The following is a 57,671-nucleotide window of genomic DNA, read 5'->3' as shown; positions in this document are numbered from 1 at the left end:
CTGGTGCCTCGGCCTGCTGCTGGCCCTGCTCCCGCTCGCACCGGCCCCCCTCGAGGCCGCCCCCCGTCCGTCCGCGCCCGCGTTCTTCACCGACGGGATCTGGCGTGACTACGTCACGGCCGGTTCCGTCGTCACCGTCCCGCTGCCCCGGCCCGAGGACGCCCGCGCGCTCACCTGGCAGATCGACGCCGACTTCGGATTCCCCCTCGCCGGCGGCTACTTCGTCGGTCCCGTCGGACCGGACAAGAAGGCCAAGTACGGCCCCGACGACCGGCCCACCGCGAGCGTGCTCGCGCAGACCCAGAAGACCGGCATCGCGCCCGAGGTCACCGACGCGATGCGCGCCCAGGCCGTGATCGACCTGAAGTTCTGGCGCGCCGACGTGCTCGTACTGCCCCGCGGGTCGAACGAACGCGTGCTGCGGCAGACGGTGCAGAGCCTGCTCGGCGACGCGGGCCACCGCGCCGACGACGTGTGGGTGTGGGACGTGCGCGCGCTGGTCGCCGCGGGTCGCTGACCCCCGCACCCACGGAACTGGGGGCTGCGACCGGGGGACCGCTAGGGGGTCGGGGGATGCCCGACCCACCCCTAATCGGTCCCTAACCTGCGCCCGATCCGTTCCGCCCCGCGCCCGCCGCCCGGTCCAATGGCCCAGGCACCAACCGGTGCCGGTCACGATCGCATGACATGCAGGAGTGCTTATGTCCTTCTCCACGATCTTCTCGGCCCTGATCTCCGCGATGCTCGGCGGCAACTTCGGCACCGGCTCCGGTGGCGCCGCCGGCGGCGGAGCGACCGGTGGCGGCACCGGTGGAGGCACGGGCGGCTTCCACTTCAACTCCTGACGCGAAGCGAGTCCGGGGTCCACACCCTCGCACGGGCCCCGGACTCGCCCAGCCGCCCGACCGGGGACCCGACGAGCGACCCATAAGATCGGATCTTGTGCCCGCCGAGTCTCAGTCCCCCGCAGTGTCCGATCCCGGAACGTCGAAGCCAGGAATCGACCCCGCGAACCGATCGCGGCTCCGGACCGCGCGACTGATCGCGATCGTCGCGGGCCTGCTCGGTACCGTCCTCGCCGTTCTCACCCCGCTACTGCCGGTCGCACAGCAGACCGCGAGCGTGTCCTGGCCGCAGAACGGCTCCCTCACCAGCGTGGATGCCCCGCTGGTCAGCTACGAGCCGCTCGCCCTCGACATCCACATTCCCTGCGCGACGGCCGCGTCCCTGCCTCCGGGCGGCGACACCCTCGTCTCCACGGCGCCGAAGCAGGCGCCCGACTCCGAGCTCGCCGGCCTCACCGTCAAGGTCGGGTCCGATGCCGACCGGACCGTCTCGGTGGTGTTGCGGAACTCGCAGCTGATCTCCGCCCCGCTCGCCGAGCTCACCGCGGGCGGCTGCACGGCGATCGTCGTCCACTCGGACGCGAACCACACGACCGCGACCTTCGCGGGCATGCCCGACGGCACCACCCCCGTCACCGCCGACCTCCTCGGTGACCAGCGACCGCAGATGGTCGGGATCTTCAGCGACCTGCAGGGTGCGGCGCCCGCGGGTCTGCAGGTACAGGCCGAGATCGATTCCCGGTTCTCGTCGAGCCCCACCGTGTTCAAGCTGCTGGCGATGATCGTCGGCGTGCTCGCAACCCTGCTGGCGCTGGTCGCCCTGCACCGCCTCGACGACGTCGACGGCCGTCGCGCCCGCCGGTTCTTCCCGTCGCACTGGTGGAGGTTCACCGGTGTCGACGGGGTCGTCGTGGGCATCCTGGTGCTCTGGCATTTCATCGGCGCCAACACCTCCGACGACGGCTACCTGTTGACCATGGCCCGGGTCTCGGAACACTCCGGCTACATGGCCAACTACTACCGGTGGTTCGGCGTCTCCGAGGCGCCGTTCGGCTGGTACTACGACGTGCTCGCCGCAATGGCGAAGGTGTCGACCGCCAGCACCTGGATGCGACTGCCGGCGCTGATCGCGGGGATCCTGTGCTGGATGGTGATCAGCCGCGAGGTGATCCCCCGTCTCGGACGGGCGGTGCGGCACAACCGAATCGCGCTGTGGACCGCGGGCCTGGTGTTCCTGTCGTTCTGGCTGCCCTACAACAACGGCCTGCGCCCCGAACCGATCATCGCGCTCGGCGCGCTGCTGACCTGGTGTTCGATCGAACGCGCGATCGCGACCGGACGCCTGCTGCCCGCGGCGGTCGGCGTGCTGATCGCGGCGTTCTCCCTCGCCGCCGGACCGACCGGCGTGATCGCCGTGGCCGCGCTGATCGTCGGCCTGCGTCCGCTGGTGAAGATCGTGGTGACACGTGCCCGTGTGGTCGGCTGGCTGCCCCTGGTCGCTCCGATCCTGGCAGCGGGCCTGATCGTCCTCGTCGCGATCTTCGCCGACCAGACCTTCGGCACCGTCCTGGAGGCGACGAAGGTCCGCACCGCGATCGGCCCTAACGTGTCGTGGTTCGGCGAGTACCACCGCTACGAGGCGCTGCTCAACGTCTCCCCCGACGGCTCGCTGGCTCGGCGGTTCGGCGTCTTCGCCATGTTCCTGTGCCTGATCGTGTGCGCGATGCTGCTGCTGCGCGGTCGAGGCAAGATCCCGGGCGCCGCGGCCGGGCCGTCGCGACGCATCCTCGGGATCGTCTTCGCCTCGCTGCTGCTGATGATGACCACGCCGACCAAGTGGACCCACCACTTCGGCGTGTACGCCGGTCTCGCCGGATCCATCGCCGCGGTCACCGCGGTCGGGATCGCCGCCGCGACCCTGCGCTCGCGACGAAACCGCACGCTGTTCGCGGCCGGGGTGCTGTTCCTGTTGGCGCTGGCATTCACCGGTTCCAACGGCTGGTGGTACGTGTCAAGCTACGGCGTTCCCTGGTGGGACAAGTCGCCGTCCATCCACGGATACACCTTCGCGACCGGACTGCTCGCGTTGAGCGTCCTCGCCCTGCTGCTCGCCGGGTGGCAACACCTGCGCGAGCCCTATCGTGCACCCGAGCAGCCGCACCCGGCCCGCGGTTGGCGGGCGCTGCTCGCGTCCCCGCTGACCCTGGCCGCCGCGTTCATCGTGCTGGTCGAGGTCCTCTCGCTGGCGAAGGCGGCCGTCTCGCAGTACCCGGCCTACTCGGTGGCGAGGTCCAACTTCGACACCCTCACCGGCGACACCTGCGCACTCGCCGACGACGTGCTGATCGAACCCGACGCCAACGCCGGCACCCTCGCGCCGCTCGTGCCGGGCACGGACCCGTTCGGCGGCGCGGCCGCCAACACCGGGTTCACCCCCAACGGCGTGCCGCTCGACCTCACCGCGGATGCGGAGAACAAGGCCGCGGGCGGCGCCAACACCGTCGACTCGAAGTCGACCACCACCAGCACCGGGACCGGCGCGGGCACCGGCGGCGGCACCGGGTCCACCGGCGTCAACGGCAGCTCGGTGGCCCTGCCGTTCGGGCTGAACCCGGCCACCACGCCGATCCTCGGCAGCTACCAGGGCGGCGCTCAGGAGCCCGCGAAGGTCACCACCGGCTGGTACGCCCTGCCGGCACGCAGCGACACGGCACCGATCCTCGTGGTCACCGCCGCCGGTCGCATCCGGTACGTCGACAAGGACGGCGTCGTCACCTACGGCCAGGACCTGGTCGTCGAGTACGGCAAGCGGACCGCGGACGGCGGCGTCGAGGCCGAGGGCAGCATCGCGCCGATCGACATCGGCCCGTCACCGTCCTGGCGGAACCTGCGGGTGCCGATGTCGCAGATCCCGGCCGACGCGGACGCCGTCCGGCTCGTCGCCGACGACCACGACCTCACGCCGAAGCAGTGGCTGGCGATCACCCCGCCGCGGGTGCCGCAGCTGCAGACGCTCAACGAGGTGGTCGGGTCGACCGCGCCGGTCCTGCTCGACTGGTCGGTCGGGCTGTCGTTCCCGTGCCAGCGCCCGTTCGACCACCAGTACGGCGTCGCCGAAGTCCCCGAGTACCGGATCCTGCCCGATCGTGTCGGCGCCGACTCCACCAACGGCTGGCAGGACAAGATCGGCGGCGGACCGCTCGGCTGGATCGACCTGCTGCTGACGTCGCGGACGATGCCCAGCTACCTGAACAAGGACTGGGCGCGGGACTGGGGTTCGCTCGAGAAGTACGCCCCGCTCGATCCGTCGGCGACGACCGCGACGGTCGACACCGCGACCGTCACCCGGTCGGGCCTGTGGAGGCCGGGACCGATCGCCGCGCGGTGACCGACACCGGGCTGCCGAACACGTCAACGCAATTTTCGGACAATCTCCATGCGTTGTGAGTCGCTCAGGTTGCTCGCATACCATCGTGAACCGTGCCCGACGTCGTGACAGCTCCTCCCCAGGCCCCCGCAGCTCCCGAACAGGTAGACATGCGCGCGAAGTACCGGACCGCCCGGCTGATCGCGATCGTCACCGGACTGCTCGGGTTCGTCCTCGCCGTCGCGACCCCGTTCCTGCCGGTCAACCAGACCTCCGCCGCGCTGAACTGGCCGCAGGCCGGTGTCATCGGCAGCGTCGACGCACCCCTCGTCGCCCAGGTCCCGATCGACCTGCAGGCCAGCGTGCCGTGTCGGCTGGTCCGCGACCTGCCGCCCAGCGGCGGGCTGCTGCTCGGCACCGCCCCGCCGCAGGGCACCGGGGCACCGCTCAACGCGATGTTCGTCCGCGTCACCGAGTCCACCGTCGACGTGCTCGACCGCAACGTGGTCGTCGCATCGGCGCCGCGGGCCGCGGTCGCGTCCGGCGGTTGCTCGGCGATCACGATCAGCTCCGACATCAACCGCACCGTGGCCACCTTCGAGGGCCTGACGGTCGACGGGCACCCGGTCACCGGCGCCCTGACCGGTGACCTGCGTCCGCAGATGGTCGGCGTGTTCACCAACCTGCAGGGGCAGGCGCCGTCCGACCTGACGCTGACCGCCAACATCGACTCCCGGTTCTCGTCCTCGCCGACATTCGTCAAGCTCGCCGCGATGGTTCTCGCGTGCATCCTGACCATCGCCGCGCTGGTCGCCCTCGCCCGACTCGACGGCACCGACGGGCGGAAGCATCGACGCTTCTTCCCCTCGCACTGGTGGAAGTTCACGCTCGTCGACGGGTTCGTCGTCGGCGTCCTGGCGGTCTGGCACTTCATCGGCGCCAACACCTCCGACGACGGCTACCTGCTCACCATGGCCCGGGTGTCCGAGCACTCCGGCTACATGGCCAACTACTTCCGGTGGTTCGGCGTCCCCGAGGCCCCGTTCGGCTGGTACTACGACGTCCTCGCCGCGATGGCGAAGATCTCCACCGCCAGCCCGTGGATGCGACTGCCCGCGCTGATCGCAGGCATCCTGTGCTGGCTGGTAATCAGCCGCGAGGTGATCCCCCGCCTCGGCCGCGCCGTCCGCCTCAACCAGGCCGCGGTGTGGACCGGTGGCCTGGTGTTCCTCGCGTTCTGGCTGCCCTACAACAACGGCCTGCGCCCCGAACCGATCGTGGCGCTCGGCGCGCTGCTGACCTGGTGCTCGGTCGAACGCTCCATCGCGACCGGACGCCTGCTGCCCGCCGCGGTGGCCGTGCTGATCGCCGCGTTCTCGCTCGGCGCCGCGCCCACCGGACTGATGTGCGTCGCCGCGCTGCTCGCCGGGGCCCGCCCGATGGTCCGGCTGATCGTCAAGCGGCACCGGGAGGTCGGCACCCTCCCGCTGGTCGCGCCGCTCCTCGCCGCCAGCACCGTGGTGCTGGTCGCGGTGTTCGCGGACCAGACGTTCGCCGGGGTCCGCGAGGCCACCCGGGTGCGCACACTGATCGGCCCGAACATGCACTGGTACGAGGAGTTCCTCCGGTACTACTACCTGTTCGTGCAGACCGTGGACGGCTCGCTCGCCCGCCGGTTCGCGTTCCTGATCATGATCCTGTGCCTGTTCACCGCGCTGTTCGTGCTGTTGCGCCGCAAGAAGATTCCGGGTGCCGCGGTCGGACCGTCCTGGCGTCTGCTCGGCGTCGTGTTCGGCACCGTCTTCTTCATGATGTTCAACCCCACCAAGTGGACGCACCACTTCGGCGCGTACGCGGGCATCGCCGGCTCCCTGGCCGCGCTGACCACGGTCGCGGTCTCGGCCGCCGCGCTGCGGTCGCGCCGCAACCGGACCATGTTCGCCGCGGGACTGCTACTCGTGCTTGCCTTCTCGTTCGCCGGCATCAACGGCTGGTGGTACGTGTCCAGCTACGGCATCCCGTGGTTCGACAAGACCGTGTCCCTCGGCGGCCGGGAGGTCAGCACCGCGATGCTGGCGCTGTTCGTGCTGGCGATCGCGCTGGTCGCGTGGCAGTACTTCCGTGAGGACTACGTCGGCAACGAGGTCAAGGCGACCAGCGAGCGGGGAAGGCGGATCAAGAGATTCGCCCCGATCCCGCTGACCGCCGTCGCCGCGGCGATGGTCCTGTTCGAGATCCTCTCGATGGCCAAGGGTGCGGTCTCGCAGTACCCGGCCTACTCGCTGGCCCGCTCGAACATCGACGCCGTCACCGGGTCCGCCTGCGGGCTCGCCGACGACGTGCTGACCGAGTCGGATCCGAACGCCGGTCGCCTGCAGCCGATCCCCGATCGTGGGGTGTCCGACCCGCTGGCCGGCAGCAACCCGATCGGGTTCAGCCCGAACGGGGTGCCGTCGGACCTGTCCGCGGACTACACCGAGGTCAAGCCTGGCCAGGCCAACACCAGCAACCAGTCGGTGGGCGCCACGTTCGTCACCGGCGGCGGCGCGGGCACCGAGGGCGGCACCGGTGCGCTCGGCGTCAACGGCAGCACGGTCAAGCTCCCGTTCGGCCTGAACCCCGCGACCACCCCGGTCCTCGGCAGCTACCAGAACGGTGTGCAGGAGCCCGCTCAGGTCACCTCGAGCTGGTACCAGCTGCCCGCCCGCAGCGACAGTTCCCCGCTGGTGGTCGTCTCGGCGGCCGGCCGCATCTGGTCGGAGGACAAGGACGGCAAGTTCACCTACGGCCAGTCCCTGCTGCTCGAGTACGGGCACCGCGAGGCCGACGGGTCGATCACCTCGCAGGGCACCTACCTCCCCAAGGACATCGGCCCCGCGCCGTCCTGGCGGAACCTGCGGATCCCGCTCGACGAGCTGCCCGCGAGCACCGACGTGGTTCGGATCGTCGCGAACGACCCGAACCTGACCGGGGACCAGTGGCTGGCGTTCACCCCGCCGCGGGTGCCGCAGCTGCAGACGCTCAACGACTACATCGGGTCCACCCAGCCGGTACTGCTGGACTGGGCGGTCGGGCTGCAGTTCCCGTGCCAGCGCCCGTTCGACCACCAGTACGGCGTCGCCGAGGTGCCCAGCTTCCGCATCCTGCCGGACCGTCCACTCGCGGTGAGCTCCACCGACACCTGGCAATCGGAGGAGAACGGCGGCCCGCTCGGCTGGACCGAGATGCTCGCCGAGGCCTCGACGGTGCCGACCTACCTCAACCACGACTGGGCTCGGGACTGGGGCGCGCTCGAGCGGTACAACCCGCACTTCCCGAACGCCACCGCCGCGACGATCGACGCCACCGACGTCAAGCGGTCGGGCTTCTGGAGCCCCGGCATGATGCGGGTGTACGAGCACTAGCCACCGCCTCCACGCCGTGACCTCCCCAATGTCACACTGGTTCGCCTCAGTCGATCGAGTGTGACATTGGGGAAGTCGGGCGGCGGGGTCCATGTGCGAAATCGGCTGTCCACAGGGTCGAATTCATCCACAGGCGGGTGCATTCGGGACTGATCGCCCAACCGCGTGGGGCACTCTGAGTTCGTGAAACGCGGCAGCTGGGCATCCGACTACGACGCGCTCGTCCGGTACGGGGTCAACCGGGTGATCCGGTCCAGCACTCTGAAGGCGCTCGGCGCGGCGCCGTCGACCATCTCCAGCTGGTGCCTGCCGGGCGGACCGTGGCAACGGTTGCTTCCCGGCATAGTGTTGCTGCACAACGGTTTCCCGACGCAGCTCGAACGCGCGACCGCAGCCCTCATGTACGGCGGTCCCGGCAGCCTGCTGTCCGGGCACGCGGCGCTCGCCGCGCACGGATACCAACGGTCCGCCGCGATGAACGACGTGTTGCTACTGATACCGCAGGAGCAGCACCGAGCCTCGTGCGGATTCGTCCAGGTCGAGAGAACCTGGCGGATGCCCGACCCACCCGTCGTGCGGGGCACTCTCCGATGCGCTCCCGTTGTCCGCGCCACGCTCGATACTGCCCGGCGCCTGCGGAACCGCACCACCTGTCAGGCTCTACTCGCCGACGTGGTGCAGCGCGGAGACACGTCGGTGGAGGAACTGGCGATCGAACTGTCCGCGGGCTCGCGCCGCGGGACCGCGTTGCCGCGGTCGGTGTTGCGGGATCTGGGCGGCGGCGCGCACTCCGTCGAGGAGATACACGCACACAAGCTCTACACCCGCAGCGGACTGCCCGCCATGGTGCACAATCGCGAAATCGAAACGGCTACAGGCCAGTTCATTGCCATTCCGGACGGCTGGATCGACGACGTCGCAATGGCGTGGGAGATCGATTCGCTCGACCACCACTTCACACCACGCGACCATCAGGCAACCCTCGAGCGTCGCGCGAGGATGCAGAGCCACGGCATCGTTGTCCTCGCACACCTTCCGCGGACGCTGCGCGACAACGAAAACCTGGTGCTGGACCAGCTGAGACGGAACTACCTGCAGGCGAAGCTGCGGCCGCGGCCGGACGTTCGCCTTCGCCTCGGCAACTGACGCGCCGGCTCCGCCGAGGCCACAATCCCCGCCAGCTCTCGGGTAAACCGGCCTCCCACACCTCCCCGATGTCACATTCGGTCGGGTCAGTCGAACCGGTGTGACATTGGGGAGGGAGGTGCGGGTGTGGGTCAGAGCGGGAGGAGGTGATGCTTGCGCGGGTTCTTGTAGATCGTCTTGTCACGCAGCAGGGTCAGCGCCTTGCGGATCTCGAGGCGGGTGGTCGACGGGTAGATCACCGCGTCGACGTATCCGCGCTCGGCGGCGATGTACGGCGTCGCGACGTGCTCGTTGTAGAAGTTGATCAGGTCCCGGCGTACGGCGGCGGCGTTCTCCCCCGCGGCCTCGATCTGCTTGCGGCCGATGATGTTGACCGCACCCTCGGCACCCATGACCGCGATTCGGGCGGTGGGCCACGCCAAGTTCACGTCGGCGCCGAGCTGCTTCGAGCCCATTACCGCGTACCCGCCGCCGTAGGACTTGCGCACCACGACGGTCACCTTCGGGACGGTGGCCTCGACGTAGGCGAACAGGAAGCGGCCGCCACGCTTGATGACGCCGATCTTCTCCTGCTCCACGCCGACCAGGAATCCCGGTGTGTCCACGACGAACACCAGCGGCAGGTCGTACGCGTCGCAGACCCGCACGAAGTGCGCGGCCTTGTCCGAGGCCGCGGCGTCGAGCGCGCCGGACAGGTGCATCGGCTGGTTCGCGACCACGCCGACCGGGCGCCCGTCCACGCGGGCGAACCCGGTGATGACGTTCTGCGCGGTCTGGCTGCGCACCTCGAGGAAGTCGCCGTCGTCGAAGATGCGCAGCAGGATGTCGTGCATGTCGTAGCCGGCGTTGTCGGCGTCCGGCATGAACGCGTCGAGAGACAGGTCGTCCTCGGTGATCTCCGGCTCGAGACCCGGGTTGATGATCGGGGGCTTCTCGTTGCAGCTCGACGGCATGTAGCTCAGGTACGCACGCGCGTACTCGAAGGCGGCCTTCTCGTCGGGCGCGACATGGTGAATGTTGCCGTACTCCACCTGATTCCGAGCGCCGCCCAGCTCGTCGAGGCTGACGTCCTCGCCGGTCACGGACTTGATCACGTCGGGCCCGGTGACGAACATGTACGACTCTTCGGTCGCGATCACGACGTCGGTGTTGATCGGCGCGTACACGGCACCGCCGGCGCACTTTCCGAGAATGATGGAGATCTGCGGGCACATGCCCGACAGCGGTTCCTGGCGTCGGCCCATCTCGGCGTACCAGGCCAGCGAGGTCACGGCGTCCTGGATGCGCGCGCCGGCGGACTCGTTGATGCCGACGACCGGGCAGCCGATCTTGATGGCGAAGTCGTTGACCGCGGCGACCTTGCGGCCGAAGATCTCGCCCGCGGCCCCGCCGAACACGGTCTGGTCGTGCGCGAACACCGCGACGGGTCGGCCGTCGACGAGTCCGTGGCCGGTGACGACGCCGTCGCCGTACGGGTTCGACGGGTCGCCGGGCTGCCGGGCGAGCTGTCCCAGCTCGACGAAGGTGCCCGGATCGAGCAGCATGTCGATCCGTTCGCGCGGAGTGGGCAGGCCCTTCTCCTTGCGCCTCGCGATGGCCTTCGGGTTACCCGGGGCCTTCGAGACCTCCAGCTTCTCGCGCAGCTCTGCCAGCTTCTCCGCGGTGGTCGTGCTCACTCAGTTGCTCCGCTTCTCGGCCTCGATGGCGGCCAGCTTCTCGGTCAGGTCGGCCCCCACCTTGGCAATGTACGGTTCGTCCACGATCTGGATGTGGTCGCCGCCGACGTGGATGATCTCCAGGTTCGACGCGACCTTGCCCCAGCCGCCGTCGGGCGCTCGCGTGCCGAACGCGGGCTCCAGCGCGATCGCGTCGTCGTGGTACTTGTCGGCCAGGTACAGCACCACGTTTCCGTCGTACTTGTCGGGCCTCACCGTCTGCAGTGCGCGGTTGTCCAGCCACGACGTGCGCTGGTGCTTGATGATCCCGCCCGGAATCTTCGCCCCGCTCACCTTCAGCAGGTCCATGAGGATCTGGATCTGCTCCTCGTCGGACTCGGCCGCGGCCAGCTTGTCGTACGGCAGCGGCGCCTCGACGTTGTACGTCTTCTTCGCGAACGCGGCGTACCGCTGCCAGCGCTTCCGGATCTCCTCGGGGGTGTCCTCGACGTCCTCGCCCGCCATGACCGTGTCGATCAGGCCGATGTACCGGACGTCCTTGCCCTCCTCGCGCAGCATCTTGCCGACGGCGTAGGACAGCGCGCCGCCGAGCGACCAGCCGTACAACACGTACGGACCGTCGCCCTGGATCTCCTTGATCAGCGGCAGGTACTCGCGGGCACGGACCTCGATCGGCCCCTCGGTGCGCTCGAAGCCGTACATCGGGGTGTGCGCGGGCAGCCGACGCAGCAGCGGCTCGTACGCGACGGTGGACCCGCCGGCCGGGTGGAACACGAAAACCGGTACGGCCGAAGACCCTTCGGGACGTTCGCGCAGGGTGCGCACCAGCCCCTCGATCTTGACGCCGTCCTCGAGGTGCTCGCGCACCTTCTCGGCGAGCTGTTCGACGGTCTCCGAGTCGAGGACGTCGTCGAAGCTCACCTCGCCGCCGGCCCGCTCGGTCAGGCGCGCGGCCAGCTTCTCCGCGGTGTCGTCGTCGAGCACGGGGAGGATGTTGAAGATGCCCTTCGCGGACTTGCCGGTCACCACCGCCCAGGTCGCGAACGTCAGTCGCTCGGCCGCGTCGCGCGGCGGGACGTTGATCTCCCCGTCGGAGGTGTCCTGCTCCGCCTCGGCCACGATCTTCTCGGCCTCGGCGACGGGGCTGACCGTCTCCTCGGCGAGCGCGGATTCGAGTGCGGCGGAAGCCTCGTCGACGGCGGCGGCCTCGGCGGCCGACCGCTCCAGCCGCTGCTGCTCGGCGAGCGCCTCGACCTCCTCGCGGTTCTCGATCGCGTAGCGCAGGTACTTCTCGACCTCGCGCAGGTTCGCGTCGCGGACGGCCTGCAGCTGCAGTTGCGGGATGTCGAACTCGTACTCGACGCGGTTCTTGATACGCACCGCCATCAGCGAGTCCAGACCCAGCTCGATCAGCGGGATCTCCGCGGGCAGGTCCTCCGGCGCGTAGCCCATGGACTCGGCGACGATCAGCGCCAGCCGGTCCTCGAGGCTCTGGCTGCTGTTCGGGTCCCACTTGTCGCCGAAGGACTCGACGACCTCGGGCAGTTCCTCCATCGGCGAGCTGGACCGCTGCACGGGCGCAGCGACGACCAGTTCGGGCAGCGGTTCCCCAGACGTGACGACGGCGTCCAGCAGCAGCACGAAGCCCTCGGCGCCCTTGCCGTGCACCTGCAGCGAGGCGCCGCCCGGATGCGGGTTGAGCGTGGTGGTCAGGGTGCCGGCGGTGGGCAACTCGCCGCGGGCGATCGCCGCGGTGAGCGTCACATCGGAGAGCACCTGCGCGGCAGCCGAAGTCGCCAGCTCGTTCAGGTCGGTGACGGCGCCGGCCGCGACCTCCCACACGTGCCTGCCGTCGGGCAGCGAGACGTGCGCGCCCGGCGCCCGCGACGACCCGGACGTGGAGACACGGGTGTCGAGCCAGTGCTCCTTGCGCAGGAACGCGGTCCGCGGCGGGTTCGCGAAGTCGCCCTCGGCGAACAGCGACGGCAGGTCCACGCGGTGGCCGTGCACGTACAGCTGCGCGAGCGCGCTGAGGACACCGACCTCCTCGTCCTCCTTGCGCTTGAGCGTCGAGATCAGCTGCGCGTCCATCAGTCCGGCGTCGAACGCCGTCGCCGCGACCGACATCAGCGTCGCCGGGTTGGGCGCGAGCTCCACGAAGGTGGTGTGCCCGGCGTCGACGGCCATGCGCACCGCGTTGGTGAAGTACACGCTGTGGCGCATGCCCTTGGTCCAGTACTCGACCTGGTGGATCGGGCCGTGGCCCGCCCGGTAGTGGGTCTCCTTGTCCACCGAGGAGAACAGACCGGTCTTCAGCACGTGCGGCTCGATGCCGGCCAGCTCCGCGGCCAGCTCGCCGAGGATGGGGTCCACCTGCGAGGTGTGGCTCGCGCCCTTCGTCTGCAGGATCCGGCCGAGCTTCTCCTCCGCCTCGGCGCGGGCCACGATGGCCTCGACCTCGGGCTGGGGTCCGCCGATGACGGTGTGCGTCGGGGCCGCGTACACGCAGACCTCGAGGTGCGGGAAGTCGCCCAGCACCGACTCGATCTCGGCGGCGCTGTACTCGACGAGCGCCATGAGGCGGATGTCGTCGCCGACGAGCGCGGACTCGCCCTCACCCATCAGGCGCGAGCGGGCGGTGATCACCCGGACCGCGTCCTCGAGCGAGAGTCCGCCGGTGACGTACGCGGCCGCGGCCTCGCCCATCGAGTGCCCGACCGCGGCCTCCGGGTCCGCACCGTGGTGGCGCAGCAGCGCCGCGAGGCCGATCTGGATGGTGAAGATGCCGACCTGCGAGGTCTCGACGTCGTAGTCGACCGAGTCGTCGAGGAACTTCTCGGCCATCTTGTAGCCGGCCTCGTACTCGATCAGCTCGTCGACCTCGTCGATCGCCTTTCGGAACACGGCGTTGTTCAGGTACAGCTGCTTGGCCATCTTGCGGTGCTGCGATCCGAAGCCGGAGAACACCCAGACCGCGCCCTTGGCGGCCGGCGCGTCGGCGGACAGCACGCCCTGACCGGGCTTGCCCGCGGCGACCGCGCGCAGTCCGGTGATGGCCTCGGCGTGGGTGCGGGCGAGCACGACCGCGCGGGAGCGGCCGTGGTTGCGCCGCGCCAGTGCGCGGCCGACGTTCTCGAGCGGGGTGGCGCTGCCTTCCGCGGTCTCGAGCCAGTCCGCCAGGTTCGCGGCGGCGAGCCGGCGACGCGACGGCATCGCGGCGGAGACGGCGAGCAGGACCGGCAGCGGCTCCTCGCGCTCCACCCGGTGAGGGGAACCCTCAGCGGCGGGGGACTCGAGACCCATCGACTCGGCGGCGTCGGCGAGCACGCCCGCGGCCTCCGCCTCGACATCGAGCAACTCCGCGGCCTGTGCGTCCTTCTGGTCCGCATCGGGGCCGGAAGGACTCACGGGCGCCTCGTACTCGCGGACCACCACATGGGCGTTGGTGCCACCGAAACCGAAGCCGGAGACACCGGCGACCGCCCGGCCGGTGTAGCGCGGCCAGTCCGTCGCCTCGGGGATCACCTCGAGGTGCGCGGTGTCGAACGGGATGTAGGGGTTCGGGCCCGCGTAGTTCAGCGACGGCGGGAGCTTGTCCTCCTGCATCGCCAGCACGACCTTGATCAGCCCCGCGGCGCCCGCGGCAGCCTCGAGGTGGCCGAAGTTCGTCTTCGCGGAGCCGAGCAGCGCCGGCTTGTCGGCGTCGCGCCCGCGGCCGACGACGCGGCCGAGCGCGTCCGCCTCGATCGGGTCGCCGAGGATGGTGCCGGTGCCGTGCGCCTCGATGTAGTCCACGCCCGACGGGACGATGCCCGCGTCGCGGTAGGCGCTGCGCAGCACGTCGGCCTGCGCGTCCGGATTCGGGGCGAGCAGGCCGTTGGAGCGACCGTCCTGGTTGACGGCGGACCCGGCGATCACCGCGAGGATCGTGTCGCCGTCACGCTCGGCGTCCTCGAGCCGCTTGAGCACGACCAGGCCGCCGCCCTCGGCGCGGACGATGCCGGTCGCGTCGGAGGAGAAGGCCTTGATCTTGCCGTCGTCGGTGAGGATCCCGGTCTCGTCGAACCCGAGGGTCGCGGCTGGCGCGACGAGCATGTTGACGCCGCCGGCCAGGGCGAGGTCGGACTCGCCGGAGCGCAGCGAACGGACCGCCTGGTGGACGGCCACCAGCGAGGACGAGCAGGCGGTGTCCAGCGCGATCGAAGGTCCGCGGAAGTCGAAGTAGTACGAGACCCGGTTCGCCACGATCGACGTCGACGTCCCGGTCAGCGCATAAGGATGCGCGTGCACCGGGTCGCTGACGGCGAGCAGCTGGTAGTCGTTGGCGGAGCTGCCGATGAAGACACCGACCTGCTCGCCCTTGAGCTCGTTGGCCGGGATCCGGGCGTGCTCGAGCGCCTCCCAGGTCAGCTCCATGGCGAGGCGCTGCTGCGGGTCGACGTTCTTGACCTCGAGCGGCGACATCGCGAAGAACTCCGCGTCGAAGCCCTTCACGTCGTCGAGATAGCCGCCCTTGGTGTTGGCCTTCGCGATCGCCTCGGCGATCTGCGGGTCCGCCGCGAACTCGTCCCAGCGCCCGTGCGGCAGCTCGGTGACCGCGTCGCGGCCCTCGATGAGCAGTCGCCACATCTGGTCCGGTGTCTGCCCGGTCCCGGGGAACCGGGTGGACATGCCGACGATCGCGATCTCGTGAGACTGGGAGGTGTCGCGCGCGGTGTAGAACGCCGCGTCCTCGGGCTCGTCGGGGAGCTCCGGCTCGCCCTCGACGATCAGGGTCGCGAGCGAGGCGATGGTGGGGTGCTGATAGACGACCGTGGCGTTCAGCGTGATGCCGACCAGTTCCTCGATCTCGCCGGACAGAGCGACGGCGTCTCGGGACGACAGACCGAATTCCTCCATCGGTCGGTCGTCGGAGATCTGGTCCACCGGTTGCCCGGTGGCCTCCGCAACCCAGTTGCGCAGCCATTCGCGCAGCTGCGCGACCGTCATCTCTGTTTCAGCCATTAACCCATCACGCTACCCGTCAGAAGGAAATGTTCGTCACACCGAGTCGGGAAACGCGGTCTGCGTGTACCCACCGCGCAGGGTGCCCTCGATGTACGCGGCCTTGCAGGCGCGCCGCGCGATCTTGCCGCTCGACGTGCGCGGAATCGACCCGGCGGGCACGAGCAGCACGTCCCGAGCGGTGACGCCGTGCCGGGTGGAGATCGCCGCGCGGACCGCGTCCGCGATCGGACCCGGATCGGCCTTGCCCGCACCGGGGGCGCGTTCGCCTACGACCACCAGCTGCTCGGACGCGTCGTCGGCGTCGAAGGTCAGGCCTGCACCCGCCTCGAACACCTCCTTCGGGAGCTGGTTCGCGGGCACAGCGAAGGCGGCGACGAATCCGGGCCGAAGGGCGGTGCTCGCCTCCTGCGCGGTCCCCTCCAGGTCCTGCGGGTAGTGGTTACGGCCGTCGACGATCACCAGGTCCTTGACCCGCCCGGTGATGTACAGCTCGCCGTCCACGTACACGCCGTAGTCGCCGGTACGCATCCAGTTCGAGTCCTCGGGCGCGCCGGCGGCGTGGCTGCCCTCGGAGATCTTCGAGAGCAGCTTGTTGTGGAAGGTCTGCTCGGTCTCCTCGGGACGACCCCAGTAGCCCTGACCCATGTTGTTGCCGTGCAGCCAGATCTCGCCGACGTGCTCGTCGGGGACCTCGGCGCCGGATTCGGCGTCGACGATCGCCGCCCACTGGCTGCGCGCGACGTAGCCGCACGAGACCTGGGCGATGGCGCCCGGAGCGTCCTTGTCGACCTTGACCATGCGACCCCGGTTCAGCTCGTCGCGGTCGACGTAGATGACCTTGGCCTCGTCGGTGTGCTTGGTGGACGAGACGAACAGTGTCGCCTCCGCCATGCCGTAGGACGGCTTGATCGCGGTCTTGGGCAGCCCGTACGGCCCGAACGCGTCGTTGAACTTGCGCATCGACGAGGTGGTGACGGGCTCGCTGCCGTTGATCAGGCCGATGACGTTGCTCAGGTCGAGGGTCTCGCCGTCCTTCGGCAGGCCGCGCGCGGCGGCGTGCTCGAAGGCGAAGTTCGGCGCCGCGGCGAAGGTGCCCGCGCCGTCGGTGATGGCGGCCAGCTCCTTGATCCAGCGGTAGGGACGCTGCACGAAGGCGCGCGGGCTCATGATGGTGATGTACTTGCCGCCGAGGGCGGGCAGGATCACGGTGAGCAGGCCCATGTCGTGGAACAGCGGCAGCCAGGTGACGCCCCGGGAGTCCGTGGTCAGTTCGATCGCGTCGACCATCTGCAGCGCGTTGGTGCCGACCGCGCGGTGCGTGATCTCCACGCCGGCCGGGACCCGGGTCGAGCCGGAGGTGTACTGCAGGTACGCGATGTCGTCGAGGCCGATCTCCGGGTACACCCAGCTCTCGCCGACGGTGTCCGGGATGGCGTCGACGGCGATGATCCGGGGTCGTTCCGCGGCGGGCAGGTGCCGGAACAACTGGCGGACGCCCGCGGCCGACTGGGTCGCGGTGAGGATCGCCGACGGCTTGCAGTCCCCGAGGACGGCGTACAGGCGATCGCCGTGGCCGGGCTCGTCCGGATCGAACAGCGGCACCGCGATGGTGCCCGCGTGCATGGCCGCGAAGAAGGAGATGACGTAGTCGAGGCCCTGCGGCGCGAGGATCGCGACGCGCTGGCCGGGCTCGGTGACCTGCTGCAGGCGGGCCGCGACCGCACGCAGGCGGTGACCGAACTGATCCCAGGTGAGCTCGAGGACCTCGCCGTCGCGCTCACGCGAGTAGTCGATATATCGGTATGCCAGCTCGTCCGAGTTCTCCCGGGTGTGCCGTTCGACGTGGTCGACGAGGGTGCTACCCGGCATCAGCCGGATGTGTCCCGCTTCGTCGATGTAGTCATCGAAAGTCTGGTTCATACCTTCTCCTCCAAGGCAAGCCTGCGGTGCGGCGTCTGGACACCCGCGGGCTTCGTCCCCTGCGGCAGCGAGGGGTCGTGCAAGTAGTGACTAGTGGCAATATGCAGGTCTCGTCTTGGTAACGATCTGCTTCGCACCCCAAACCAACAGAATGCTACAGATGCCCGCCGCTCATTCACCCTTGAGTTGGGTGATCACGGGGGCAAACGCCTCCATCTGCGTCGGGAAGATACCGACGTACGACATCGACGTCCGATCTCGTACGGCCCTGATCTGATCGGCGATCTCCTCGTAGGTACCGAATGCCAGGTAGGGGGAGTTGAGGATGTCCTCCACGGTCAGTGTGACATCCACCTCGATGTTCGGCGGGTAACCGTTGGCGAGCGCTGCCAGTGCCATCTCGGCCATGGCTTCGCGGTCGTCGGTGGGCATGATGGTGGTGATCGTCCAGTTCAGTTCGATGTCGTCGAACCTGTCCCCGGCAGCCTCGCGGATCCGCTCGACGCGGGCGGCGGTCGCCTCCATGGTGATGCCGGACAGCAGCATCCTGCCGTCCTTGTTGCTGGGCGGTGCCAGGGAGATGATGTCCGCGTACTTCGCCGCCAACGCCAGCATCTTCGGTCCGCCGCCACCGACGGCGATCGGCGGGCGCGGGCCCTGGCGCGGTCGCGGACTGCCCTTGAGCCCGTTGATCTGGTAGTACTCGCCCTGGAAGTTGCACTCCTGCCCGCGCAGCAGCACGTCCAGAATCTCGAGGGACTCCGCGAGCTTCGCGATGCGCACCCCGGGGCTGTCGTAGGCGATACCGCCCTTGTCGAACTCTTCCTTCATCCAGCCGGCACCGATGCCCAGTTCCAGCCGCCCGCCGGACAGGACATCGATCGTGGCGGCGTCCTTCGCGAGGACCGCGGGGTGCCGAAACCCGTTGGCCAGCACCGCGGTACCGAGGCGAATCTTGTCGGTGGCGACCGCCAGCGCACCGAGTGCCGCGATCGGGCCGACCTGATTGCCCAGGTGGTCCGGGATCATGAAGCTGTCGTACCCGAGTTCCTCTGCCTTCTGAGCGAGCTTGACGAAACGACGGGCCCCGCCTTCCTCGGCGTTCCCTTCTCCGCCGGCGGCGAACCGGAACTTGCGCGGCGCGGTGGCGTCGGCGGAACTCATCGATCACTTCTCCTGAAACTGGGGGCACATCTGTGGGGCGGGTGGCCAGTTGGCCAGTTGGCCACTCTATCGGTTCCGCACGGGTCGCCACTATTCGTGAGCGGGAACCGGGGCGGACCTGACCTTGTCGGCGGCCCAGTTTGTCATCCACTGAGTTGCCGTGGTCCCGTTTTGATCCACCACGAAGGTGTTGTACAGGGCATGCACAGGGTTGTTGACGTACTCCCCGACCCGGGCGAGGCTGGCGGGCAGATTCGACGGTTTGAACGCATTCGGCGGGGCGTCACAGATTCCGTCCGACGGCGCACAGATCTGCACCGCACGGTCGGCCAGCACACCGAAGCCGCCCGGTCGCGGACCGGTCATCGTGATGCCCGGGACCCGCAGCCCGTTGAGCGACAGTTCCGCGCCGACACCCGCCACCGGCGGCCCGATGGTCGGCGCTGCGGCCGGGTCACGCCGACCGTCTGCGATGACCCCGACCCCGAGCACCAGATCCGCCGGGACCGGGCCCTCGCCCGCACCGATTCGTGCGGCCACGTCTCCGGCGATCACCGCACCCTGCGAGAAACCGGTCAGCACGAAGCTGGTCAGCGGACAGTTCGCGTGCATCTCCGTCATCACCTCGGTGGCCTTGGCGGTGCCCTCTCCGCGGCTCTTGTTGTACGAGGTCTGACCGTCCGGCGGGAACGCGATCGGGTTCGAGAACTGGGCCACGTACGGCACCGTGTAGACCTGTGCCCGCTGCGGGCCGAACTCGGCCTCCAACGGGCGAGTGATGTTGAGCATCAGCGAGTTCGGGTTCGCGGTCGGGTTGAACGGGTCGTCCTGCGTGCCGGACTCCCAGGTGCCCGGGATCGCGATCACCTGCACGTCCGGACAGCTGGCCGGCTGCGCCTGGGGCCGCCCGGGCGTCGGGGTCGGGACGGGCGGCGGCTTGGGCACGCGGCCCGCCAGCAGGTACCACGCGACGAGCGCGGCCAACGCGACCAGCAGCATCACGATGAGCGCAATCAGCACGCGCAGGAACCTGCGCCCGCCGGACTTCCGTCCCTTTCCCGCAGCAGCCATCGACGACTACTTGTTGCAGTAGGTGGACTGTGCGGCGTCGATGTAGATCTTCGCCGCCGCGGCCGCCTGATCCGCGCTCTGTGTCACGCCCGCGAGGGTGGCCTCTGCCCCCGCCATGCCGGTCACGTACGCGGTGATCTCGGCGTCGTCGACGTTGTTCGCCTTCGCCGAGCAGATGTAGTTGGCGGTGGAGATCGCGACGTCACCGCTGCCCGCGGGCGCCACGCCACCCTTGCGCAGCGCGTCGAGGAACGCCTTGCCGCGGGCGTCGAGCGCGGGCGCCTCGGTCGGGCCGGGGAAACCGCTCGGGACCGCCTGCGGGGTCTCCGGCGGTGCCGTGGCTGCCACGGCGGGACTGGTGTACGGCGGGACCTCGATACCGGTCGCCAGCGGCTGGGCCGTGGGCGATCCGGTGCCCTGCGCGGTGGTCAGTGTGGGGGTGCCGCTGGCCGTCGAGTCGTCACTGCCGCAACCGGCGAGCACGCCGACCGTGGCCACGCTCAGCGCGCCGACGGCGATGACCCTGGCCAGAGGGGTACGGGTGGAAATGCGCATGTCTGTCTCAGTCCTCTGGGGTGTGGAAGCGTGCTCGGCCGAGGGTGCGTGGTGGCGCCCCGGCAGCGGTTCGGCTGGTCGGTGTCCAAGGGTACCGACGCTGACGGGCCGGGGACCTCGGCCGAGATTCCGGCCCGTCAGCGTCGGACTGTCCGTGGATCGTCGGCCTAGTGGATCTCCGCCCGTCCACCGACGAGGGTGATGTTCCCGAACTGGAAGTTCTGCTGGACGCCGTTCGGGATCGGGAACTCGTCGCTGATCGGGAATCCGAGGCGACCGTTCTCGTAGTTCTGGCTGCCCCACGCGTCGAAGATCGGGCCGTTCTTGATCGCCCAGGCACCGCTGAGCGGGCTCCAGTAGATGTTGCCGCCCTCGAACCGGTTGAACCGGCCGCCGTCCTTGACGCCGATCTCACTGGTCTTCGGGAAGCCCAACCAGCTGTTCTCGTAGCCCAGCTGTCCGTACTTGCCCATGATCAGGCCCTGCACCGCGTTGGTGCCGGTGGTCGGGCTGTAGTACATGGCACCGATCTCGAAGCCCTGCACCGCGCCGGGCTTGCCCGGCGTGTTCATCTCGTCCGCCACCGGGTAGCCGAGCGGCCCGCGCTCCCAGCCCTGACGGGACCACTCGTCGCGGATCGCGCCCCAGACGGGGTGCGCACCGGTCTGCGGGGTCCAGTAGATCGACCCGTTCTGGAAGTGGTTGAAACGGCCGCGGCCATCGGGTGCAGGCGATTCGCTGGTGGTCGGGAAGCCGAGCTGTCCGGCGGGACCGCCTGCGCCCTGGTACGCGCCGCCGATCATGCCGGCGACGACCTGCGCGCCGGTTCCGGGCGAGAAGAAGACCCGACCGTTGCGGTAGTCCTGCGCGACGCCGCCCGCGACACCGTATTCACCGGTCACGCAGCCGCCGAGCCAGGGGTTGTTGTTCGCGACGACCGCGATCGCACCGCCGACCGAGCAGGCCGGCGCGTTCGCCTCGACGCCGAGGGCGTTGGCCACCTGCGGCCAGGCCTGGTGCATCTCGAACTGCCAGTACGGCCACGAGTGGGTGCCGGACGGGCGGTAGTTGACCTGCGCGGGGATACCGAGCTTGTTCAGCTTCGTGGCGAAGGACTGCGAGGTCAGGCGGGACAGGATCTCGAGGCCCATGCCCGCGTAGTTGGTCGAGACGCCGGGGATGCCGGACGGCTGGTCGTACGGTCCGGTCATGCCGCTGCCGCTGGAGATGTACAGGCTGATGCCCTTGAGCTTGTCGGCGTTGACGTAGGGATCGTGGGCGGGCCAGAGCGGGTTGCTCGGCGGACCCCACATCTTGTCGACGTTGTAGCCGCCCGCGTCGTTCATCGCGTACCGCAGCGCCTGCGGCATACCCAGGGACGTGGTGCTCAGGTAGCCGGAGAACGAGCCCACGAACTTGAAGAAGCCGGGGTTGCGCTCGGCGAGGAACATGGCCGAGGTGCCACCCATGGAGAGGCCGATGATGCCGCGCGTGCTGGTGGTGCGGAGGCTGTTCTCCAGGATCGGCGGGAGTTCCTTCGTCAGGAACGTCTCGAGCTGGTAGTTCTTGCCGTTGTCGGGCGCGAGCCAGTCGGAGTAGAAGCTGGACTGACCGCCGACCGGCAGGATCACGTTGACGTTCTTGTCCGCGTAGAAGCTCGCGGCGTCGGTCTCGATGGTCCAGCCGCTCTCGTCGTCACGCGCGCGCAGGCCGTCGAGCATGTACAGGGCCGGGAAGGTCGCGTCCGGCTTGGCGTTCCAGTCCCGGGCCAGCAGCACCTGCACCTGGAACGGCGCGCCCATTGCCGGGGAATCCACCCACAGCGCGACCCGGCGGTCGGTGATCCACTGGATCTTCGAGACACCGGGAATGGACCGGAGTGCGTTCGGCGCCGCGCGCATCGCCCGCGACTGCGGGGGCGCCACCGTGGTGGTCGGGGCCTCGGTCGTGGTCGGGGCGGTGGTCGTCGTGGTCGGGGCGACGGTGGTGGTCGTCGTGGTCTGCGCGGCGGTGGTCGTCGGGACGGCCGCGGCGGCAGTGGACTTCGCGACGGGCGTGGTCGTGACCGGGGCGAAGGTCTCCGCCACCGGCGTGGTGGCGGCAGGCTTGGTCGTGGTGGTCGCGGTGGCCGACGTGGTGGTGGTCGTGTCGTCCGGCGCTGCGAACGCGACGGCGGTCGCGGTGGTGAGCCCGGCCGCGGTCGGCAGGACCAGCGCGGCGGCCAGCAGACGGGCCACCCGGCTACGGCGCCCGCTCGTCATTGCGCTCCCCCCGGGCCGTGCACCGGGCTTCCTCAGTAGTGGTCGCATCTGACGACAACTCTCTTTCTGCTTTCGGCCAGCTGACGGATCAACTCGGCACTTGGCTCGGCTTGCCCCCGACCCACGCGGGCGCCGTGCCGTGGCGCCTGTCGCTCGTCGTTCTTTCTAACACGCTGGTCAGGTGGGACGCAGGTGACGCGCTGCTACCCGTGGTGCATTTGTTACTCGGACTCGGAAGGGCCCGAACCGCAGATGCCGCCCCGCGCGGCCGGGATCGGCGCGTGGGGCGGCATCGACGAGTTCACAACTTGGATCCCGGGATCAGTGCGCGTTCAGCGCGTCCAGGATCTGGTTGCGGGCCTTGAAGAGCTCCGCCGACCAGTACGGCCACGAGTGCGTGCCGTTGGACGGGAAGCTGTAGGTCGCGGGGATCCCGAGGGAGGCCATCCGGACCTGGAACGCGCGGGTGTTCACCAGCGCGAGGGCCTCGAGGCCCATGCCGTTGGCGGTGTTGTAGTAGTCGATCGGTGCGCGCGGGTGGTCGTACTCGCCCGGCAGGCCGCTGGCCGAGGACACGTACAGCGACAGGCCCTTGAGCTGCGGCGCGAACACGAACGGGTCGTTGCGCAGCCATGCCTTGCTCCACGGCGGACCCCACATGGCGTCGACGTTGAAGCGACCGGCGTCCAGCATCGCGACGCGGATGGCCTCACGCATGCCCGGCGCCGAGATGTTCAGGTAGCCCGACAGCGAGCCGGCGAACTTGAACTGGTCGCGGTGGTAGGCGGCCAGGGTCAGGGCGGCGGAGCCACCCATCGACAGACCGAGCACGCCGTTGTTGTTGCGGGAGACGCCGCGGGTCTCGAGGTAGTCCGGGAGCTCCTTGGTCAGGAAGGTCTCCCACTTGTACGTGGACTTCTGGCCGTTGAAGTTCGACGGCGCCATCCAGTCGCTGTAGAAGCTGGACTGGCCGCCGACCGGCATCACCAGGGTGACGTTGTCGTTGCGGTACTGATCGAGCGCGTTCGTCTCGAAGGTCCACGCGTTGCGGTCGTCACGGGCACGGAGGCCGTCGAGCAGGTACAGCGCGGCGTTGCCACCGCGGGCTGCCCACTGAATCTGGACCTTGATCGGGCCCATCGACGAGGGCACCATGACCTCTTCGAATCCACCCGACGGAGCGCGGTGCGCGATCGGTGCGGCGCCGGCGACGGCAGTGCCCGCAATACCAGCGGTCACGGGCAGGACGAGCGCTGCGGCCGAGAGGCCGAGGAGGCGTCGTTTGAGGTTCGTGGAGAACCTCGGTCTGCCTATACGCATGAATACTGCTCTCTTTCTTCTCCTGCGGTGCCCGCGACTCCACTGTGGAGGGAAGCGGCCCGGCGATCGTCGGTAAGCCACAAAACCTGCCGACCCCACGCAAGCGAGATCGGCAGTGGAACTGATCAAGGTCACACTGCGCTCGCTGGACTGTATGTCACGGCGAAGGGTCTGACAACCGGTGCCTCGGCCCCCGATCTTCACGATTCGAGGCTCGGTACCGAGGCGAGCACACCCTATCCATCGACTAGCAGACAACGAGCGTTACACAAATGAGATATTCATCCCAGGAAGCCTGTCCTACTTGGGCCTTTCCGGCGGTGGCGTGAGCCCGCAGCGCTCGATTTCATAGGCAGGAACCCGGTCGATGCGGTACTCGGCGTAGTGGAACGCGCGCTTGAGGTTGCGGATGAATAGCGGTCGAGTCAGCTCGCCGCGCGAGGACGCCAGCAGCTCCTGGGTGTCCGGACAGGTCAACGCGACCTGAGCCTGCGCGACCCAGTTCTCGTCCAGGTACCAGGGCAGCCACGGATGCTGGTCCACCATCCCGGTGTCCGCGACCACCCAGTCCGGGTAGAGGGCCTTGTCGTGCCCGATCCGACCGTCGTCCAGACGCGCCGTGTGCGCGGCGAGCGGGTACGCCAACCCCATCTGGTCGATCACCTTCACGTCGAGCCCGACGTTCATGCTCGTCATGCCGAGGTTGAGGAAGTACACGGTGTGGCCGGCGCCGCCTTCGGGGATCGGCGCAGGCGGCGGGACGAGGTCCCAGTAGGTGTAGTAGGCCGCGGGCAGCAACAGACCGCCATCGGGCGTGTTGGCGATCGTCTCCACCATCGCTCGCATCCGCGGGTAGTCGAGGTAGTCCTCGGCCCGGATCGGATGCGCGTGGCCGGTGTTGAGCACGTAGAAGGCGCGCTCGTCGACGATGCCCGACTTGCCGACCACCGTGCCGTTCGGCATGCCCTGGGCGGTGGACGCGACGATCGCCCAGACCACCGTGACCAGCCAGGCGGCCGCGCCGACGGCGAACAGTCCGGTGGCGGGGGTGCGGCCCCACTGCCCTCGCTGCGGCAGCCGGACCGGCAGCACCGCGATCGGCAGGATGAAACAGAACAGGACCGGCAGGAGCACCCGGCCGTGCATGAAGTCGCCGCCGACCCGCACCGAGTAGACGCCGAGCAGCAACGCGGTGACCAGGACCACCGCGACCACAGCGGCCGGACTGTGCAGCCGGGACTGCCAGTTGCCGTGGGTGCGCTGAGCGCCGCTCCCCCGGAGGTGGCGCAGCAGCATCCACCCGGCGTACCCGCCGAGCAGGAGCAGCGGCAGCCACAGCCAGTACGGCCCGACGAGATTCCACAGGTAGGTGAAGCCCTGCCCCCACTTGGCGCCGCCCGCGTCCTTCGACACCGCGGTGTTGGGGTAGGGCAGTCCGTAGTAGCCCATCCGCCAGATCTGGTAGAGCACCGGGACCGCGCCCGCGACCGCCACGATCGCGACGCGCAGCTTCCAGCTGCCGGGGGCCAGGAAGATCAGGAGGAGCGCCAGGCCGGACAGGATGACCATCTCGGGTCGGACCAACGGCCCGAGGCCCGCGACGAACGCGAGGGTCAGCACCGCGGTGGTGGTCGGCTCGCGTTGCGCCCAGCGCACCAGCAGCACCCACACCAGGGCGATCCAGAAGATGACCAGACAGCTCTCGAGCCCGGACGTGGCGAAGTCACGGGCCGGGGGCACCGCGATGTAGGCCAGCGCGCCCGCGGGCAGCAGCAGCGTGCCTGCCGTTCCGCCGGTGCGACGCCACAGCGAACCGGTGCCGACCATCGCGAGCGCGATCGCGCCGCCGGAGAGCGCCAGCGCGAGGGTGAGCACGACGTACTCGAGCCGAATGTGGGTGAGCCAGCCGAACGCGTAGACCAGGTAGGTCCACAGGGTGCTGGTGTTCGCCTCGACCCGCTCGCCCGCGTTGAACACCGGGCCGTTGCCCGCGAGCAGGTTGCGGACCGTGCGAAGCACGATCAGACCGTCGTCGGCGATCCACCGGCGCTGCCAGCCGCCCCAGACGAACAGAGCAGCGGTCAGCACCACACCGGCGACGTACACCCAGCGCGCGGTCGAGGCGGACACCGTCTCACGGTTGTTCGCCCCGGCCGGACCCGGGGTCGTCGTGCGGATCGCGTCAGGCGATGTAGACAGCGACACCCACCACTCCGATCCAGGCGATCGCGAGGAGTTGGAGTACACGGTCCCCCAGTGCGATCTCTTCCGGCTCCCCCGCCTCGCCGCCGTCGACGTCCACCGCGTACCGCAGGATCGCGATGGTGAACGGAATCATCGAGATGGCGAACCAGTTGCTGGCATGCGCCCGGTCCTGCTCGAACGCCCACAGTCCGTAGCAGATCACCACGGCCGTCGCGGACAGCGTCCACACGAACCGCAGGTAGGTCGCGGTGTAGTACTCGAGCGACTTCCGGATCTTGGCGCCGGTCCGCTCGGCCAGCTGTAGCTCCGCGTAGCGCTTGCCGGCCGCCATGAACAGCGAACCGAACGCCATGATCAGCAGGAACCACTGCGAGAGCGGGATCTCCGCGGCCACGCCACCGGCGATCGCACGGAGCAGGAAGCCCGAGGACACGATGCAGATGTCCAGCACGGCCTGGTGCTTGAGTCCGAAGCAGTAGGCGAGCTGGATGGCGATGTAGACCGCCATCACGACCGCGAGCTGCCAGTTGGCGACGAACGAGAGCCCGATCGAGCCCGCGAGCAGCACCACCGCCATCGCATAGGCCAGTCCCACCGGCAGGACGCCGGCCGCGATCGGCCGGAATCGCTTGGTGGGGTGCGCACGGTCCGCCTCGACGTCCATCGCGTCGTTGACCAGGTAGATGCCGGACGCGGCCATGCAGAACACCACGAAGGCCAGCGCGACCGGCAGCAGCACGTCGGCCTCGGTCACCGAGCCCGCGGCGAGCGGAGCGGCGAGCACGAGGACGTTCTTCACCCACTGCCGGGGCCGGAGGGCCTTGACGATCCCGGCGGCCAGCGACTTCGGCGGACCGGTGACCTCGGACGGGTGCTCGCTCATTTCACTCCATATTTCTGTTCGGCCCGCAGCACCACTGCGGCCGAGACTGCGCCCAGTGCGGATCCGGCAAGCACATCGGTCGGGTAGTGCACCCCGAGCACGAGCCGCGAGAGCAGCATCGGGGGCACCAGCACCGCGGGCAAGGGTAGCCCGGTGAGCCGGCCGAGCAGTACGGCGGCAGCGGTGGTGGACGTCGCGTGCGAGGACGGGAAGCTCAGCTTGCTCGGGGTCGAGACGTTCACCGCCACCGAGGGGTCGTTGGGACGCGGACGCCGCACGACGCGCTTGATCACGATCGACGCCGCGTGCGCGCCGACCGCGCCGACCGCGACGCCCGCCCACTGCCGCCGCCGGGGGCGGTCCAGCGCGGCGCCGAGGCCCGCGATCGCGACCCAGCCGAGCGCGTGCTCGCCGAAATGGGACATACCGCGGGCGGCCGCGACCACGCCCGGCCGCGCACCGACGGTCGCCTGAACCAGGTTGAGGATCTTCACCTCGGCCGCAGATTCGGCGGGACCGGTCACCAATGCGATCCCGTCAGGCCTTGTACTCGAAGACACTCTCCCACCTCTCCTTGCTGGTCAGTGACGGCACCGCGGCGGCGTACTCGCCCTTGAGCTCCGGGAACCGGGTGGCCAGCTCGCGGCGCAGCCGGAGGGCCTCCTTGAGCAGTGCCAGCGCCTGCCGCGGGTCGCGCTTGCGGTAGACCACGCCGCGACCGTCCGCGGTGGTGACGGTGACGCCGTCGACCTGCGAGAGCAGGAACCAGCGGGCGTCGAGGGTCGGCACGTTCAGCTGCGGGCGCTCGTGATGCTCCTCGTGCGCGGGCTTGACGTTGTGCACCAGCCCCTTGGCGAGGCGGACGACCTTCGCGAGTGGACCGTGCGGCTCGCCGACGGCGCCGACCTCCGCGCCCGAGGGCAGCGGCAGGCTGGTCGAGGACGGCAGCACGACGGCGTCCGGGTACTCCTTGCGCATCGCGTGCACCTGGCCGAGCGCGGTCGGCAGCTGCGCGGCGATGTGCTCCGGGCCGGCGAGGAAGTCCGCGATGGCCTGGTTCTGGATCGCGACGGTCGAGTACTCGAGGCACAGCAGGTGCTTGATCGTCGCCTTGACGGTGTCGAGCACCAGGCCGCGACCGTTGCCCGGCATGTACAGCGCCGCGACCACCAGGCGGTTGCGCAGGTGGAAGTAGGCCTGCCAGTCGATGGCGTCGTCCTTGTCGGACCAGGCCATGTGCCAGATCGCGGCACCCGGCATGGTCACCGTCGGGTAGCCGGCGGCCTTGGCGCGCAGGCCGTACTCGACGTCGTCCCACTTGATGAACAGCGGCAGCGGCTGCCCGATCTCCTCCGCGACCTGCCGCGGGATCATGCACATCCACCAGCCGTTGAAGTCGACGTCGATGCGCCGGTGCAGCAGCCTCGAGTTCTCCCGGTCGCTGAGCGGGTGCTTCGAGAAGTCGTGGTCGTACTCGACGTTCGGGGCGGCGGACCACATGAAGACGCCGCGGTTGATCGCCTCGCCCATGGTGTGCAGGTGGCTGCGCTCCTGCAGGTTCAGCATCTGCCCGCCGACCAGCATGGGGGACTTCGCGAACCGGGACATCGCCAGCGCGCGGAGGATCGAGTCCGGCTCGATCTCGATGTCGTCGTCCATGAACAGGATGTGTTCACAGTTGGTGGTCTTCAGCGCCTCGTACATGACCCGGCTGTAGCCGCCGGAGCCGCCGAGGTTCGCCTGGTCGTGGATCGCCAGCCGGTCGCCGAGCATCGCGGCGGCCTCGGCGAAGCCGGGCTCGTCGCGAACCTTGCGGGTGCCCTGATCGGGAATGATGACGGCGTCGATCGCGCCGAGCACCAACGGGTCCGAGCCGAGCGCGGTCAGCGCCTTGACGCAGTCGGTGGGACGGTTGAAGGTCGGGATGCCGAGCGCGACCCGGCCCGCACCGGGCGCCTCGACCGGCGCGAACCAGCCGGCGGACTCGAGTACCACGTTGGTGTCGGACGTGACGTCGAACCAGATCCAGCCGCCGTCCTCGAACGGGGCCAGCTCCACCTCGAGCTCGATGGCTGCATCTCCGTCCTCGAACTCCTTGCCCTGCACGTGAATTCGCGAGGAGTCGGCCTTCGAGCGGTACACGTCGACGCGGCCGTGCCCGGACAGTTCCAGGCGCAGCACCACCGAGGTCAGCACGCTCCAGCGGCGCCAGTAGCTGGCCGGGAACGCGTTGAAGTAGGTGCAGAACGACACCTCGGACTCGCTACCGATCGCCAGCGAGGTGCGCGAGGTGGAGTGCGCGCGCCGGGCGTTGGTCCCGGACTCCTCCAGGTAGAGGGTGCGCACGTCCAGCGGCTCACCGGGCCGGGGCAGGATCACCCGCTGCAGCAGCGCCTTGCCGCGCAACTCGACCTCGTCGAACAGGGTGTCCTGTTCGATCAGGTGCCGGGGGGTCACGCGCCGGCCCCGTTGCCTTCGTTCCCGTTACCCAGCGGCGTGCCGGCCTCGAGGTGCGGGCGGAGCGTGTTGTCGAACATGCTCAGGGCACTGGCGATGGCCATGTGCATGTCGAGGTACTGGTAGGTGCCCAGGCGGCCACCGAAGAGCACCTTGCGCTCGGCGGTCTCCTGCTTGGCGCGGGCCCGGTAGGCGTCGAGCTTGGTGCGGTCCTCCGGGGTGTTGATCGGGTAGTACGGCTCGTCCTCGGACTCGGCGAACCGCGAGAACTCGCGCATGATCACCGTCTTGTCGGCCGGGTACTCGCGCTCGGGGTGGAAGTGCCGGAACTCGTGGATGCGGGTGTACGGGACGTCCGCATCGTTGTAGTTCATCACCGGGGTGCCCTGGAAGTCACCGGTCGGCAGCACCTCGGTCTCGAAGTCGAGGGTGCGCCAACCCAATTCGCCGTCGGCGTAGTCGAAGTAGCGGTCCAGCGGGCCCGTGTAGACGACCGGCGCGTCGGGGCTGGCGGCGCGCAGCTCGTCACGCACGTCGAACCAGTCGGTGTTCAGCCGGACCTCGATGAGGTCGTCCTTGGCCATGTTCTCGAGCCACGCGGTGTAGCCGTCGACCGGCAGACCCTCGTAGGTGTCGTTGAAGTAGCGGTTGTCGAAGGTGTAGCGCACCGGCAGGCGGGTGATGTTGCCCGCGGGCAGGTTCTTCGGGTCGGTCTGCCACTGCTTGGCGGTGTAGTCACGCACGAACGCCTCGTACAGGGGGCGGCCGATCAGCGAGATCCCCTTCTCCTCGAGGTTCGCGGCGTCCTTGACGTCGAATTCGGCGGCCTGCTCGGCGATGAGCGCCCGCGCCTCCTCGGGGCTGAAGTAGCGCCCGAAGAACTGCGAGACCAGGCCCAGGCCCAGCGGGAACTGGTAGGCCTGTCCCTTGTGCATCGCGAAGACGCGGTGCTGGTAGCTGGTGAACTCGGTGAACTGGGTGACGTAGTCCCAGACCCGCTTGTTCGAGGTGTGGAACAGGTGCGCGCCGTACTGGTGCACCTCGATGCCGGTCTCGGGCTCGGCCTCGGAGTAGGCGTTGCCGCCGATGTGGTGGCGCCGGTCCAGCACCAGCACCCTCTTGCCCAGCTGGGTCGCGGCCCGCTCGGCAATGGTCAGTCCGAAGAAACCGGAACCGACGATGATCAGGTCGTACTGGCCGGGGGTCGCGGAGCCTGGGGTTACGGAGGTCACGGGCAACCAGGGTATCGGAAGGGGGTGGCTTCGCCGCTCGTGCGTCCAGCGGATCCGACACTTCGGGCAGCCTTGCATTGCTGGTCGGCATCGCGCGCGAGCGTTACCGTTCGGCCATGGAATCCCAGAAGCGGCCGATCCACGAACGAGCAAAGGTCGAGCCCACGGGACACCCCGGCGAACCACACGGTCAGGGCCTGAACGCGAAGCTCAACTGGCTGCGCGCGGGGGTGCTCGGCGCCAACGACGGCATCGTGTCCACCGCCGGACTGGTGGTCGGCGTCGCGGCCGCGACCACCGAACGCGGTCCCATCTTCACCGCGGGGGTGGCGGGGCTCGCGGCGGGCGCGGTGTCGATGGCGCTGGGCGAGTACGTGTCGGTGAGCACCCAGCGCGACACCGAACGCTCCCTGCTGGCGAAGGAACGCACCGAGCTGGCCGAGACGCCCGCGGCGGAACTGGCCGAGCTGGCCGGACTGTACGAGGCCAAGGGCCTCTCCCCCGCGACCGCGATGACGGTCGCGAAGGAACTGACCGAGCACGACGCGTTCGCCGCGCATGCCGACGCGGAGCTGGGCATCGACCCGAACGAGCTCACCAACCCGTGGCAGGCGGCCGGGTCGTCGGCGGTCTCGTTCACCATCGGCGCCCTGCTGCCGCTGGTCGCGATCCTGGTCACGCCCGCGACAGTCCGGATCCCGGTCACCTTCGTCGCCGTGCTGATCGCGCTGGCGCTGACCGGCAGCATCAGTGCGCGCCTGGGCGGGTCGGACCGGGGCCGGGCGGTGCTCCGGGTGGTGCTCGGCGGTGCGCTGGCGATGGTCGTGACGTATGCCATCGGTCAGCTCTTCGGCGGCGTCGCCGGCTGATTCGAGCCCGATCGAGCCCGGTGCGACCCGGCGGTAGGCTCGGGCCCGTGTCAACGCCGGAATCGACCCGGAACTACGGCGGCCGGTCGGTCGCGGACCGGCGGGCCGATCGACGCCTGCGGTTTCTCGATGCGGCCCTGACCGTCTTCGCGACCAAGTCCTACGCCAACAGCACCATCAGCGACATCTGCGCGGAGGCCGGCCTCTCGCGCAGACAGTTCTACGAGGAGTTCGCCGGTCGTCAAGAGGTCCTCGTCGCGCTGTACGACGACATCCAGCGGGACGCGGGCGCCGCGATCACGGCCGCGTTCGAGTCCGCGGCCTCGACCGACCTGTGGCAGACCGCATCCACGGTGATGACCGCCTACGTGACCTCGATCGGGACCGACGCCCGCCGCGCGAAGATCGCGTTCGTCGAGATCGTCGGCGTCAGTGAAGAGGTGGAGCGGCACCGCCTCGCCCAGCGCGCGCAGTGGGGCGTGGTGTTCGAGAGTCTGCTGGGACAGCTGGTCGGCGCCGACGTGCACCCACCCGGCGGATACGAGATGTCGGCAACGGCCTTCATCGGTGCCGTGAACGGGCTGGTCCACCAGTGGAGCATCATCGACCCGCGGCCACCGGTCACCGATCTCGTGGAGGTCCTGAGCACCATCCTGGTGGCGCTGGTCAGCGAGCGGCCCACCGCCCGCTGACCGGTTGGCGTGCTCGACCGTTCAGCCCTGCGCGCCGATCGCCTTGCCGAACAGGCCGGCCAGCACCTCACCGACCGCGGCGGTGAAGGTCGGCCAGGTCGACTGGTCGAGGGCCATCGACCCGACGTCGCGCGTGGAGCAACCCGGTTCTGCGGGCACCCCGTCCATCCGGTCCTTCAGCCAGAGCAGCGCGCTCGGCGCCCCGATCGCCCCGAGCGAGAGGTGCTCGCTGGCGTGGTCGCGGGTGTACGTCACCCGCGCCGACGGGTCCTTGCAGTAGGTGTCGACGAGGGTGTTCACCTGCCCGACCGGGATGATCCAGTCGGGATTGGACTGGTAGAGGAACAGCGGCGCCGTCGGCACGGTCTGGCCCATCCGGGTCCGGTCGATCACCGAGCGCACCGCCGGCTCGTCGAGGGGATCACCGGGCACGTCGAGCAGGCCCTTGTTGTTCACGAACGGCACCAGCGCGGCCTGGTAGGCGACACACAGCGGATTCTTCGCCGTGACCAGCGCGCGGCCCAGTGGGTTCATCTTCTGGTCGAGGAACTGCTGGAACTCGGGGTACTCCCGGCCGAGACCGATCACGGCACCGAGCACCAGACCGGAGGGCGCTGCGTTGTTGGCGTTGTTCAGCACCACGCTCAGGTCGGCTGGCACCCCGCCCGCCGCGACGCCCACGACGTTCAGCTCGGGCGCGTACGACGGCTGCAGTTCGGCGGCGTGCCCGGTGGCGGTCGCGCCGCCCGAGTAGCCCCACATGCCGACGCGGGTCTGCGCCCCCGGCAGGTCCAGCGGCGCGAACCGCTGGGCGGCCCGAATGCCGTCCAGGGTGAGCCGGCCACCGAGCGGGCCGGCGGCGTACGCGGAGTTCGGGCCCTGGTAGTCGGGCACCGAGACCGCCCATCCCTGCGCCAACGCGGTCTGTACCTCGAGGAACTCGGCGGAGACGATCTGCGATCCGGTGACGACGGTCGGCACCGAGGCCAACTGCATGGCGTACGAGGGTGCGCAGTACTGGGCGGTGGCGTCCTCCGCGATCTGGAACGACAGGAGCTTGCCGCCGCCGCGGGCCTGGCCGCGCGGCTCGAGCACCGTCGTGACCGCCGCGACGGGCTCGCCGCGCGTGTTGGTCGATCGGTAGGACAGCTGCCAGGCGTCGACGTTCACCGGGATCGCACCGAAGTTTGCGACGTTCACCGCACGCGCCGCGATGATCTCGCCCGGCTGCAGGGACCGGTAGGCGTCCGGTGGGGGCGCGTAGAACGCGGGATCGAGCTCCGGCGGGCTCGGGGGCACCGGGAACGGCAGCGCGGGCTGCACCGCGACGTCGGACCGGTCCACCGGCGCGGCGACCGCCGACCCCACCCCCGTCGTGACCGACAGGACGACCGCGGCCACCGCGCCGCCCACCTGTGTCAGCCGTCGTCGTCGCATTGTCCGCATCGATGTCCCCCACCGGTCAAAGTGAGACCTTGCCGTCTCACATTCTGTCGGGAGAGGTTACAGATGTGACCCGGGTCGCACAATCCCTTCGAGGTGGCCGCGACGGTCGCGCGGCGGCGATCTCAGCTGGGCGCCAGGAGCACCGGCACCACGAACTGCTCGACCATGGCCCGCTCGTCCGCCTCGTCGGCACCGGGCACGGTGAGCAGCGACACGATCACCCGCACCAACCACCGTGCGCGACTGGAAATTTCGCGGTCCTGAATACCCGGCACCGAGGCGAGGAACGTCGCGCCGAGCACCTCGATGACCTCCGAGGTGCTCGCGAGCTCGGAGGCGATACCCGCATCGCCGAGCCCGAACCAGGCCGCCAGGGTCGGCGTCGCGCGCACCTCGTGCACCGATGCCAGTATCGCGGTGGTGATCCGCTGCCGCGGGTCCTCGATTCCGGCGACCGTGCCGACCACCCGCTCCCCGAGCCGCCGAGCCTCGCGGTGCACGAAGGCCAGGTGCAGCGCGCGCCTGCTGTCGAAGTAGCGGTACAGCGTGGCGCGTGAACACCCCGCGGCCTTCGCGACCTCGGCCATGCCGGTTGTCGCGACACCGCGCTCGACGAAGAGCTCCGCGGCCGCGTCCAGGATCTTCTCGGCGGCGATCTCGGTGCGCGCGTCCCGCAGCCAGGACGCGGCCGCGGTGCTCACAGCCCGGTCACCGAGAACGGCACGTGGGTGGGCCTGCGGACGTAGTTGCCCGCCGCGTACTCGATGCCGTCGACGTCCACGGTGAAGTCTGGGCAGCGGGCCAGCAGCTCCTCGAGCGCGACGCGCGCCTGCATCCGTGCGGCCGCCGCGCCGAGGCAGTGGTGGCTGCCGTGACTGAAGGTCATGATCTGACGCGGTGCGCGCAACACGTTCAGCTCTCCCGCGTCGTCGCCGAAGAACCTCGGGTCGCGGTTGGCGGAGCCGTAGACCAGCAGCGTCTTTCGGCCGGCGGGGATCGTGACGCCGTGCAGGCTGACATCGCGGGTCGTGGTGCGCGCAAGACCCTGCACCGGCGAGGTCAGCCGCAGCAGTTCGTCGACGGCGTCGGCGATCCGGGCCGGATCCTCGAGCAGCAGCGCACGCTGGTCGGGCCGCTCGGTGAGCAGCGCCGACGACCCGCCGAGCATGCCGGTGGTGGTGTCGTTGCCGCCGGTGACCATGGTGAAGGCGAAGCCGAGGATGGACAGGATCCCGGCGAAGTCGCCGTCCGCGCCCATGCCCGCCGCAACCAGGTGCGAGATGGTGTCGTCACCCGCGTTGCCCGCGGCCGCCTCGGTGCGGCGACGCTCGATCAGGCCGCCGAAGTACCCCATCAGCTCGCCGACCGCATTGGCCGCCTCGAGCGGATCGCCGTTGGCGTTGGCCGCGACGATGGCGTCGGTCCAGCCGTCGAACTGGCCGCGGTCCTCGTCCGGCACGCCCAGGTAGTGCGCGACGACCATGCTGGGCAGCGGCTTGAACAGTTCGGTCACGATGTCGCCGCCGCCGGCCGCGCGCAACCGCTCGATGCGCTCGACCACGAACTCGCGGACCGCCGGCTCGACGGCCTCGACCTGTCGCGGCGTGAAGCCCCGGGCGACGAGCTTGCGAAAGTCGGTGTGCTTCGGCGGGTCCAGCATCACCAGCGGCGGGTTGTCCTGCAGCCCGATCTTCTCGAGTTCGCCGTACGTGGTGGTCAGACCGCCGGCGGAGGAGAAGGTCTCGTGGTCACGGGCCGCGGCGAACACATCGGCGTGCCGGGTGAGCACCCAGTAGTCGGCGGCCGGATCGCCCTCGGGAACCACGTGGTGCGCGGGGTCGTGGTCGCGCAGGTCCGCGTACATGCCCCACGGGTCGCGCCAGGTCTCGGCGGAGCGCGGCACGAAGGCCGCTCGGCCGGACATCGTCGTCGTCATGTATCGAGCGTGAGACAGATCGCCGAAGTTGTCAACGGCCGGATTCGGCCGCCCCGTTCGGGAAGCCTGAGCCCCGGTTTCCGGGGCTCAGGCTTCCCGAACTCGGTCGTCAGCCCGCGCTGCCGCTGTCGGGCAGCTTGGCCGTGAGCACACTGGCATCGATGACCTGAGCACCGGTGGCCGACGTCCACACGATCGCGCCGTGCTCGAACATCCGGAACCGCCCGGCCTCGTCGGGCATGGACATCTCCGGGCCGAGCGGTGCGCCGAGAACACCTGTGGGGCCACCGAATTCGGCGTACTTCTTCTCGATCTCACTCGGCGGAACCGGCGCCGGAGGAACCTCGGGAGCCACACCCGGCGCCGGCGGTGCCGCGGGCGGGGCGACGGGGGCGGGCGCACCGAGCCCCTCGGCGATGGTGAACCAGTCCGACTTGATGCCGAGCTTGACCCGCGCGTCGTTGCCGGTGGCCTGCACGGTTCCGTTGGATCCGACCACCTCGAGCCCGGTCACCCGACCGCCGTCCGCGCCGAGATTGTTGCGCGAGGTGACCCTGACCGACCGCAGTTCGCCCACCCCGAACGCGCCGGCGATGTCGCCTGCGGTCAGCGTCTGCGACCAGTCGTGCGTCGGCGAGAGGGCGTCGCCGAGGTCCTCGACCGCCGAGAACACCCCACCGGCGGTGTATCCGCCTGTGGAAGCGGAGAACTCGGCCGACACCGGTTGTCCCCCGCTGACGAGAACCTTGCCCGCGGTCGTCCGCACGGCCTCGGTGGTCCGGAGATCCTCCTTGCTCGTCCCGCTGTACACCTGGCAGTCCTGGGTATCGCAGGTCTCGGCGTAGCCGTACCGCTTCTCCGCGGAGGCGTAGGACCGGGCGGCGATCGCCTGCGCGCGCAGCGCCTCCTTTCCGCCGGAGTCCGCCCACTCCGCCTTGGACTCCGCCGGCACCACACCGAGGAGGTAGTCCTCCATGTCGACGAAGTTGACCACCCGCGGCATCGACCCCTCGAGCGCGGCACCGATCGAACCGCGGAATGCGTTGCCGCCGCACAGCTTCAGATGCTCGTTGGCCGGACGGTCGGTGCCGAGGTCGATCGGGTCCACCCACGGGTGCTCGGTTTCGCCCTGCCACACCACCGCGCCGTCACAACCCGTGGTGACGACGACGTTCGCTCCGCCGGGGGTCGCGGTCAGATGAACGGCGTCACCCGGGGCGATCTCTCGCCCGGCGATGCGGGCGCCGGCATCGGAGTACACCGCGGGGGCCTTGCCGTCGAGACCTAGCAGCCGCACTCCGATTCGCTTGTCCGCCTGCGTTTCCAGCGTGGTTCCGCCGTAGTAGTGCCCGACGATGCGCTCGGCGGACCAGCCCTGTCCGCGCGCGTAACCGTATGCACCCCACTGACCCATGCCACGACCGTGACCGTGGCCGTGCCCGGACAGCGTGAAGGGAGTGTCGGCAGCGACCGCCGGGGCCACCACGGGGGACGCCGACCCCTTCGCGAGGACCAGTCCCGCGACGCCGCCCACCAGCAGCACGGGTGTCGCCGCCAGCGCGAGGGCGCGGACCGTCAGCGGGCGCCGACGATCGCGCACGGCAACACCGGGGATGAATTTCTTTCGGCGGAACTGCGCCATGTCAGGTCTCCTTGTCGACGGAGCCGTACGCCCGGTCACGGGACCGTCACACTGTGGTGAGTACGGGCAGAACGGTCGAGTCTCAAGCTAAGGTTGAGCCTTAGGTGAACTGTGGTTAGTGTTGCAAGAGTGATCGGTGTTAGCAACATCAATCACTTCACTCACATCAGTAACACCGTCCGCGGTCGCGTCGTCCCAGACGACGCGTTTGCGGTGCAACCGAGCGCACAACACAACGAGGAGTCGACTTGCCGTATCGCCGACCGAAGCCGTCGATCGTCCTGGGGACGGTCGCCGCCTTGGCCATCGCGACTCCGGTTGCGGTCTGGGGCGTGACCAGCACCTCGGGTGTCCGATCCACCACCAGTTCCGCGCCGTCCGCGGTGCCCACCCAGATCGCGGAGATCGCGCTGGCGAAGCTCCCCGACATCGTGATCCCGCTCAAGGAACTCACCGGGCTGGATCTGCCGGACGTTCGACTCTCCGACCTGAAGAAGCTGCCACTCCCCAGCGAGATTCCGCTGCCCCAGAATCTCCCGCTGCCCGGCGGCATCACGCTGCCGGACAAGATCGTGCTGCCGCTCGATGCACTACCGTCCCCGCCCACGTCTGCCCCGGCCCCGACGGACGTTGCCGCACCTCTTCCTCCCGCGCCGCAGGCGCCCGCCGGGAGCATCGAGGAGCAGGTCGGCACCGCGGTCAAGGAGATCACCCGCGACACTCCGTTCAGCATGATCGCGCTGACCTCCGAGGCCGGCGCGACCGCGGCCAAGGTGCGCGCCAAGCTGGCCGACGGATCCTGGGGTCCCTGGTTCGCCACCGAGCAGGTCGACTCCCGTAAGAACGACCGCACGACCGGCGGAAAGACCGGCACCGAACCGGTTTTCGTCGGCAACACCAACGCCGTCCAGATCCTCGTGACCAAGGCCGCGCAGGCCGTCGCCGGACTGCCCGCCACCGGCGCGGTCGACCCCGTCCCGGCGCCCGCACTGCCGAACGTGCTGACCCCCGCCGATCCCGCGAAGGCGCCGATCCCCTTCGCGCCCGCCGCGGTGAGCACCCCGCTCCGCGCCCAGGGGCCCGCCCAGCAACTGGCCGACGCCGTCACCGCCGTGCTGATCCAGCCGGGGTCCGGGGCCGCGGACACGTCGTTGACCGATATCGCCTCTCCGGCAGGCGGTTCCGGACCGAAGGTGATCACCCGCGCGCAGTGGGGCGCCGACGAGTCGCTGCGCTGCGAGGACCCGACCTACGACGACTCGCTCGGCGGTGCGACCGTGCACCACACGGCGGGCAGCAACGACTACACGAAGGCCGAGTCCGCCGAGATCGTCCGATCCATCTACGCGTACCACGCCCAGACCCTCGGCTGGTGCGACATCGGATACAACGTGCTCGTCGACAAGTACGGGCAGATCTTCGAGGGCCGCTCGGGCGGGCTGGACCGGAACGTCCAGGGCGCGCATGCCGGTGGGTTCAACGAGAACACCATGGGCATCGCGATGATGGGCGACTTCACCACCGTCAGCCCGCCGCAGGTGACCGTCGACGCGGTCGGCAGGTACCTCGGCTGGCGCCTGGCCAAGGCCGGCCTCGACCCCACCGGCCGGACCACCATGTGGTCCGAGGGCACCGAGTTCACCCCGTACGCGCAGGGCGAGGCCGTCGACCTGCCCATCATTTTCGCGCACCGCGACGTCGGCAACACCAGCTGCCCCGGTGACGCGGCCTACGCGAAGATGGACCAGATCCGCGCCATCGCCAAGGCGAATCCCGGTGGCGGAGGTGGGATCCTGGCGATCGCACCCGAGAAGTCGCCGGTCGTGGGGAATGCTCCCGGCCAGCCGGCGGTGGCACCGGACACCGGCTCGGTGAGTTCGCTCGGCGCCCTGGTGGGCGAGCTGCTCAAGCTCACCGACCAGACCCCGATCGCGCAGAAGTGGATCGCGGAGGGTGGCGACACCGGCAGGCTCGGGGCGTCGCAGACCGGTGAGATCCCGGTGAAGTCGGGCTTCAAACTGGTCAAGTTCGTCAACGGCGTGATCGCGACCTCCCCGAACGGCGGGGTGTGGACGGTGCTGGGCAAGATCTTCGACAGCTGGCGTCAGAACGGTCTCGACACCGGTTCGCTCGGGCTGCCGACCAGCGACGAGTACTCGGTGCCCGGTGGCAAGCGCGCCGACTTCGAGAACGGCTCGCTGATCTTCAACGAGGTCACCGGCGTGGTCACCACCGTCCTCAAGGCCTACAACGAGGCGTACGCGAACGCGTTGCCGCCGGCCGACGCCGCCGCACCTGCGGCATCGGCACCGGCGGAACCCGTTCCGGCGCCGGCGGAACCCGCCCCGGCACCCGCGCCGGCGGGCTGATCGGCACCGGAACAAGTCGACGGCGTCCGCCGCTCCATTCGAGCGGCGGACGCCGCCGGTGTTCGTGCCGGACCCCTCAGCCGGCCAGCCGACGCAGCCCGAGCCGCAACCCCGCGGGCTTGAGCGTGAATTCCTCGGCCACCTCGAGCTCGTAGCCGGGTACGGGTTCGAGGTCGTAGCGGTGCAGGACCAGCGCCAACGCGAGCACGGACTCGTGCAGGGCGAGCTGTCGCCCGATGCACGCCCGCACCCCGGTGCCGAACGGCTTGTAGATGCCGGGCGGCCGGGTGCGCGCCCGCTCGGGCAGGAAGCGGTCGGGGTCGAAGGTCTCGGGGTCCCCGCCCCACACCGGGTCGCGGTGCACGGCGAAGGTGAGCGCCAGTATCGCCTGACCCTCGGCCACCGGGTGACCGCCGACGGTGGTGTCCTGCTTGGGTTCCCGGAGATACCCGGGAGCGATCGGCCACAGCCGGAGCGTCTCGTCGATGACCCGGCGCACGTACTTGAGCCGGTGGATGTCGGCGAACACCGGGTCCGGGTCGGACCCTCGCGGCCACAGCGAGTAGATCTCGTCGCGGGCTCGATCAGCCACCTGGGGATTCGTGGCGAGCAGGTGCAGCGCGAACGAGAGTGTGCCCGAGGTGGTTTCGTGGCCCGCGTTGAGGAACGTGATCACCTGGTTGCGGATGTTCTCGTCGTCGAGTCGCTCGCCGGACTCGGGATCGACGGCGGTGAGCATCAGCGCGAGCAGGTCGTCGGTCGGCGGGTCGGGGTCGAGGCGGCGTGCCGCGATCACATCGTCGACCACCCGGCGCACGTAGGCGACGTCCAGCTCGTTCTGCTTGATCGCCCGGCGACGGACGATGCTGTCGATCCAGTGCACGGGCACGCGGAAGGCCCCGTGGCTGACGTAGGCGAACGTCCGTGACACAGCAGCGGCGTAGGGGTCAGGCTCATCCGCGTCGAACGGCCGGAACCTGTGACCGAAGCCGATGCGGGCGATGGTCTCGAGCGTCAACTTGCTGGTGTCGGCGTGCACGTCGACCGGCCCCCGCTCGGCGGCGGTGTCCCAGTACCCGATGAGTTCCCGGGCGGTCTCGAGGATGATCTCGTGATAGTCCTTCATCGCCGACAGCGAGAAGGCAGGCATCAGGATGTTGTGCGCCTTCGCCCAGTTGGGCTCGCCGGAGTACGCGGTCACCAGGCCGTCGCCGAGGACCTCCCGGGCGACCGTGAACGCGAAGCCGATGTGCTTGCCGAACCTCTTCTCGTCGCCGATCTCTGCGTACTCCTGCAGTCCCGAGACGATGACCGCGGACTGGTTGAAGATCCTCGTCTCGAAGACCGGGCCGAGCCGACGCGCAAGTTCGTGCAGGTTCTGCAGCGGCCGACTCGGATCCGCGGAGAGCAGATCACCGACCACCGGCAGCCGGTGCGGCGGATGTGGAAGCGTCGTGATGGTCATGTCGATCGCCTTCCGATGCAGTGGTCGGGTGCGTAAACCTCGAACGGGCGCACCGTTCGTCCCGCTACCGAGCATCGCCCCCATCCGCGTCACCGCCACGCGTAGTCGACTACTCGAATCGGCCGCGACGGGACCTACCCCTCGATCAGACGGTCCACCAGCGCTCGAGAATGCGAGCGACGCCGTCCGCGGAGTTCGAGGTGGTGACCTCGTCCGCGGCGGCGATCGCGTCGCGGTGCGCGTTCGCCACCGCGACGCCGTGCCGGGCCATCGAGAGCATCGGCACGTCGTTGGGCATGTCACCGAAAGCGAGGATGCCAGCGTCGGCGATGCCGATCCGTTCGGCGAGCGCGCGCAGCCCGGAGGCCTTCGTGACGCCGGGCGCCGCGACCTCGATGAGTCCGTTGTTGGTGGAGTAGGTGAGGTCGACGCGATCGCCGACCAGGGGGGCGAGCCGGGAGATCATGTGCGAGCTGGCGATGCCGGGGAGCCGGATCAGCATCTTGACCGCCGGGTGCGCGAGCACCTCCTCGTCCGAGGTCTCGGTGTTGTCCGGGTTCAGCCAGGCGTGTTCGTAGCCCGGCGAGCTCACGAACTGCGGCGTCGCGGCGTCGTGCGCGCTGTTCCCGACCCGCTCAGCGGCGAGGCCGCTGCCCGGCAGCGCCGCCTCGGCCAGTTCGGCCACCCAGGCGAGGGTCTCGGTGGACAGCGTCACCGCGCCGAGTACCCGGTCGGCGTCGCTGTCGTAGAGAACCGCGCCGTTCGCGCACACCGCGAGCGGCGCGAAGCCGAGGCCGTCGACGACCGGGCTTATCCAGCGCGGGGGCCGGCCGGTGGCGAGCACGAAGGGCACGCCGTCGTCGAGCGCGGCGTGCACCGCGGCTCGGGTGCGGGGGCTGACCCGCTCGTCGTCGTCGATCAGCGTGCCGTCGACGTCGCTGGCGATCAGTTCGGGCTTGGCGTGGCGGGTGTCCTGCACCGCACCCATCTTGCCGCACCCACGACGGGCGCGCCGGTGCGCTACCGCGGACGCACCAGGACGTCGTCGAGGGTGACCATCGACAGCCCACGCTGCTTGACGATGTCGACCAACTGCGGGTACACGTGCGTGACCGGCGGATGGTTCGCGTGCCCGATCACGATGGTCTGCGGGTTGAAGTACTTGCGGGCGCACTCGAGCAGGTAGTCCTCGGTGATCACCTGGGAATCCGACAGCGAGCCGTACCAGAGCGTCGGAACCGTGTAGCCGAGGTCGGCGGCGACGCGGTCGACCGTCGTGTTGTGAAATCCGTACGGCGGCCGGAAGAACGGGGCGCCGTCGACGCCGTACTGGTTCTTCAGGAAGTCGCGGGTGCGTTGCAGCTGGCTCGCGACGCCCGCACTCGACAGCTTGGTGAGGTCCGGGTGGTCCCAGGTGTGGTTGGCCAGCTGGATCTGACCCGAGTCGACAAGTGGCCGAAGCTCTTTCCGATTCACCGTCCAGGAGTCGTAGACGGCGGTGACGAAGAACGTGAACCTGGCGCCGGTGTCCTTCGCGAACTTGACGTACGCCGCCACCACGTCCGAGTTGGTCCCGTCGTCGACCGTCAGGGCCAGGGACGTCCCCTGACCCGGCAACGCGGTGATCGTGCCGGGCGACAGGGTGGTGCGCAGCGCCGCGGCGGGTGGCGGGGCCAGCGGCGGCGTGGTCGGTGCGGGCGGCGGGGCCGGCGGCGCGGGCGGCGCCTCACCGGCAGCCGTTGCGCTGCCTGCGGTCGAGCATCCGGACAGGGCGGCAGCGGCCCCGGCCGCGATCATCGTGATGAACTGCCGGCGGTGCATCACCATGTCGCCAGTGTGCCCGGGTGGTCGACCTGAAACGCGCTCCCCGACCGCCGACACGCGGGCTCTCCGACGACAGACATGACTGGGAGGATCCCAGCGCCCCGCTGTGAAAGCGCTGAGAGCGTGCGACCTGGCACTCTGTACGACATGTCCCTCGGCTGGTTGCACCCGTCGCGGTGGAGCGTGCGCACCAGGTCCGCGGTCGCGGCGGCGGTGGTGGTGACGATCTGCCTGGCGATCGCGGGTGCGGTGCTGCTGCTTGTGCTGTTCCGCTCGCTCGAGCACTCGGCCCAGGACGCCGCGGCCGCCCGCGCCACCCAGATCGCCGGACAGCTCCACGGCGAATCACCCGACCGACTGGACCAGTCGCTGCTCGCCACGGACAGCCAGATCGGCGCGGTCCAGGTCGTCGACGGGCAGGGCCGGGTCCTCGCCGGCTCGAACGGCGCCCCGGACATCGCGCTGGTGCCGGGCGCGCTGTCCCCCGGCGAGGCCCGTGACCTGGGCCGGGTGAAGGGCCCGGACGGTGCGTTCGACTACTGGATGTCCGGGCTCGGCACGACGTCCGTCGGCGTCCCCGCCACCGTCCTCGTCGGCGCGGACCGCGAACCGGTCGAGTCGGTCGCGGAGAAGGTCGGCGGGCTCCTGCTGCTGGGCTCTCCGGTGGTCATCGCGCTGGTCGTGTTCGGCACGTACAGCCTGGTCGGGGCCGCACTCCGGCCGGTGGAGGCGATTCGCACACGGGTCGCCTCCATCTCCGGCCCGGACCTCGGGCGAAGGGTCCCGGTACCGCCGTCCCACGACGAGATCGCGCAGTTGGCCACGACGATGAACGCGATGCTGGCCCGGATCGAGGCGGGCCAGCTCGCCCAACAGCGATTCGTCAGCGACGCCTCGCACGAACTGCGCAGCCCGCTGACCACCATCTCGGCCGCGCTCGAACTCGCTCAGGGCAGGCCGGACCTGGTGGACGCGCCGCTGATCGACGAGTCGCTGTTGCCGGAGACCCGGCGGATGCAGCACCTGGTGGAGGACCTGCTGCTGCTGGCCCGTTCCGACGAGGAGGGTCTCGAGTTCCAGCGCGTCGACGTCGACCTCGACGACCTGCTGTACGGCGAGGAGGTGCGGCTGCGCGGAATCGGTTCGCTGCGAACGGTTTCGCGGATCGCGCCCTGTCGGGTGACCGGCGACCGGGCCGCGCTGCACCGGGTGGTCCGCAATCTCGTCGACAACGCGGCCCGATACGCTCGCTCCACGGTGACCCTGGACTGCCACGGCATCGCCGGCGACGCGGTGGTCACGGTGTCGGACGACGGTCCCGGCATCGACCCGGCCGACCGGGAGCGGGTGTTCGAGCGGTTCGTCCGGCTGGACCCGACCCGGACCCGGTCCTCGGGCGGCACGGGGCTCGGGCTCGCGATCGTCGAGCAGATCGTTCGTTCGCACCACGGCACGGTGACGGTCGGCGAGTCCGACGACGGTGGCGCGGTGTTCACGGTGACCCTGCCGCTGGCGCTACCCGATTCGGGCGGCCCCGACGATCAGCCCTCCTCGACGAGCCGATAGCCGACCCCGCGGACGGTGTCGATGGTCGCGGTGCCGAACGGGGCGTCGATCTTGCGCCGGATGTAGCCGACGTAGACCTCCACGACGTTGTCGTCACCCTCGTAGTGACTGTCCCACACAGCACGCAGGATCTCGGCCTTGGTGACCACATTTCCCTTGTTGCGCAACAGGTATTCGAGCACCCCGTACTCGCGAGGTGTCAGCGCGATCGGCACCTCGCCACGCGCCACCCGACGGCGCGCCGGGTCCAGCGTCAACTCTCCCGCGGAGAGGACGGCGGGCCGCTGCGGCGCGCCCCGGCGCATCAGAGCGCGCAGCCGCGCCAGCAGCACGACGAACGAGAACGGCTTGGTCAGGTAGTCGTCGGCACCGAGGTCGAACGCGTCGGCCTGGTCGTACTCGCCGTCCTTCGCCGAGAGCATCAACACCGGCGTCCACACCTCACGCTCACGCAGCTCGCGCAGCACCTGGTAGCCGTGCTTCCCGGGCAGCATGATGTCGAGCACGACCACGTCGAACTCGCCGGTGGACGCGAGCTCCAGTCCGTCGAAGCCGTCCCGGGCGATGTCGACGACGAATCCCTCCGCGGCAAGTCCGCGTCGGACGGTCTCGGCCAGCCGGGACTCGTCCTCCACCAAGAGAATCCGCATGCACACCTCCACCGACCCGCCGCGGGCCACACTCCATTTGTACCCATCCTGCCGTACCGGCGGGAGCGGATCTCAGCGTTCTCACAGCGCGGCCGCCGGCACGACAACGGGAGCAAACAGTAAAGAACCTGAATAGAACAGGTTTCGTTCTCTCAGCTAACTTTCATTCCCAACGGGGCCGCACGCTGGGCATTTACTTTTTCGTTGATTTTCGACACTAACGAACCGGTTCTCGTTTACGGTCCAGATCACGGAAGTTCTTTACTTTGCTCAGCAAGTACACCACCTGAGGAGTGACCTTGACCTTCACCCACGTTCGCCGCACCGCCATCCCGACGGTCGCCGCCGCTGCGGTCGCCGCGGGCAGCCTGCTGATGGCCTCACCGGCCTCCGCCGCCTCCAACTCGATCGAGTTCCAGGGCGCCTGCCAGGCCCGCGCGGTCCTCACCCAGCACATGTCGCAGACGCTCGGCATGACCATCACCGCACCGGACAGCGCGAAGGTCGGCGAGCAGTTCAGCTACACGATGCAGCCGACCGTGAGCTCGCTGCCCGACAAGGAGTCGATCGCCACGACGACCGACATCCAGCGCCTGAAGATCGACTGGGATCTGCCCGCGAATGCCGAGTTCGTCTCCGCGGTGGTCGTCCCCGGCACCGGCAAGGGCCTCACCGGTGTCGCGCCGTCGGTCATCCGCGTCAACGACGCCGGCGAGCCCGATGCGTCGGGCACGATCCTGCGGCTCTCCGGCGACAACGAGACCGTCGCCAACAGCCCGAAGGCCAGCGCCAACACCCCCGGCGGCATCGCCGTCGAGAAGACCAAGACCGACCTGGACGGCAATCCGACCGCCGACGGTTCCACCAAGTTCCAGCTCCCCGCTGTCACCGTGACGGTCAAGGCGCTGGCCGAGGGTGTCGTCGCGCCGACCGTCCGCGTCGCAGGCGAGGCCGCGAACTACAACAGCGACAAGAACTACGACACCTTCCTGGCCCGCGCGTTCGCGCTCGGCTCGCAGCAGAACGCTCCGACGTTCTGCACGCCGAAGGACGGCAAGAGGCCGGCCAACGACGTGCCCGTCAACGCGGGTGGCAGCGCGCTGGCGACGGTCACCGTCGGCGCGGGCACCGTCGATCCGGGTCCGGGCCCGGACCCGGTCGATCCCGGCACCGGAACCGGCTCGGTCGACTTCGGCTCCGTGGACCTCGGCTCCCTCACGTCGATCCTCGGTTCCTGATCCACGGCTGAACGGGTGAGGCCGGCCCCTCGACGGGCCGGCCTCACCGCGCCGGGTTCAGCCCGCCAGCACCCGTTGGATCGAATCATCCGGCGGGGAAACCACTTTCGGCTCCCTGCTGCTGAGCATGTCCGCGACCGCCTTCGGTCGGGCCAACCACTCGCGCGCGGTGTTCCGGGCGACCGTGACCAATCGGCAGTCGCAGTACGCACGAACCCCGTCCGCCTCGATGCCGACGTGCCGGCACAGCGCCACCGCGCGTGAGACGTGGAAGTCCTGGCTGACGATGAGCGCCTTGCGAATTCCGAATGTCGTCGCGGCGCGGGCGCAGGTGTCGTAGGTGTCCAGGCCGTAGTCGTCGCCGACGATCCGCGCCGGGTCGATGCCCTTGGACACCAGGTACGCGGTCATCGCGGCGATCTCGTTCCCGGAGGTGCCGTTGGCGTCGCCGGAGACCAGCACCGCGCGTGCCTTGCCTGCGTGCACCAGCTCCGCCGCGGCATCGAGGCGGCCGGCCAGGAACGACATCGGTTTGCCGTCCTGAACCTTGGCGCCGAGAACGATCACCACCGGAGCCTCCGGCGCATCGTCCGGGTCGTACACGTGCCCGGCCGAGGCGACACCGATCCAGACCATCGAGCCGAGCACCGTCGCCCCCAGTACCGCGAACACCGCGAGGGCGACGCGCAGCAACCGACGCCTCACGCGATCGCCCTGGCCGAGACGGGCACCGATCAGGATCCGTCCGACGACTGCGCCCGTCGGGCCGCCTTCTGCGCGGCCTCCTCGGCGTCCATCCGGTTCGCCTCGTCGAGGGTCGGCGCGCTGCCGCCGAGCCGCGCCGGCACCCAGTACTCCCCTGCCGGATGCTCGTAGCCCTCCTGCAGCGCGTGCAGCATGCCCTCCATCGTGGCGTGCAGCTTCGCGGTCAGCTCACCGGCCGGCTCGAACGGCTGGATCGGCTCGCCTACCGCGATCGAGATCGGAGTGTTGGTGCGCCCCAACCGCTTCGGGTGGCCCTTGGTCCACACCCGCTGAGCGCCCCAGATGACGATGGGGACGATCGGAACGCCTGCTTCGATCGCCATCCGCGCCGCGCCCGACTTGAAGTCCTTGAGCTCGAAACTGCGGCTGATCGTGGCCTCCGGGTAGACGCCGACGAGCTCGCCGGCACGCAGGTCGGCGACCGCCGCCCGGTACGAGTCGGCGCCCGCCCCGCGGTCGACGGGGATGTGCCGCAGGACTCGCATGATCGGGCCGGAGATCTTGTTGTCGAAGACCTCCTTCTTCGCCATGAAGCGGATGTAGCGCTTCACGCTGCGTACCGGCAGCCCCGCGTAGGTGAAGTCCATGTAGCCCGTGTGGTTCACCGCGATCACCGCCCCGCCCTGGGCCGGGATGTTCTCGTCGCCGCTGACCGTGAACTTCAGGCCCTGGGCGGCGAACACCGTGCGAGCGATGCCGATGATTGTTCTGTAGACGGGTTCCACGATCAGCCAGCGTAGTGCGATCGGCCACACCCGCGCATCATGGCGACCCTGGCCGCACGCGGATGCGCCGCCGTGGGCGCGCCGCCTACGCTGGGACCCGTCGTATATCCCAGGAGGCATACCAGTGCAGGTCACCAGCGTCGGACACGCCGGGTTCCACATCCAGACCGAGGCGGGATCGATCCTGTGCGATCCGTGGGTCAACCCCGCCTACTTCGCGTCCTGGTTCCCGTTCCCGGACAACACCGGCCTGGACTGGGACGCCCTCGGCGACGTCGACTACCTGTACGTCTCGCACCTGCACAAGGACCACTTCGACCCCGAGAACCTGCGCAAGCACGTGAACAAGGACGCGACCGTGCTGCTCCCCGACTACCCCGTGCCGGACCTGCGGCGGGAACTCGAGAACCTGGGTTTCACCAAGTTCTTCGAGACCCAGGACTCCGTCAAGCACACGGTGACCGGCCCCAAGGGCGACCTGGACGTCATGATCATCGCCCTGCGCGCGCCCGCGGACGGCCCGATCGGGGACTCCGGCCTGGTCGTCTCGGACCGCGAGACCACCTGCTTCAACATGAACGACGCCCGTCCGGTCGACATGGACGTGCTGCACGAGCAGTTCGGCAAGATCGACATCCACCTGCTGCAGTACTCGGGCGCGATCTGGTACCCGATGGTCTACGACATCCCGGCGGGCACCAAGCGCAACTTCGGCAAGCAGAAGCGGCAGCGCGGCATGGACCGCTGCCGCAGCTACATCGACCAGGTCGGGGCGACGTGGGTGGTGCCGTCGGCCGGCCCGCCCGTCTTCCTGGACGCGGCGCTGCGCGACCTCAACGACGACCACGGCGACGAGGGCAACATCTTCCCGGATCAGATCGTCTTCCTCGAGCAGATGCGGATCCACGGCAACGACGGCGGACTGCTGATGATCCCCGGCAGCGTCGTCGACATCCACGGATCGGACGCCAGCCTGTCGCACCCGATCCCGGACGCCGAGGTCGACAAGATCTTCTCCGACAAGGCCGCCTACATCGAGGACATGGCGCAGCGGATGGCACCGGTGCTCGCACAGGAGAAGGCCTCCTGGGCACCCGCCGAGGGCGAGCCGCTGCTCGAGCCCCTGCGTGCGAAGTTCGAGCCGATCATGGCGCAGTCGGACGTGATCTGCGACGGCATCGGCTACCCCGTCGGCCTGGTGATGGGCGACGAGACGGTGGTCCTCGACTTCCCCAACCGCACGGTCCGCGAGCCGATCGAGGGAGATGGCAAGTACCGCTACGGTTTCCGCATCGCACCCGAGCTGGTTCGAACAGTGCTGCGCGACGACGAGCCGGACTGGGTCAACACCATCTTCCTGTCCACCCGGTTCGAGGCCTGGCGAGTCGGCGGCTACAACGAATTCCTCTACACGTTCTTCAAGTGCCTGACCGACGAGCGGATCGCCTACGCGGACGGCTGGTTCGCCGAGGCGCACGACGACAGCGCGTCGATCGAGTTGGGCGGCTACGAGATTCAGCGTCGCTGCCCGCACCTCAAGGCGGACCTGTCCAAGTTCGGCGTGGTCGAGGGCAGCAACCTCACCTGCAACCTGCACGGCTGGCAGTGGGACCTCGAGACCGGCCGCTGCAAGACCTCGAAGGGTCACGAGCTGCGCTCGTCGAAGCTCTGACCTGCCACGTCGAACGGGCGGTTACCGGAACGTCGGTCGAGTGACCGGCCCGGTATCCGCCCGTTCGGCGTCCTACGACAGGTCCCACAGCGTCAGGTAGTCCTCGCGGCCGAACATCTTCGCCGAATCGACGGCGGTGGGATGGCCCGCGTTCGGGTCGGCGCCGGCCGCCGCGAGGACCCGGACCACCGGCGCCTCGCCCTTGAAGATCGCGCCCGCGACGGGTGACTGGCCGCGCTCGTTGAGCCGGTCGACGTCCGCGCCCCGGTCGATCAGCAGCTGCACGGCCTCGGCGTGACCGTGGTACGCGGCGAGCATCAGCAGGGTGTCGCCGCTGCCGTTGGCCAGGTTCACCGGGACACCCGCCTCGAGGTAGGCGGCAAGGGTCGAGGTGTCACCGGCCCGAGCCGCGTCGAAGACTCGCTGTGCGATCTCCTGGAGCCGGGGGTCGATCGGGTCGTCCGTCATGCACCGACGTTACCGAATGGGGCATTCGGTCGTTCTGACCGACCAAATGTCCCATTCGGGAAGCGAGGGTGGGGTTACGGCCGCAGGACGTCGGTGCCGACGAACGGCTGCAGCGCGACCGGCACGGTGACACTGCCGTCGGCCTGCTGGTGGTTCTCCAGGATCGCGACGATCCACCGGGTGGTGGCCAGGGTGCCGTTGAGGGTCGCGGCGGTCTGCGGCTTGCCGTTCTCGTCCCGGTACCGGGTGCCGAGGCGCCGCGCCTGGAAGGTGGTGCAGTTCGAGGTCGAGGACAGCTCGCGGTAGGCACCCTGGGTGGGCACCCAGGCCTCGCAGTCGAACTTGCGCGCCGCGGACGAACCGAGGTCGCCGCCGGCGACGTCGATGACCCGGTACGGCACCTCGATGGCCGCGAGCATCTCCCGCTCCCACCCGAGCAGCCGCTGATGCTCGGCATCCGCGTCCTCGGGCTTGCAGTAGGTGAACATCTCGACCTTGTCGAACTGGTGCACGCGGATGATGCCGCGGGTGTCCTTGCCGTGGCTGCCGGCCTCACGGCGGAAGCAGGAGGACCAGCCGGCGTACCGCTTCGGCCCCTCGCTCAGGTCGAGGATCTCGCCGGAGTGGTACCCGGCGAGCGGGACCTCCGACGTGCCGACGAGGTACAGGTCGTCCTGCTCGAGGTGGTACACCTCCTCGGAGTGCTGGCCGAGGAACCCGGTGCCCTGCATGATCTCCGGCCGGACCAGCACCGGCGGGATCATCAGGGTGAAGCCGTTCGCGGTCGCCTTCTGCGCGGCCAGCTGCAGCAGTCCCAGCTGGAGCATCGCGCCCGCGCCGGTCAGGAAGTAGAAGCGGGCGCCGGAGACCTTCGCGCCGCGCTCCATGTCGATCAGGCCGAGCGACTCGCTGAGCTCGAGGTGGTCCTTCGGCTCGAAGTCGAAGGTCGGGATCTCGCCGACCGTGTCGAGGGTGACGAAGTCGTCCTCGCCGCCGGCGGGCGCCCCCTCCTGCACGATGTTCGAGATGGCGCGGGCCGCGGCGTCGAGCGCGGCGTCCGCCTCGTGCTGCGCGGCCTCGGCGTCCTTGACCTTCTGCGCGAGTTCCTTCGACCCGGCGAGCAGCGCGGGCCGCTCCTCGGCGGAGGCCTGGCCGACCTTCTTGCCGAGGGCCTTCTGCTCGGCCCGCAGGTTGTCACCCGCGAGCACCGCGGCCCGACGGGACTCGTCGGCGGACAGCAGCGCGTCGACCAACCCGGGGTCCTCACCCCTGGTGCGCTGTGAGTCGCGGACGACGTCGGGGTTCTCGCGCAGGAATTTGAGGTCAATCACAAGGACAAACCCTACTTGGTCGACCCGCGGCGCCGATTTCGGTTTCCGACGCGGAGGCCAGGCGGGCGCGGGAAAGACCGGCCCCGCCCCGGCTGGCAGGCATGATGGAGGGCGATGGCCGACGAACACACCCCCGACAACGTAGACCCGAGCACCGGACCCGCGAACGACGCGCAGGCCCGCGACGGCGCGGCGCCCGACGGTCCCGGACCGCTGGTGACCAGGCTGTCCGGACGCCACATGTCGGCGCGGACCACCCGGCGCGGGTTGATCGCGATCGCGTTGGGCGCGGTGCTCGCCGCGATCGCCACCCTGGTGATCTCCGGCGGCTTCCACAGCGGCAGCGAACTGACCACCCACCCCAACAACGGCGGACCGATGTCCACCGGCGCCGTCGCGGGCAAGGCGTTCGGCACCGCGGGCACGGGCGACTGCCTGACCTGGACGAAGGAGGACGCCAGCGACCTGACCAAGGTGGACTGCTCGGACAAGCATCTGTTCGAGGTGGCCTCCGAGGTGGACCTGAGCATCTTCCCCGGCGCCGAGTTCGGTCCGGGTTCACGCTTCCCCGGCGTGCTGCGCTTCTCCCAGCTCCGCAACGAACACTGCGCGCCCGCGGTCGTCGAGTACCTCGGCGCCCGGTACGACCCCAACGGCAAGTTCAGCGTCGGGCTGATCAATCCCGGCGAGGCCGGGTGGGCGGCCGGCGAGCGCACGCTGCGCTGCGGGCTGCAGCGCTCGAGCACCACCGGCACGCCGCTGCCGATCGTCGGGACCGTGGTCGGCCAGGACGAGTCGAAGGTGTGGGACGCGGGCACCTGCATCGGCATCAATCAGAACGTTCCCGCGGACCCGGTCGACTGCTCGCAGCCGCACGCGTTCGAGGTGATCTCCGTGGTGGACCTGGGCGCCAAGTTCCCCGGCGGCTACCCGGCCGTGCCCGACCAGGACAAGTACCTCGAGGAGACCTGCACCCAGGCCTCGAACGAGTACCTCGGCTCCCCCGACGCGCTGCGGAACAAGACCCTCACCCTGTTCTGGGACAACATCGAGCTCAGCAGCTGGCTCGCGGGCAGCCGGAAGGTCAACTGCTCGGTCGGCAAGGAGCTCGACAGCGGCGGGTTCGCGCCGATCACCAACAGCGCCAAGGGCGACATCCTGATCAGCGGCGCGCCGCCGGTGGCTCCCCCGGCCGAGCCCGAGGGACGGTCCCGGCCGGTACCGCTGCCCGGCGCCGCTCCGTTGGGTAACTGACGTGGCCGTTTCGATGACCGAGGACCGCTTCGAGGAGTTGGTCTCGGAGGCACTGGACCTGATCCCGCCGGAGCTGGCGCGGGCGATCGACAACGTCGTCGTCCTGGTCGAGGACCGCGACGAGCACGACCCCGGCCTGCTCGGGCTCTACCACGGCATCGCGCTGACCGAGCGGGACAGCCACTACGGCGGTGCGTTGCCCGACACCATCACCATCTATCGCGAGGCGCTGCTCGAGATGTGCGACAGCGAGGAGCAGGTGGTCGAGGAGGTCGCGGTGACGGTCATCCACGAGATCGCGCACTACTTCGGCATCGAGGAGGAACGACTGCACCAGCTCGGCTGGGGCTGACGCAGTCGAATTCGGCGGAACCGCGCGGTCGGTCGCGGCGTCCAATCTCCTGACGGGTCAATATCGACGAGCACGCCTCGTCGAGTCCACCGAGGAGGCCGAGACCATGCCAGGCCACGTGTACGTCTCTCCCGACGCTCTCATCTCCGCTGCCGTGCAGCTCGAGTCCCTCGCGGAACGCCTCCGTATCTCCGTCGAGGTCAACGGACCCGCCCTGCACATGGCGCCCGCGGGCACCGACGAGGTGTCGACGATGGCCGCGGGGTTCTTCAATTCGGTCGCGGACAGCTTCCTCCCGTCCGCCGCCTCCGGGATCACCGAACTCGTGACGGCCGCCGCGGCCCTGCGCAAGCACGCCGCCGAGTACCAGGGCCTCGACCACAGCTTCGGCGCCTCGCTCGCCGAGGGTATGTGACGCCGCACCAACCGGATCCGAGGAGACAACGACATGACCATGGGATTCACCGGGGTCGTCTGGCTGCCCCGCGGAGCCACCTGGAACTCCACCGCACTCAACGCAGGCGTCGGACCGGTCCAGCTGTCCGCGGCGAGCACGGCCTGGACGGCCCTGACCGCCGGCCTCGCCGACGCGACCGCCACCCTCACCAAGGTGATGGGCGAGCTGGGCGCCGGGTGGCAGGGCCTCGCCTTCGACAGCGCACTGTCCAGACTCGTCCCGTTCCACGCCTGGACCGAGGCCGCGGGCGCCATGGCCGCCGCGACCGCCACCAAGGCCGCGACCGAGGCCGGCGCACACACGGTCGCGCGGATCGCGATGCCCAGCCTGGCGGAGATCGCCGCGGTCAAGACCGCGAAGGCGGTCGCGTACACGACCGGCGGCGCGCTGGCGGGCGCCGGGGCCGCCACCGAGGCCGCCGACCGCGCCATGGACGTCCGGGCCGCCCTGGTGATGGAGGCCTACGAGGCCGCCTCGAGCATCGTGGCGGTGCCGCAGAGTTTCAGTTCCCCGCCGCCGCTGGCCAACGGCGTCGGCACGGCGTCGGCCGGCGCACCCGACGCGGTCCCGCCGAGCACGATCGCCGCCGACCCCGCGGTGAGCCCGGCGCAGGCTGCTCTCGGCGCGGTGCTGGCGCAGGCGCAGAACCCGGCGGTGGTCGGCGTCGCCACACAGGCGGGCAGCATCGCCGGTTCCGGCGTGAGCGCGGTCGCCTCGACGACCACGTCCCTAGCCCCGTCGGCGATCTCCGCGTTCACCGGCGCCGCCGCGGACCCCGTGCTCGGCGGGACCGCGACGAGCGGGATCGCGACGAACGGGCCCGGGACCCGCTCGTCGGCAGGTGGCTTCGCGGCCACCCGCCCGGTCGGCGCGCTCGGTTCCTCGGGTGCGGTGGGCGGCAGCGGAATCGGCTCGGCTGCGCTGCCGGGCTCCGGCGGGACCGGCCGCGCGGTGCTGCCGGAGGGCTGGGGCGCCTCCCCGACGGGCGGCGACCCGGCGCCCCTGCCCGGGCGCGGCGGCGGCCCCACCACGGCCGTCGGCGCCGATCTCGCCCGCGCGGACGCCGCCGCGGCCCCGCCCCGCGCGGGCCACCTGGGATCACCGGGCACCGGCCGCGGGTTCGGTCAGGACGACGAGGAGCACCGCACGCCGGACTATTTGAAGGGCCTCGAGCACTTCGGCGACGGGCGCGTGGTGATCCCCTCCGTCATCGGGGCGGATCCTCGGTGAGCCCGCTCGAGTCGGTGACTCTCGACCTCGACGAGATGGACCTGCTGGTCCACCTGCTCGCGGTGGACGAGCTGCCGGTGGTGCTCGACGCCGGCCCCCGCTTCGACTCGTCTCCCGCCCGCGACGCCGCGCTCGCCAGGGCCCGGGAGACGCTGGCCGAGCGTGGTCTGCTCCCCGCGGGAGCACCACATCCGGACGTGGCCGACTGGGTCGCTCTGCTCGCCCGACCGTGTGCCGAGATCGCGCTGCGCTGGTACACCACGGGCCGGACCGAGGTCTCGCGCCTGTGCCTGGTTCGCGCTCCGGCAGGCGAACTGCTCGCCCTGCGCGGCCCGAATTCGTATGTGCTGCAACCGTCCGACGGTCACGGCCCGGAACTGCTGCTCGACGCGGTCGGACGCTCGGCGCCGCTCGACTTCGGCCCGGTCAACGCACCGACCGACCAGCTGATCGGCGCGCTGGGGGACTGCGCGAATCGGCTGTCCACGGCCCGACGGCTGGCCGAGCTCGGGATCGACGAGTCCGACGCGAGCACCCTCGCGACGGCATTGGCCGGTATCCGCGCCCACGCCGAGATCGTCGGGATCCGGCACGCCGACGCCGCGGTGACACAGATCGGCGGACCGGTGACGGCGTTCGACACCGACCGCGGCCGGATCGTCGGGACGTCGAGCGTGTCCGCGGACGGGGTCGCGTGGTCCACGCTCAGCCCGGGCAGCGACGCCCGCTTCCGGCAGGCGCTGGCGGACCTGATCGCCGAATTGCGCTGACACTCACGCACCGAACCGCAGCGCCACCTTCCCCGCCGCGGAACGGGTCTCGAGCGCCCGCAACGCCTGCGACGCCTCGTCGAGCGCGAACGTAACGGGCTCCGTGATCCGCAGCTCACCGGACGCGAGCAGCGGACCGAGCTGGGACCACTGCCGCGCCGGGTAGTCCGGAACCGCCCGCAGGTACTCTCCCCATCCCGCTCCGAGCACCGAGACATTGTTCAGCAGAAGGCGATTCACCTTGACGGTCGGGATGTCGCCCCCGACGAACCCGAGCACCACCAGGCGTCCGCCGGTGGCCAGGCTGCGGATGCTGTCGGTGAACCGGTCGCCGCCGACGGGGTCGATCACGATGTCGACGCCCCGGCCACCGGTGATCTCGCGAACGCTCTCGCGCCACCCCTCGACCGACACGACGTGGGTCGCGCGGTTGGCCCGCGCGACGTCCGCCTTCGCCTCGGTGCTCACGACCGCGATCGTCTCCAGGCCCAGCGCGGCCGCCACCTGCAGCGTCGCCACCCCGAGACCGCCGGCCGCGCCGTGCACCAGCACGGTCTCGCCCGCGAGGCACCGGGCCCGCTCCACCAGCGCGAAATGTGCCGTCATGTAGTTCATCAGGAAGCCGGCTCCGGCGGTGAGCGAGACCGCGTCCGGCAGTGGGTACACCGATGCCGGCGGCACCGCCACCGTCTGCTGCCAGGCACCGCCCGGGGCCAGCACCGCGACCCGGGCCCCGACGGTCACGCCGGAATCGGCGGGCGCGCTGCGCACGATCCCCGCGCCCTCGACGCCCGGCACGAACGGCAGCGGCCGCACCACCTGGTAGCCGCCGGAGGTCTGGAGCAGGTCGGGGTACGAGACACCCGCCGCGTGGAGGTCGACCACGACAAGACCGTCGCCGGCGGGTTCGTCCGTCTCCACGACGCACACACCGTCAGGACCGATCGTCTCGGTCACGTGAACCGCCTTCACACACGCCTCCTGGCTCGTTGGCCGCGTCCTCACGCGGATCCCTCATCCGTACCAGAGCGCCGCTCGCCTGGGAACCCGCGGCGGATCGAGCGCGGGTCAGCAGGCGCTCCCCGTGCACGGCTTCTCGCCCTTGAACAGCGCCGCCACGAACGGCGTGCTGTCGGCCTCGGAGGCGGGCACGGTGCCCAGGTGGTCGGTCGGGTAGGTGTGGAACGCGAAGTCGACCCGGTTCGCGGTCAGATCCGCAACCAGCTTCAGCGTCAACGGGATCGGGACGTCGAGGTCCTGCTGGCCCTGTCCGATGAAGACCGGGCGGTCGTAGCCGCTGGTCGGCACGGTGAGGATGGTGCGGGCCGCGTCGACGAACGCCGGGGTGTCGATCGACTTCGAGAAGAGCTGGCCGATCGAGACGTCCGCGTACTTGGTCCGCGCGTCGGAGTAGCAGATGTTGTTCTCGACGTCGTCGAGGATGGTCTTGCCGAGCGGGCTCAGGTACGAGTCGATGTCGACGTCCGGACGCGCGGCGCGCAGCCCGTCGAGGGCGTTGGCGATGTAGACCGTGGTGCCCTTGAGTGGCAGCTTCGGGAACGCCGGCCCGCCGAGCGGCAGCAGGTTCTCGATGTTCGACGGCACGCCGGTCGCGACCGCGCCGCGGTAGTCGAGTTCCGGCGCGTACGCGGTGGCGAGATTGGCGGTGAACATGGTCGCCTGACCGCCCTGGGACTGGCCCATCGCGACCCACCTGTCGGACAGCTCCGGGGTCACCGAGCGCGCCGCGCGCACCATGTCGACCACGCTGTGCGCCGCCGAGCGACCGTCCAGGTAGGGGTGCACGCCCTCGGTGCCGAGGCCCACGTAGTCCGTTGCGACCACGGCGTAGCCCTGCGAGAGCCAGTGCCCGAGTCCGCGCACCGTCCGGTCGGCCGGCACGTTCGCGCTCGGCGCGCACTGGTCGGCGACGCCGGTGGTCCCGTGCGCCCAGGAGACGACCGGCCAGCCGCCCTCGGGCGCCGTGCCCTGCGGGACGTAGACGACGCCGGTGCTGAGCATCGGCTTGTCCCCGGGCCCCTGCGACCAGTACGTCAGCAGCGACGCCTTCGCGATCCCCGGCAACCAGCGGTCGTGGGGCAGTTCGGCGTTCTTCACGACGGCACCCGGAGCTCCGGTGGCCGGGGCTGCGCCCGCGGGCGCAGCGGCGCACATCGCAGCGACGGCCACCGCGGTCGCGCCCACGAACAGGGCGCGCAGTCGACTGGTCAAGGCAGTTCTCCTCACGGTTGTGCGCCCGGTCACATCGCGACCGGGCACACAGACCATAGAAGTAGCTCTACCAGTTGGTCAAGCAATCATTGGCCGGCCGGGCGCCACCGGTCGATCTTCGCGGCGATTCCATCGACGAACAGCGCGAACGCCCCGTCCACCCGGGCCCGGTCACCGGTCCCGAGCAGGTCCAGCGTGAGCCCGC

44 protein-coding genes (2 of these 44 running past the window's edge) are annotated in these 57,671 nt (G+C 69.8%); 16 read left to right on the top strand and 28 right to left on the bottom strand.

Features of this window, described 5'->3' with window-relative positions; genetic code table 11:
• From ACFVH2_RS01730 to ACFVH2_RS01710, 5 genes are all read left to right on the top strand, one after another.
• Window positions 1-517, top strand: partial view of a glycosyl transferase gene (locus tag ACFVH2_RS01730; RefSeq protein WP_378420936.1) — the 3' portion only. The gene continues 1,280 nt to the left of window position 1, outside the view; 517 of the gene's 1,797 nt are visible here — the last part of the coding sequence; its start codon lies beyond the left edge, outside the window; the stop codon is at window positions 515-517.
• Window positions 518-701: 184 nt separating this feature from the next.
• Window positions 702-845, top strand: coding sequence for a hypothetical protein (locus ACFVH2_RS01725; RefSeq protein ID WP_378420934.1), 144 nt, complete (start codon window positions 702-704; stop codon window positions 843-845).
• A gap of 124 nt (window positions 846-969) precedes the next feature.
• On the top strand, window positions 970-4,233 hold the full coding sequence (locus ACFVH2_RS01720) for an arabinosyltransferase domain-containing protein (protein ID WP_378421387.1): 3,264 nt from the start codon (window positions 970-972) through the stop codon (window positions 4,231-4,233).
• Window positions 4,234-4,325: 92 nt separating this feature from the next.
• Window positions 4,326-7,616, top strand: a complete 3,291-nt coding sequence (locus ACFVH2_RS01715) for an arabinosyltransferase domain-containing protein (RefSeq protein WP_378420932.1) — start codon at window positions 4,326-4,328, stop codon at window positions 7,614-7,616.
• A gap of 183 nt (window positions 7,617-7,799) precedes the next feature.
• Complete coding sequence (locus ACFVH2_RS01710; RefSeq protein ID WP_378420930.1) at window positions 7,800-8,762, top strand: hypothetical protein; 963 nt, start codon at window positions 7,800-7,802, stop codon at window positions 8,760-8,762.
• Window positions 8,763-8,893: 131 nt separating this feature from the next.
• Here ACFVH2_RS01710 and ACFVH2_RS01705 read toward each other — a convergent pair whose 3' ends face one another.
• The 13 genes from ACFVH2_RS01705 to glf all read right to left on the bottom strand — a co-directional run bounded on the left by ACFVH2_RS01705 (window position 8,894) and on the right by glf (window position 30,513).
• On the bottom strand, window positions 8,894-10,438 hold the full coding sequence (locus ACFVH2_RS01705; protein ID WP_378420928.1) for an acyl-CoA carboxylase subunit beta: 1,545 nt from the start codon (window positions 10,436-10,438) through the stop codon (window positions 8,894-8,896).
• Window positions 10,439-15,427 (bottom strand): polyketide synthase Pks13, encoded by a 4,989-nt coding sequence (gene pks13 / locus ACFVH2_RS01700; RefSeq protein WP_378421385.1) that lies wholly within the window; start codon window positions 15,425-15,427, stop codon window positions 10,439-10,441.
• A 51-nt stretch (window positions 15,428-15,478) separates the two neighbouring features.
• Complete coding sequence (gene fadD32, locus ACFVH2_RS01695) at window positions 15,479-17,365, bottom strand: long-chain-fatty-acid--AMP ligase FadD32 (RefSeq protein ID WP_378420926.1); 1,887 nt, start codon at window positions 17,363-17,365, stop codon at window positions 15,479-15,481.
• A 171-nt stretch (window positions 17,366-17,536) separates the two neighbouring features.
• Window positions 17,537-18,529, bottom strand: a complete 993-nt coding sequence (locus tag ACFVH2_RS01690; protein ID WP_378420924.1) for an LLM class F420-dependent oxidoreductase — start codon at window positions 18,527-18,529, stop codon at window positions 17,537-17,539.
• A gap of 90 nt (window positions 18,530-18,619) precedes the next feature.
• Window positions 18,620-19,600: a cutinase family protein gene (locus ACFVH2_RS01685; protein WP_378420922.1), complete on the bottom strand. Its 981-nt coding sequence runs from the start codon at window positions 19,598-19,600 to the stop codon at window positions 18,620-18,622.
• A 6-nt stretch (window positions 19,601-19,606) separates the two neighbouring features.
• Window positions 19,607-20,155, bottom strand: a complete 549-nt coding sequence (locus tag ACFVH2_RS01680; RefSeq protein WP_378420920.1) for a DUF732 domain-containing protein — start codon at window positions 20,153-20,155, stop codon at window positions 19,607-19,609.
• A gap of 167 nt (window positions 20,156-20,322) precedes the next feature.
• Entirely contained in the window at window positions 20,323-22,416 is a 2,094-nt protein-coding gene (locus ACFVH2_RS01675) for an alpha/beta hydrolase-fold protein (protein WP_378420918.1), read from the bottom strand.
• Between the two features lie 321 nt (window positions 22,417-22,737).
• Window positions 22,738-23,736, bottom strand: a complete 999-nt coding sequence (locus ACFVH2_RS01670) for an alpha/beta hydrolase (protein ID WP_378420916.1) — start codon at window positions 23,734-23,736, stop codon at window positions 22,738-22,740.
• Between the two features lie 300 nt (window positions 23,737-24,036).
• The gene (gene zomB / locus ACFVH2_RS01665) at window positions 24,037-25,941 is read right to left on the bottom strand and encodes a flagellar motor control protein ZomB (protein WP_378420914.1); all 1,905 of its coding nucleotides are present in this window, start codon (window positions 25,939-25,941) and stop codon (window positions 24,037-24,039) included.
• Window positions 25,919-26,824, bottom strand: a complete 906-nt coding sequence (locus ACFVH2_RS01660; protein WP_378420912.1) for a decaprenyl-phosphate phosphoribosyltransferase — start codon at window positions 26,822-26,824, stop codon at window positions 25,919-25,921. The genes zomB and ACFVH2_RS01660 overlap by 23 nt, the downstream gene beginning before the upstream one ends.
• Complete coding sequence (locus tag ACFVH2_RS01655) at window positions 26,821-27,348, bottom strand: phosphatase PAP2 family protein (protein WP_378420910.1); 528 nt, start codon at window positions 27,346-27,348, stop codon at window positions 26,821-26,823. The genes ACFVH2_RS01660 and ACFVH2_RS01655 overlap by 4 nt, the downstream gene beginning before the upstream one ends.
• Window positions 27,349-27,361: 13 nt before the next feature.
• A complete protein-coding gene (locus tag ACFVH2_RS01650; protein ID WP_378420908.1) occupies window positions 27,362-29,281 on the bottom strand; it encodes a glycosyltransferase in 1,920 nt (639 codons plus the stop codon).
• Window positions 29,278-30,513, bottom strand: a complete 1,236-nt coding sequence (glf, locus tag ACFVH2_RS01645) for a UDP-galactopyranose mutase (RefSeq protein WP_378420905.1) — start codon at window positions 30,511-30,513, stop codon at window positions 29,278-29,280. The genes ACFVH2_RS01650 and glf overlap by 4 nt, the downstream gene beginning before the upstream one ends.
• Before the next feature lie 116 nt (window positions 30,514-30,629).
• Here glf and ACFVH2_RS01640 point away from each other — a divergent pair, with 116 nt between their 5' ends.
• Together ACFVH2_RS01640 and ACFVH2_RS01635 are read left to right on the top strand one after the other, a co-directional pair.
• Window positions 30,630-31,382, top strand: coding sequence for a VIT family protein (locus ACFVH2_RS01640; protein ID WP_378420903.1), 753 nt, complete (start codon window positions 30,630-30,632; stop codon window positions 31,380-31,382).
• Between the two features lie 47 nt (window positions 31,383-31,429).
• Window positions 31,430-32,074, top strand: a complete 645-nt coding sequence (locus tag ACFVH2_RS01635; RefSeq protein WP_378420901.1) for a TetR/AcrR family transcriptional regulator — start codon at window positions 31,430-31,432, stop codon at window positions 32,072-32,074.
• 21 nt (window positions 32,075-32,095) lie between these two features.
• Here ACFVH2_RS01635 and ACFVH2_RS01630 read toward each other — a convergent pair whose 3' ends face one another.
• The 4 genes from ACFVH2_RS01630 to ACFVH2_RS01615 all read right to left on the bottom strand — a co-directional run bounded on the left by ACFVH2_RS01630 (window position 32,096) and on the right by ACFVH2_RS01615 (window position 37,098).
• Window positions 32,096-33,511, bottom strand: coding sequence for a lipase family protein (locus ACFVH2_RS01630; RefSeq protein ID WP_378420899.1), 1,416 nt, complete (start codon window positions 33,509-33,511; stop codon window positions 32,096-32,098).
• Window positions 33,512-33,642: 131 nt separating this feature from the next.
• Window positions 33,643-34,221, bottom strand: a complete 579-nt coding sequence (locus ACFVH2_RS01625; RefSeq protein ID WP_378420896.1) for a TetR/AcrR family transcriptional regulator — start codon at window positions 34,219-34,221, stop codon at window positions 33,643-33,645.
• Window positions 34,218-35,456, bottom strand: a complete 1,239-nt coding sequence (locus ACFVH2_RS01620) for a cytochrome P450 (RefSeq protein WP_378420894.1) — start codon at window positions 35,454-35,456, stop codon at window positions 34,218-34,220. Before ACFVH2_RS01620 ends, ACFVH2_RS01625 begins: the two co-directional genes overlap by 4 nt.
• 109 nt (window positions 35,457-35,565) lie before the next feature.
• The gene (locus ACFVH2_RS01615; RefSeq protein WP_378420892.1) at window positions 35,566-37,098 is read right to left on the bottom strand and encodes a SpoIID/LytB domain-containing protein; all 1,533 of its coding nucleotides are present in this window, start codon (window positions 37,096-37,098) and stop codon (window positions 35,566-35,568) included.
• Window positions 37,099-37,346: 248 nt separating this feature from the next.
• Between ACFVH2_RS01615 and ACFVH2_RS01610 the strand changes: the two genes are divergently transcribed.
• Complete coding sequence (locus ACFVH2_RS01610) at window positions 37,347-39,467, top strand: N-acetylmuramoyl-L-alanine amidase (RefSeq protein WP_378420890.1); 2,121 nt, start codon at window positions 37,347-37,349, stop codon at window positions 39,465-39,467.
• Between the two features lie 76 nt (window positions 39,468-39,543).
• On the opposite strand, the gene ACFVH2_RS01605 is transcribed toward ACFVH2_RS01610, so the two are convergent.
• The 3 genes from ACFVH2_RS01605 to ACFVH2_RS01595 form a co-directional block, all read right to left on the bottom strand.
• Window positions 39,544-40,932, bottom strand: a complete 1,389-nt coding sequence (locus tag ACFVH2_RS01605; RefSeq protein ID WP_378420888.1) for a cytochrome P450 — start codon at window positions 40,930-40,932, stop codon at window positions 39,544-39,546.
• Between the two features lie 145 nt (window positions 40,933-41,077).
• Complete coding sequence (locus ACFVH2_RS01600; protein ID WP_378420886.1) at window positions 41,078-41,920, bottom strand: HAD family hydrolase; 843 nt, start codon at window positions 41,918-41,920, stop codon at window positions 41,078-41,080.
• Between the two features lie 32 nt (window positions 41,921-41,952).
• The gene (locus ACFVH2_RS01595) at window positions 41,953-42,753 is read right to left on the bottom strand and encodes a polysaccharide deacetylase family protein (RefSeq protein WP_378421383.1); all 801 of its coding nucleotides are present in this window, start codon (window positions 42,751-42,753) and stop codon (window positions 41,953-41,955) included.
• A 150-nt stretch (window positions 42,754-42,903) separates the two neighbouring features.
• Between ACFVH2_RS01595 and ACFVH2_RS01590 the strand changes: the two genes are divergently transcribed.
• The gene (locus tag ACFVH2_RS01590) at window positions 42,904-44,322 is read left to right on the top strand and encodes an ATP-binding protein (protein WP_378420884.1); all 1,419 of its coding nucleotides are present in this window, start codon (window positions 42,904-42,906) and stop codon (window positions 44,320-44,322) included.
• On the opposite strand, the gene ACFVH2_RS01585 is transcribed toward ACFVH2_RS01590, so the two are convergent.
• Window positions 44,298-44,972 carry a response regulator transcription factor gene (locus ACFVH2_RS01585; protein WP_378420882.1) on the bottom strand — a complete coding sequence of 225 codons (675 nt, stop codon included), beginning with the start codon at window positions 44,970-44,972 and terminating at the stop codon, window positions 44,298-44,300. The genes ACFVH2_RS01590 and ACFVH2_RS01585 overlap by 25 nt on opposite strands.
• A 299-nt stretch (window positions 44,973-45,271) precedes the next feature.
• On the opposite strand from ACFVH2_RS01585, the gene ACFVH2_RS01580 reads away from it, so the two are divergent.
• Window positions 45,272-46,210: an Ig-like domain repeat protein gene (locus ACFVH2_RS01580; protein WP_378420880.1), complete on the top strand. Its 939-nt coding sequence runs from the start codon at window positions 45,272-45,274 to the stop codon at window positions 46,208-46,210.
• Window positions 46,211-46,267: 57 nt separating this feature from the next.
• Here the strand turns inward: ACFVH2_RS01580 and ACFVH2_RS01575 are convergent, their stop codons facing one another.
• On the bottom strand, window positions 46,268-46,846 hold the full coding sequence (locus ACFVH2_RS01575; protein WP_378421381.1) for a vancomycin high temperature exclusion protein: 579 nt from the start codon (window positions 46,844-46,846) through the stop codon (window positions 46,268-46,270).
• 98 nt (window positions 46,847-46,944) lie between these two features.
• Window positions 46,945-47,700: a lysophospholipid acyltransferase family protein gene (locus tag ACFVH2_RS01570; RefSeq protein WP_378420878.1), complete on the bottom strand. Its 756-nt coding sequence runs from the start codon at window positions 47,698-47,700 to the stop codon at window positions 46,945-46,947.
• A gap of 124 nt (window positions 47,701-47,824) precedes the next feature.
• Between ACFVH2_RS01570 and ACFVH2_RS01565 the strand changes: the two genes are divergently transcribed.
• The gene (locus ACFVH2_RS01565) at window positions 47,825-49,372 is read left to right on the top strand and encodes a Rieske 2Fe-2S domain-containing protein (protein ID WP_378420876.1); all 1,548 of its coding nucleotides are present in this window, start codon (window positions 47,825-47,827) and stop codon (window positions 49,370-49,372) included.
• 72 nt (window positions 49,373-49,444) lie between these two features.
• Here the strand turns inward: ACFVH2_RS01565 and ACFVH2_RS01560 are convergent, their stop codons facing one another.
• Both ACFVH2_RS01560 and serS read right to left on the bottom strand, forming a co-directional pair.
• Window positions 49,445-49,840 (bottom strand): ankyrin repeat domain-containing protein, encoded by a 396-nt coding sequence (locus tag ACFVH2_RS01560; RefSeq protein ID WP_378420873.1) that lies wholly within the window; start codon window positions 49,838-49,840, stop codon window positions 49,445-49,447.
• A gap of 74 nt (window positions 49,841-49,914) precedes the next feature.
• Window positions 49,915-51,171 (bottom strand): serine--tRNA ligase, encoded by a 1,257-nt coding sequence (serS, locus tag ACFVH2_RS01555; protein ID WP_378420871.1) that lies wholly within the window; start codon window positions 51,169-51,171, stop codon window positions 49,915-49,917.
• Between the two features lie 240 nt (window positions 51,172-51,411).
• Between serS and ACFVH2_RS01550 the strand changes: the two genes are divergently transcribed.
• From ACFVH2_RS01550 to ACFVH2_RS01530, 5 genes are all read left to right on the top strand, one after another.
• A complete protein-coding gene (locus ACFVH2_RS01550; protein ID WP_378421379.1) occupies window positions 51,412-52,425 on the top strand; it encodes a septum formation family protein in 1,014 nt (337 codons plus the stop codon).
• A gap of 1 nt (window position 52,426) precedes the next feature.
• The gene (locus ACFVH2_RS01545; protein ID WP_378420869.1) at window positions 52,427-52,777 is read left to right on the top strand and encodes a metallopeptidase family protein; all 351 of its coding nucleotides are present in this window, start codon (window positions 52,427-52,429) and stop codon (window positions 52,775-52,777) included.
• A 106-nt stretch (window positions 52,778-52,883) separates the two neighbouring features.
• Window positions 52,884-53,192 carry a PE family protein gene (locus tag ACFVH2_RS01540; protein ID WP_378420867.1) on the top strand — a complete coding sequence of 103 codons (309 nt, stop codon included), beginning with the start codon at window positions 52,884-52,886 and terminating at the stop codon, window positions 53,190-53,192.
• A 33-nt stretch (window positions 53,193-53,225) separates the two neighbouring features.
• Window positions 53,226-54,464, top strand: a complete 1,239-nt coding sequence (locus ACFVH2_RS01535; RefSeq protein ID WP_378420865.1) for a PPE domain-containing protein — start codon at window positions 53,226-53,228, stop codon at window positions 54,462-54,464.
• Window positions 54,461-55,234: an ESX secretion-associated protein EspG gene (locus ACFVH2_RS01530; RefSeq protein WP_378420863.1), complete on the top strand. Its 774-nt coding sequence runs from the start codon at window positions 54,461-54,463 to the stop codon at window positions 55,232-55,234. The genes ACFVH2_RS01535 and ACFVH2_RS01530 overlap by 4 nt, the downstream gene beginning before the upstream one ends.
• 3 nt (window positions 55,235-55,237) lie before the next feature.
• On the opposite strand, the gene ACFVH2_RS01525 is transcribed toward ACFVH2_RS01530, so the two are convergent.
• The 3 genes from ACFVH2_RS01525 to ACFVH2_RS01515 form a co-directional block, all read right to left on the bottom strand.
• Window positions 55,238-56,206: an NADPH:quinone oxidoreductase family protein gene (locus ACFVH2_RS01525; protein WP_378420861.1), complete on the bottom strand. Its 969-nt coding sequence runs from the start codon at window positions 56,204-56,206 to the stop codon at window positions 55,238-55,240.
• A 96-nt stretch (window positions 56,207-56,302) separates the two neighbouring features.
• Complete coding sequence (locus ACFVH2_RS01520; protein ID WP_378420859.1) at window positions 56,303-57,466, bottom strand: lipase family protein; 1,164 nt, start codon at window positions 57,464-57,466, stop codon at window positions 56,303-56,305.
• Window positions 57,467-57,552: 86 nt separating this feature from the next.
• A protein-coding gene (locus tag ACFVH2_RS01515) for a TetR/AcrR family transcriptional regulator (RefSeq protein WP_378420857.1) crosses the window boundary here: on the bottom strand, window positions 57,553-57,671 show its end. Its footprint extends 490 nt past the window's final position; only the last 119 of its 609 coding nucleotides appear in the window; its start codon lies off the right edge, out of view; it ends in the stop codon at window positions 57,553-57,555.

This window comes from Rhodococcus sp. NPDC127527 (genome assembly GCF_042672245.1).
GTDB lineage: Bacteria > Actinomycetota > Actinomycetes > Mycobacteriales > Mycobacteriaceae > Rhodococcus_G.
This window is presented reverse-complemented; position numbering and strand designations above follow the sequence as displayed.

Excerpts from the sequence above, each read along its gene's own strand:
- ACFVH2_RS01575 (WP_378421381.1), bottom strand. The coding sequence starts at position 46,846 with ATGGTCTGGATCGGTGTCGCCTCGGCCGGGCACGTGTACGACCCGGAC.
- fadD32 (WP_378420926.1), bottom strand. The coding sequence starts at position 17,365 with ATGAACCAGACTTTCGATGACTACATCGACGAAGCGGGACACATCCGG.
- ACFVH2_RS01540 (WP_378420867.1), top strand. The coding sequence starts at position 52,884 with ATGCCAGGCCACGTGTACGTCTCTCCCGACGCTCTCATCTCCGCTGCC.
- ACFVH2_RS01670 (WP_378420916.1), bottom strand. The coding sequence starts at position 23,736 with ATGCGTATAGGCAGACCGAGGTTCTCCACGAACCTCAAACGACGCCTC.
- ACFVH2_RS01535 (WP_378420865.1), top strand. The coding sequence starts at position 53,226 with ATGACCATGGGATTCACCGGGGTCGTCTGGCTGCCCCGCGGAGCCACC.
- ACFVH2_RS01630 (WP_378420899.1), bottom strand. The coding sequence starts at position 33,511 with ATGCGACGACGACGGCTGACACAGGTGGGCGGCGCGGTGGCCGCGGTC.
- ACFVH2_RS01680 (WP_378420920.1), bottom strand. The coding sequence starts at position 20,155 with ATGCGCATTTCCACCCGTACCCCTCTGGCCAGGGTCATCGCCGTCGGC.
- ACFVH2_RS01605 (WP_378420888.1), bottom strand. The coding sequence starts at position 40,932 with ATGACCATCACGACGCTTCCACATCCGCCGCACCGGCTGCCGGTGGTC.
- ACFVH2_RS01685 (WP_378420922.1), bottom strand. The coding sequence starts at position 19,600 with ATGGCTGCTGCGGGAAAGGGACGGAAGTCCGGCGGGCGCAGGTTCCTG.
- ACFVH2_RS01550 (WP_378421379.1), top strand. The coding sequence starts at position 51,412 with ATGTCGGCGCGGACCACCCGGCGCGGGTTGATCGCGATCGCGTTGGGC.
- ACFVH2_RS01690 (WP_378420924.1), bottom strand. The coding sequence starts at position 18,529 with ATGAGTTCCGCCGACGCCACCGCGCCGCGCAAGTTCCGGTTCGCCGCC.
- ACFVH2_RS01660 (WP_378420912.1), bottom strand. The coding sequence starts at position 26,824 with ATGAGCGAGCACCCGTCCGAGGTCACCGGTCCGCCGAAGTCGCTGGCC.
- pks13 (WP_378421385.1), bottom strand. The coding sequence starts at position 15,427 with ATGACGGTCGCGCAGCTGCGCGAATGGCTGCGCAACTGGGTTGCGGAG.
- ACFVH2_RS01675 (WP_378420918.1), bottom strand. The coding sequence starts at position 22,416 with ATGACGAGCGGGCGCCGTAGCCGGGTGGCCCGTCTGCTGGCCGCCGCG.
- ACFVH2_RS01595 (WP_378421383.1), bottom strand. The coding sequence starts at position 42,753 with ATGCACCGCCGGCAGTTCATCACGATGATCGCGGCCGGGGCCGCTGCC.
- ACFVH2_RS01585 (WP_378420882.1), bottom strand. The coding sequence starts at position 44,972 with ATGCGGATTCTCTTGGTGGAGGACGAGTCCCGGCTGGCCGAGACCGTC.
- ACFVH2_RS01590 (WP_378420884.1), top strand. The coding sequence starts at position 42,904 with ATGTCCCTCGGCTGGTTGCACCCGTCGCGGTGGAGCGTGCGCACCAGG.
- ACFVH2_RS01560 (WP_378420873.1), bottom strand. The coding sequence starts at position 49,840 with ATGACGGACGACCCGATCGACCCCCGGCTCCAGGAGATCGCACAGCGA.
- ACFVH2_RS01640 (WP_378420903.1), top strand. The coding sequence starts at position 30,630 with ATGGAATCCCAGAAGCGGCCGATCCACGAACGAGCAAAGGTCGAGCCC.
- ACFVH2_RS01620 (WP_378420894.1), bottom strand. The coding sequence starts at position 35,456 with ATGACGACGACGATGTCCGGCCGAGCGGCCTTCGTGCCGCGCTCCGCC.
- ACFVH2_RS01725 (WP_378420934.1), top strand. The coding sequence starts at position 702 with ATGTCCTTCTCCACGATCTTCTCGGCCCTGATCTCCGCGATGCTCGGC.
- ACFVH2_RS01600 (WP_378420886.1), bottom strand. The coding sequence starts at position 41,920 with ATGGGTGCGGTGCAGGACACCCGCCACGCCAAGCCCGAACTGATCGCC.
- ACFVH2_RS01615 (WP_378420892.1), bottom strand. The coding sequence starts at position 37,098 with ATGGCGCAGTTCCGCCGAAAGAAATTCATCCCCGGTGTTGCCGTGCGC.